At 62.5% G+C, this 51,200-nt stretch carries 45 protein-coding genes and 1 pseudogene; 9 read left to right on the forward strand and 37 right to left on the reverse strand.

Annotated elements, in window-relative coordinates:
* The 12 genes from VR74_RS03125 to miaB all read right to left on the reverse strand — a co-directional run.
* On the reverse strand, nt 1-528 hold a 528-nt coding region (locus tag VR74_RS03125; RefSeq protein ID WP_045694347.1), incomplete at its 3' end, for a translation initiation factor IF-2 associated domain-containing protein.
* Between the two features lie 53 nt (nt 529-581).
* Nucleotides 582-1,259, reverse strand: a complete 678-nt coding sequence (locus VR74_RS03130; RefSeq protein WP_045694348.1) for an RNA-binding protein — start codon at nt 1,257-1,259, stop codon at nt 582-584.
* Entirely contained in the window at nt 1,234-2,997 is a 1,764-nt protein-coding gene (gene nusA / locus VR74_RS03135) for a transcription termination factor NusA (RefSeq protein WP_045694350.1), read from the reverse strand. The genes VR74_RS03130 and nusA overlap by 26 nt, the downstream gene beginning before the upstream one ends.
* Nucleotides 2,994-3,593 (reverse strand): ribosome maturation factor RimP, encoded by a 600-nt coding sequence (gene rimP, locus VR74_RS03140; RefSeq protein ID WP_045694351.1) that lies wholly within the window; start codon nt 3,591-3,593, stop codon nt 2,994-2,996. Before rimP ends, nusA begins: the two co-directional genes overlap by 4 nt.
* A gap of 197 nt (nt 3,594-3,790) precedes the next feature.
* Nucleotides 3,791-4,000: a cold-shock protein gene (locus tag VR74_RS03145; protein ID WP_034736399.1), complete on the reverse strand. Its 210-nt coding sequence runs from the start codon at nt 3,998-4,000 to the stop codon at nt 3,791-3,793.
* Nucleotides 4,001-4,187: 187 nt separating this feature from the next.
* Entirely contained in the window at nt 4,188-4,886 is a 699-nt protein-coding gene (gene trmB / locus VR74_RS03150; protein WP_045694355.1) for a tRNA (guanosine(46)-N7)-methyltransferase TrmB, read from the reverse strand.
* A 33-nt stretch (nt 4,887-4,919) separates the two neighbouring features.
* Nucleotides 4,920-5,336 (reverse strand): helix-turn-helix domain-containing protein, encoded by a 417-nt coding sequence (locus VR74_RS03155; RefSeq protein WP_045694357.1) that lies wholly within the window; start codon nt 5,334-5,336, stop codon nt 4,920-4,922.
* A 40-nt stretch (nt 5,337-5,376) separates the two neighbouring features.
* Nucleotides 5,377-7,020 carry an apolipoprotein N-acyltransferase gene (lnt, locus tag VR74_RS03160; RefSeq protein WP_045694359.1) on the reverse strand — a complete coding sequence of 548 codons (1,644 nt, stop codon included), beginning with the start codon at nt 7,018-7,020 and terminating at the stop codon, nt 5,377-5,379.
* Nucleotides 7,021-7,023: 3 nt separating this feature from the next.
* Complete coding sequence (locus VR74_RS03165) at nt 7,024-7,836, reverse strand: transporter associated domain-containing protein (protein ID WP_299949458.1); 813 nt, start codon at nt 7,834-7,836, stop codon at nt 7,024-7,026.
* A gap of 63 nt (nt 7,837-7,899) precedes the next feature.
* Entirely contained in the window at nt 7,900-8,349 is a 450-nt protein-coding gene (gene ybeY / locus VR74_RS03170; protein ID WP_045694362.1) for an rRNA maturation RNase YbeY, read from the reverse strand.
* 9 nt (nt 8,350-8,358) lie between these two features.
* Nucleotides 8,359-9,324: a PhoH family protein gene (locus VR74_RS03175; RefSeq protein WP_366462094.1), complete on the reverse strand. Its 966-nt coding sequence runs from the start codon at nt 9,322-9,324 to the stop codon at nt 8,359-8,361.
* 14 nt (nt 9,325-9,338) lie between these two features.
* Nucleotides 9,339-10,715, reverse strand: coding sequence for a tRNA (N6-isopentenyl adenosine(37)-C2)-methylthiotransferase MiaB (gene miaB / locus VR74_RS03180; RefSeq protein WP_045694364.1), 1,377 nt, complete (start codon nt 10,713-10,715; stop codon nt 9,339-9,341).
* A 158-nt stretch (nt 10,716-10,873) separates the two neighbouring features.
* On the opposite strand from miaB, the gene VR74_RS03185 reads away from it, so the two are divergent.
* Nucleotides 10,874-12,619 carry a sodium:alanine symporter family protein gene (locus VR74_RS03185; RefSeq protein WP_045694366.1) on the forward strand — a complete coding sequence of 582 codons (1,746 nt, stop codon included), beginning with the start codon at nt 10,874-10,876 and terminating at the stop codon, nt 12,617-12,619.
* A gap of 150 nt (nt 12,620-12,769) precedes the next feature.
* Nucleotides 12,770-14,371 (forward strand): caspase family protein, encoded by a 1,602-nt coding sequence (locus VR74_RS20430; RefSeq protein ID WP_299949462.1) that lies wholly within the window; start codon nt 12,770-12,772, stop codon nt 14,369-14,371.
* A 192-nt stretch (nt 14,372-14,563) separates the two neighbouring features.
* Here VR74_RS20430 and rpmE read toward each other — a convergent pair whose 3' ends face one another.
* Nucleotides 14,564-14,782, reverse strand: a complete 219-nt coding sequence (rpmE, locus tag VR74_RS03195; RefSeq protein ID WP_045694368.1) for a 50S ribosomal protein L31 — start codon at nt 14,780-14,782, stop codon at nt 14,564-14,566.
* Nucleotides 14,783-14,944: 162 nt separating this feature from the next.
* Between rpmE and VR74_RS03200 the strand changes: the two genes are divergently transcribed.
* Entirely contained in the window at nt 14,945-16,783 is a 1,839-nt protein-coding gene (locus VR74_RS03200) for an ABC transporter transmembrane domain-containing protein (protein WP_045694369.1), read from the forward strand.
* Here VR74_RS03200 and VR74_RS20435 read toward each other — a convergent pair.
* The 10 genes from VR74_RS20435 to gap form a co-directional block, all read right to left on the reverse strand.
* On the reverse strand, nt 16,780-16,938 hold the full coding sequence (locus tag VR74_RS20435; protein WP_299949464.1) for a hypothetical protein: 159 nt from the start codon (nt 16,936-16,938) through the stop codon (nt 16,780-16,782). The genes VR74_RS03200 and VR74_RS20435 overlap by 4 nt on opposite strands.
* A 76-nt stretch (nt 16,939-17,014) precedes the next feature.
* Nucleotides 17,015-18,508 carry an NAD(P)/FAD-dependent oxidoreductase gene (locus tag VR74_RS03205; protein WP_045694411.1) on the reverse strand — a complete coding sequence of 498 codons (1,494 nt, stop codon included), beginning with the start codon at nt 18,506-18,508 and terminating at the stop codon, nt 17,015-17,017.
* 66 nt (nt 18,509-18,574) lie between these two features.
* Complete coding sequence (locus tag VR74_RS03210; protein WP_045694371.1) at nt 18,575-19,399, reverse strand: inositol monophosphatase family protein; 825 nt, start codon at nt 19,397-19,399, stop codon at nt 18,575-18,577.
* A 12-nt stretch (nt 19,400-19,411) separates the two neighbouring features.
* Complete coding sequence (efp, locus tag VR74_RS03215) at nt 19,412-19,978, reverse strand: elongation factor P (RefSeq protein WP_045694372.1); 567 nt, start codon at nt 19,976-19,978, stop codon at nt 19,412-19,414.
* Nucleotides 19,979-20,046: 68 nt separating this feature from the next.
* Nucleotides 20,047-20,718, reverse strand: a complete 672-nt coding sequence (thiE, locus tag VR74_RS03220) for a thiamine phosphate synthase (protein ID WP_045694374.1) — start codon at nt 20,716-20,718, stop codon at nt 20,047-20,049.
* Between the two features lie 51 nt (nt 20,719-20,769).
* Nucleotides 20,770-20,997, reverse strand: a complete 228-nt coding sequence (locus tag VR74_RS03225; protein WP_045694375.1) for a DUF1272 domain-containing protein — start codon at nt 20,995-20,997, stop codon at nt 20,770-20,772.
* 8 nt (nt 20,998-21,005) lie between these two features.
* The gene (locus VR74_RS03230) at nt 21,006-23,105 is read right to left on the reverse strand and encodes a M3 family metallopeptidase (protein ID WP_299949466.1); all 2,100 of its coding nucleotides are present in this window, start codon (nt 23,103-23,105) and stop codon (nt 21,006-21,008) included.
* 166 nt (nt 23,106-23,271) lie between these two features.
* Nucleotides 23,272-24,171: a fructose bisphosphate aldolase gene (locus VR74_RS03235; protein WP_045694414.1), complete on the reverse strand. Its 900-nt coding sequence runs from the start codon at nt 24,169-24,171 to the stop codon at nt 23,272-23,274.
* A 62-nt stretch (nt 24,172-24,233) separates the two neighbouring features.
* Nucleotides 24,234-25,436 carry a phosphoglycerate kinase gene (locus VR74_RS03240; protein WP_045694377.1) on the reverse strand — a complete coding sequence of 401 codons (1,203 nt, stop codon included), beginning with the start codon at nt 25,434-25,436 and terminating at the stop codon, nt 24,234-24,236.
* Between the two features lie 13 nt (nt 25,437-25,449).
* The gene (gene gap / locus VR74_RS03245; protein WP_045694379.1) at nt 25,450-26,460 is read right to left on the reverse strand and encodes a type I glyceraldehyde-3-phosphate dehydrogenase; all 1,011 of its coding nucleotides are present in this window, start codon (nt 26,458-26,460) and stop codon (nt 25,450-25,452) included.
* 299 nt (nt 26,461-26,759) lie between these two features.
* Between gap and VR74_RS03250 the strand changes: the two genes are divergently transcribed.
* On the forward strand, nt 26,760-27,683 hold the full coding sequence (locus tag VR74_RS03250) for a DMT family transporter (protein ID WP_045694381.1): 924 nt from the start codon (nt 26,760-26,762) through the stop codon (nt 27,681-27,683).
* Nucleotides 27,684-27,753: 70 nt separating this feature from the next.
* Here the strand turns inward: VR74_RS03250 and VR74_RS03255 are convergent, their stop codons facing one another.
* Nucleotides 27,754-29,166, reverse strand: a complete 1,413-nt coding sequence (locus VR74_RS03255) for a protein adenylyltransferase SelO family protein (RefSeq protein ID WP_045694383.1) — start codon at nt 29,164-29,166, stop codon at nt 27,754-27,756.
* Nucleotides 29,167-29,357: 191 nt separating this feature from the next.
* Here VR74_RS03255 and VR74_RS03260 point away from each other — a divergent pair, with 191 nt between their 5' ends.
* Nucleotides 29,358-32,252 carry a TonB-dependent receptor gene (locus tag VR74_RS03260; protein WP_299949471.1) on the forward strand — a complete coding sequence of 965 codons (2,895 nt, stop codon included), beginning with the start codon at nt 29,358-29,360 and terminating at the stop codon, nt 32,250-32,252.
* Between the two features lie 80 nt (nt 32,253-32,332).
* Here VR74_RS03260 and VR74_RS03265 read toward each other — a convergent pair whose 3' ends face one another.
* From VR74_RS03265 to VR74_RS03310, 10 genes are all read right to left on the reverse strand, one after another.
* Nucleotides 32,333-34,687 (reverse strand): TonB-dependent receptor, encoded by a 2,355-nt coding sequence (locus VR74_RS03265; protein ID WP_045694386.1) that lies wholly within the window; start codon nt 34,685-34,687, stop codon nt 32,333-32,335.
* A gap of 189 nt (nt 34,688-34,876) precedes the next feature.
* Nucleotides 34,877-35,788, reverse strand: coding sequence for an alpha/beta hydrolase (locus VR74_RS03270; protein ID WP_299949473.1), 912 nt, complete (start codon nt 35,786-35,788; stop codon nt 34,877-34,879).
* A 124-nt stretch (nt 35,789-35,912) separates the two neighbouring features.
* Nucleotides 35,913-36,812 (reverse strand): hypothetical protein, encoded by a 900-nt coding sequence (locus VR74_RS03275; RefSeq protein WP_045694388.1) that lies wholly within the window; start codon nt 36,810-36,812, stop codon nt 35,913-35,915.
* 69 nt (nt 36,813-36,881) lie between these two features.
* The gene (locus tag VR74_RS03280; RefSeq protein ID WP_045694390.1) at nt 36,882-38,741 is read right to left on the reverse strand and encodes an AMP-binding protein; all 1,860 of its coding nucleotides are present in this window, start codon (nt 38,739-38,741) and stop codon (nt 36,882-36,884) included.
* A 157-nt stretch (nt 38,742-38,898) separates the two neighbouring features.
* Nucleotides 38,899-40,260 (reverse strand): phosphoglucosamine mutase, encoded by a 1,362-nt coding sequence (gene glmM, locus VR74_RS03285; RefSeq protein ID WP_045694392.1) that lies wholly within the window; start codon nt 40,258-40,260, stop codon nt 38,899-38,901.
* Nucleotides 40,261-40,304: 44 nt separating this feature from the next.
* Nucleotides 40,305-41,093, reverse strand: coding sequence for a 3'(2'),5'-bisphosphate nucleotidase CysQ (gene cysQ / locus VR74_RS03290; protein ID WP_045694393.1), 789 nt, complete (start codon nt 41,091-41,093; stop codon nt 40,305-40,307).
* 26 nt (nt 41,094-41,119) lie between these two features.
* A complete protein-coding gene (locus VR74_RS03295) occupies nt 41,120-42,007 on the reverse strand; it encodes an FKBP-type peptidyl-prolyl cis-trans isomerase (RefSeq protein ID WP_299949477.1) in 888 nt (295 codons plus the stop codon).
* A 74-nt stretch (nt 42,008-42,081) separates the two neighbouring features.
* Nucleotides 42,082-43,284 carry a threonine ammonia-lyase gene (locus VR74_RS03300; RefSeq protein WP_045694419.1) on the reverse strand — a complete coding sequence of 401 codons (1,203 nt, stop codon included), beginning with the start codon at nt 43,282-43,284 and terminating at the stop codon, nt 42,082-42,084.
* Nucleotides 43,285-43,441: 157 nt separating this feature from the next.
* Nucleotides 43,442-45,277 carry an ABC transporter ATP-binding protein gene (locus VR74_RS03305; RefSeq protein ID WP_045694421.1) on the reverse strand — a complete coding sequence of 612 codons (1,836 nt, stop codon included), beginning with the start codon at nt 45,275-45,277 and terminating at the stop codon, nt 43,442-43,444.
* A 126-nt stretch (nt 45,278-45,403) separates the two neighbouring features.
* A complete protein-coding gene (locus tag VR74_RS03310) occupies nt 45,404-46,084 on the reverse strand; it encodes an OmpW family outer membrane protein (protein WP_045694395.1) in 681 nt (226 codons plus the stop codon).
* A gap of 310 nt (nt 46,085-46,394) precedes the next feature.
* Between VR74_RS03310 and VR74_RS03315 the strand changes: the two genes are divergently transcribed.
* The 3 genes from VR74_RS03315 (at nt 46,395) to VR74_RS03325 (ending at nt 48,728) form a co-directional block, all read left to right on the forward strand.
* The gene (locus tag VR74_RS03315) at nt 46,395-47,528 is read left to right on the forward strand and encodes an iron-containing alcohol dehydrogenase (RefSeq protein ID WP_045694397.1); all 1,134 of its coding nucleotides are present in this window, start codon (nt 46,395-46,397) and stop codon (nt 47,526-47,528) included.
* Between the two features lie 11 nt (nt 47,529-47,539).
* Complete coding sequence (locus tag VR74_RS03320) at nt 47,540-48,211, forward strand: DNA-3-methyladenine glycosylase I (protein WP_299949481.1); 672 nt, start codon at nt 47,540-47,542, stop codon at nt 48,209-48,211.
* A gap of 94 nt (nt 48,212-48,305) precedes the next feature.
* A complete protein-coding gene (locus VR74_RS03325; protein WP_045694399.1) occupies nt 48,306-48,728 on the forward strand; it encodes a hypothetical protein in 423 nt (140 codons plus the stop codon).
* Here the strand turns inward: VR74_RS03325 and VR74_RS03330 are convergent.
* Entirely contained in the window at nt 48,725-49,108 is a 384-nt protein-coding gene (locus VR74_RS03330; protein ID WP_045694401.1) for a hypothetical protein, read from the reverse strand. The genes VR74_RS03325 and VR74_RS03330 overlap by 4 nt on opposite strands.
* Before the next feature lie 189 nt (nt 49,109-49,297).
* On the opposite strand from VR74_RS03330, the gene phaZ reads away from it, so the two are divergent.
* Nucleotides 49,298-50,590: a polyhydroxyalkanoate depolymerase gene (phaZ, locus tag VR74_RS03335; RefSeq protein WP_045694402.1), complete on the forward strand. Its 1,293-nt coding sequence runs from the start codon at nt 49,298-49,300 to the stop codon at nt 50,588-50,590.
* Here phaZ and VR74_RS03340 read toward each other — a convergent pair.
* Together VR74_RS03340 and VR74_RS20440 are read right to left on the reverse strand one after the other, a co-directional pair.
* Complete coding sequence (locus tag VR74_RS03340) at nt 50,587-51,015, reverse strand: IS5 family transposase (protein WP_299949483.1); 429 nt, start codon at nt 51,013-51,015, stop codon at nt 50,587-50,589. The two genes, phaZ and VR74_RS03340, sit on opposite strands and share 4 nt — an antisense overlap.
* Nucleotides 50,991-51,200, reverse strand: a pseudogene (locus VR74_RS20440) (IS5/IS1182 family transposase); the annotation flags it as partial. The gene VR74_RS03340 and the pseudogene VR74_RS20440, both read right to left, overlap by 25 nt.

Consider the following 51,200-nt stretch of genomic DNA (forward strand, 5'->3'; position numbering starts at 1 on the left):
CACGGTACGGCTGCGTGCGCTGCGGTCAACGTCTGCGGGCGCGGCGGCAGCGGCTGACGCGTCAGCTTCGGCCTTGCGAGCGGCTTCTTCCTCGGCGCGGCGGCGCACTTCGGCTTCGTCGCGATCGCGGGCTTCCTGGGCCTTGCGTTCCTGCTCGGTCCGCAGGCGGTCCTGCGCGGCAACGACTTCCTTGTTGCCGATGGCGCGGCTGGCCTCTTCGGCCTTGCGCTCGAGCAGCACCTTCTGGCGCGCCTTGAGTTCGTCGACCGTGATGCCAAGCTTGCGCGCGGTTGCAATCAGGCGCGCTTCGAGCGTGTCTGTCTGCTGCCGGGCCGGGGCTTCGCTTGTCTGTCCGGCTGCGGAGCCTGCGCCGCCAGGGCCAACCGCCCGGCGCTTCTTGGTTTCCACCACAACCTGTTTCGAGCGACCATGGCTAAAGCTCTGCTTCACCGTGCCGGCTGATTTGCGGGCCACGGTGAGCGGCTTGCGGCCACCCGAATTATTACCTGTATCGTTCGTTTCGCTCATACGTCCTACATATCACAGTTTCAGCCGAAGCGCCCATGCGTCCCGGCAAGTTTTCAAGACCGATCCTGATCCTTGAACCAGTTCAATTCGGGGGCTTCGCGAAACCCGGTCAGCCGGCGATAGGCCAGAGTCCACGTCTTCGCAATGGCTCCCTTGCGGACGAGACCGTGTATCACACGGTCGCGGCCAAAAGCCATGCCCAATTCCGCAGAGGTGAGGGCCCCTGCGACGTTCACGCTGCTATATAGCGCTTTGGCGAGAAAATACACCTTGTTACGGCCATCTTCTGCACCATCGGACGCTTCCAGCAGTATTCCATGCGTCTTCTTGCGCAGTGCGTCCTTGACCTGATCATAGCCGAGAATGACACCGCCCGCTTTCTTCGCCATGCCGAGCACGCTGAGGCAGCGCTGGAGCAGCAGGGCCTCGACCTGATCGACAAGGCCTTCCGGCACCTTGACCTGGGCCTTGAAGCCGCGCGCAAACGCCCCTTTGGAGACGGCCAGCGCGATGCTGTCACGATCAGCCTTCACCCAGACACCGCGGCCCGGAAGCTTTGAATTGATATCCGGCGTCACGACCATGTCGGGAGAGAGCACGAAGCGCACCATCTCCGTCTGCGCCAGACGCTCTCGCGTCACGGCGCACTGGCGGACAGGGCCCTCCCCATCCGCCGTGTCACCTGCCGTGCCGGTTACGCGCGGTTCACTCTTTCGGTGCGGCTTCGTCATCGCCGCCCTCCGCTGCCAGGGCATCGAGGTCGAACTCGAGCTCTTCAAGTGCTGCGTCTGCAGCGTCTGCACCGCCAAGGTCGCCAAGGGCGAGCAGGGCGCGTTCTTCTTCTGTCAGGTCTGCCGTGTCGGTTTCGGCCGGCTTTTGGGCGGCCTGCAATTGCTCCAGGGCGTCAGCCTCGATCCAGCCGGCCAGGACGCGGGCCTTCATGATGAACATCTGCGCGTCATCCTTGCGCATTTCGCCCTTCTTCAGGATCCCCTCGACCCAGACGGGCTTGCCGTCAGGCCCGGGTTCGCGGTTGCCTGTGATGTCATCGGGAACGAGCCCGGCGACATCTTCGACAGTCTTCACGCCCTCAAGGCCAAGTTTCACCGCGAAGGAGGGGGTCATGCCGTCAAGTTCCATGACTTCGTCTTCAACACCGAGTTCCTTGCGCTTGGCATCGTTTTCGGCGGCAACACGGTCCAGGAACTCGCGGGCGCGTTCCTGCAGCTCAGCTGCAACTTCTGCATCAAAGCCTTCGATCTGGATGAAGTCTTCCGGCGCAACGAAGGCGATTTCCTCGACGGTCTCGAAGCCTTCCGATGCCAGAAGCTGTGCCAGCGTCTCGTCAGCGTCGAGTGCCTCGACGAAGAGGTCGGTGCGCTCCTGGAATTCACGCTGGTAACGCTCGGAGTCTGCCGATTCCGTGACGAGGTCGATCTGCCAGCCGGTCAGCTGGGAGGCGAGGCGCACGTTCTGGCCGCGGCGGCCGATGGCGAGCGGGAACTGGTCGTCTGCAACGACAACTTCCACGCGGCGCTCTTCTTCATCGAGCACCACTTTCGACACTTCGGCCGGCTGCAGCGCGTTCACGATGAAGGTCGCGTCATCATAGTTCCATGGAATGATGTCGATCTTCTCGCCGGACAATTCGCCGACCACGGCCTGAACGCGCGCGCCGCGCATACCGACACAGGCGCCAACGGGATCGATCGAGCTGTCATTCGAGATGACACCGATCTTCGCGCGACTGCCAGGATCGCGGGCGCAGGCACGGATGTTGATGACGCCGTCATAGACCTCCGGCACTTCCTGGGCGAACAGCTTGACCATAAACTCAGGGGCCGCGCGTGACAGGAAGATCTGCGGGCCCTTCACTTCGCGGCTGACCTTGTAGAGGTAGGCGCGGACGCGGTCGTTGGGCTGGAAGTTCTCGCGCGGGATACCGTCATTGCGGCGGATGATGCCTTCGGCGCGGCCCAGGTCGACGATGACGTGGCCGTATTCGACGCGCTTGACGATGCCGTTGATGATCTCGCCGACGCGGTCTTTGTATTCTTCGTACTGACGCTCGCGCTCGGCATCACGCACTTTCTGCATGATGACCTGTTTCGCGGTCTGGGCGGCGACACGGCCAAAATCGAAGGGCGGGAGTTCTTCCTTCAGTTCGCTGCCGATCTCAAGTTCGGGATCGATACGCTTGGCTTCCGAAAGGCGCAATTCCTTGGAATCGTCTTCCAGGTCCGCATCGGCGACGACAGTCTGGATGCGCCACAGCGTCTGTTCGCCGGTCGCAGGGTCGATTTTCGCGCGTATGTCGTGCTCCTGGCCATACTTGGCCTTGGCCGCCTTTTCGATGGCTTCCTGCATCGCTTCGACGACGATGCGCTGGTCGATCGATTTTTCTTCTGCAACCGCCTTGGCGATCTGAAGAATTTCCAGCCTGTTGGCTGAAACGCCGATTGTGTTCATGTGACGTCTCCCGTCTTCTCGTTTGTATCTGTTTCGTCGTCGGTTTCATCGATCTCGAAGTCTTCCAGACCGTCTTCGTCCAGTTGCGGCGGCAGGCTGCCATCGGCGCGCGCGGCATCGATCAGGGCGTCGGTGAGGACGAGCGTCGCGCGGCTCATCTCGTTGACATGGGCGACCAGCTCGGTGTCGTCATCAAGTTCGATGTGTGCTCCGGCATCGTCTTCGCCGGTAATTGTTCCGGTAAACCGGCGGCGGCCGTCCAGCGGCCGGATCAGTTCGATTCTCACGTCGTGTCCGATCCATCGTCCGAAATCACCCGGACGGGTCAGCGGCCGGTCAATGCCCGGCGTGGAGACTTCAAGCGTGTAGGCTTCCTTGATCGGGTCGGACTCTTCGAAAACCGGGCTGAGCGCCCGCGAGAGCCGGGCGCAATCCTCGACACTTGTCGGGGCGCCGCCAGCCCGTTCGGTCATGATCTGCAGGCCGGGGCGGCGTCCGCCCATGACCCGCAGGCGCACGATTTCAAGCCCGAGGCTCGCTGCCACGGGGGCGGCGAGTTCGAGAATGCGGCGTTCCTGTTCGGTCAGGGCGATCATGGTTCTGGGTGAATCCGGGCAAAGAAAAACGGCGGCCCCGTTGCCGGAACCGCCGCCGATATTTTTCGACTTGGCCGCTATATAGTCCCGCAAGGCAGCGATGTCGAGGGCTTAGACCAGCCGGGACGGGTGAAACGAATACGGCGGCTCCGTTGCGGGAGCCGCCGTTCGCCTTGCCCGTTCAGGCAATGGCGGGATTAGAGAATCTTGAGGTCCACCGCCGACGTCTTGCCACGGCGTTCGTCCTTGTAGAGCTCGTAGGAGATAGCCTGGTCTTCGGCCAGCGTACGCAGGCCGGAGCGCTCAACGGCGGAAATGTGAACGAACACGTCGGTTCCGCCGTCATCAGGTTTGATGAAGCCGAAGCCCTTCTGGTCGTTGAACCATTTCACTTTGCCAGTTGCCATTACGTGTATTCCTTCGCGTTTAGCTAAAGCGTCCAGGCCCGGAGATGAGTCTGATCCGCCTATCGAAACGGGTAGGAAGAAAGTCATGGCCGTCGGTCTGACGGGGTCTTGATATTCAGACCGACCGAATTCGATGGCGATATGAAACGCACAAGTGCGACATTTCGTCAAGTATTCGGGCCGGGCGCTAGAGGACGCGAAAGTCGAACCAGACCGGTTCGCAATCGCCCAGGCGCTTGGCTTCGTAGCGGGTCGGAACATGGTCGGCCGGGCGCACACGCCAGTCATCGGCGCTTTCTGCCAGCCAGGCAAAGCCGCCATGGGCGGTGAAGCGCGCAAGCGCCTCATCCGCATAGCTGACGACATCGGTTGCAAAGCGCACCCGGGCGCCGACCGACAGGATGCGGTGAAGCGCGTCCAGGAAGTCAGGCTGGATCAGGCGCCGCTTCTGTTGCTTTTTCTTGGGCCATGGGTCCGGAAACAGGATGTAGGCCTGATCGACAGACGCGTCGGCCAGTGCGGCCATTAGCAGGCGGGCGTCGTCCATCCACAGGCGGACATTGTCCAGGCCGTGCTCCTGGACGCCGGTCAGGGCCTTGGCCATGCCTTCGATGAAAGGTTCGCAGCCGATGAAGCCGGTATCGGGGGCCCGGCGTGCCTGTTCAAGCAGGTGCTCGCCGCCGCCAAACCCGATTTCAAGGCAAACCGGCCCAAGCCGGACAAACAGGGCGTGCGGGTCAAGTGCGCCATCCTCGCCCACCGGCACGGTCAGTCCGGGCAGCAGCTCGTCGACCAGTGCCTGCTGGCGTGCTGAAAGCGCGCGCCCGCCCGTGCGCCCGAATGTGCGGATGGGGCGAAGGGGTGTGTCGGGGGGGCGGGAGGTCATGGGGCCGCGTCTTGCCCCAGCCGGCGCCGGTAATCAATCGTGTTGTTTGGTATCGAAGGCCGAGGCCGCAGCGCGGACGGTGTTGAGCAGCGACTTGCGCAGCGAGACATCCTCGATCTTCTGGAAGGCCGCGATCAGTTCCAGGGTTTCCGAATTCATGATCGGCGCGTGGGCGTCATCGTCTTCGGCGAGCTGGGCATTCTCATGGTCGACAAAGTCGGCCGCGCCCTCGTAAAAGTACGTGATGGGAACGCCGAGCACGGAGGCGATTTCGAACAGGCGACCGGCCGACACCCGGTTCACGCCCTTCTCGTATTTCTGCACTTGCTGGAATGTGAGGTTGAGGAGTTCGCCAAGCCGTTCCTGCGTGAGCTTGAGTTCCCGCCGCCGCCACCGCACGCGCTGTCCGACAACACGGTCTATCCCACTCGGCAGCTTGTTCTCTGACATATCCCACCCGGTGCACGTTATGCTTGTATTTTCGCATATATTAACGCCGCCAGCTTGCGAAAGCTAGGCCCGCGAACACGCACAGGGTGAGCCAGAACAAAACGATGCCGATCCGTTGCTGATAGATCGTGTCCTCTGCAGGTGCCGGAAGGCGGCCCCGGGCATAGGCCGAACTCCATCCCTCAGGGGAGCCTGCAACAGGTGCAGCGCGCAGAACCTCGCGGCCATATCCGTCAACAATCGCCGACGCGCCACGGCTGGCGGCGCGCGCCATGGGCAGGCCGGTCTCGATCGAGCGATAGCGGTTCTGGGCATAGTGCTGGGACGGCCCCATGCCGCCGCCGAACCAGGCATCGTTGGAAATGACTGCGAGCCAGTCGGCGCGCCCGTTCAGGTTGGCATCGCGCGGGATCGACGAATAGAGGCCTTCATAGCAGATCATCGCGACAAAGGGCGGGACATTGTCCGCATAGATGACAGCGGGCCCCGGGCCGGGCTTGAAACCGTCGGTCGCCATCCGCTGCATCGCGCCGGGCAGGATGCCCGAAATCGACCGGCCGAACGGAATGATCTCGGCCGCGGGCAGTTCGCCGAACGGGACGAGGCGGTGCTTGTCATAGAGCGCCATCGGACCGGACCGGGCGGCACTCTGGTCGATCACGGTGAGGCTGTTGAAATAGTCGCGCGTATCGTCACCGGTGATTTCGTAGCGGGTGGTGCCGGCGATCAGCACGCGGGGACCAAGATAGGCGTCGATGATGTCGATGGCGTTCGGGTCCTGTAGCAGGTTCACCGGGACGGCGCCTTCCGGCCAGAGGATGACGTCGCCGGGCGCGCCTTCCTCGGTGGACATCATGCGTGTGTATTCAGCCAGGATTGCGTCAGGGCCGACTTCCCACTTCTCGTCCTGGGGGACGCCGGAATCCATGAGGACGATGACCGTCTCGGACAGGGGGGAGGGTTCTGCAATGCGCTGGGCGCCCCAGGCCCAGCCGAGGGCCACCAGGATGCCGGAGGCGAAAACGGGTGTCATCCGGACGGCAAGGCCGCGTATGTCGCGTGTATCGACCAGTGCGGCCGGTGAAGACATGACGAAGACAGTCAGCAATGTCAGCCAGTAGACACCGCCGACGGAGGCGGTCTGGGACAGGGCGCCGCCGGGAATCCATGTTGTTCCCGGCAGGTTCCAGGGGAAGCCGCCGAACAGATTGCCGCGCGTGTATTCTGCCAGCGCAAAGAACAGTGCGAACACGAACACGCGTGAGGGCGAAGCAGACCAGAAGGCGCCGGCCATTGCGCCCGCCGCGCCCCAGATGAGGGCCATCCCGGCGGGTAGCAGGATGAGCGGCATCCAGAGGAATACTGCGTACTTTTCCGGCTCGACGAGAAAGGGCGAGGCCGTCCAGTGCATGCTGATGAGGAAAAACCCGACGCCGAAGGCCCAGGTCCGCATGAATATGGCCTTGCCCCACCGGCGGTGGCCACGCGCGCCATCCAGCATCCAGACCAGCCCGGTAAACGAGATCACCAGCACCGCGCTGAAGTGGAACGGAGCAAACGCGACCGCCGAAAAGGCGCCGAGCAGGAAGGCAGTGCCGGCGGCAGCCCAGCCTGTCAGGCGCGCAAACGCCTCGTGCAGGGGACCAAGGGCGGTAAACCCGTGGCTGCGCACTCCGTCTGTCATGGCTTACTCCTGGGGTTGCGGCGCGGGGCCGACCTCCGGTGTGCGCAGGCGAAGGCGGCGAATGCGGCGCGCATCGGCGTCCATGACCTCGATCTCGACGCCGGACGGATGGCGCAGGACTTCACCGCGCACGGGCACCTTGCCAGCCAGCGCGAACACGACCCCGCCAAGCGTGTCGATGTCGGTTTCCATTTCCGCGAGCTCAAGATCAATTCCGGTTTCCTCTGCGAAATCGTCGATTTCGGTACGTGCATCCGCTTCCCAGACCCGCTGGCTGCGCCGCACGAACATGGGCTCCTCATCGTCGTGTTCGTCTTCGATGTCACCGACGATTTCTTCGACCAGGTCTTCGAGGGACACAAGGCCGTCAGTGCCGCCATATTCATCGACCACGAGGGCAAGGTGTATGCGTGTTGACTGCATCTTCACAAGCAGATCTGTCAGCTTCATCGAGGGGGGGACGTAGAGCACTTCGCGGTGCAGCCGTTCGAGGGGCCGTTTGGCCACTTCGCCGCCCGTTGCGAGTTCCTTCACGACATCCTTGATGTGAACGAAGCCGATCGGATCATCGAGGGATTCGCGAAACACCGGCAGGCGCGAATGCGTGACTTCGGCGAAGTATTTCAGCAGGTCCGGGAATTCGGTGCCGACTTCGACGGCTTTGACTTCGGCCCGGGCCACCATGACGTCTTCGACGCGCAGCTGCTCGAATTCCTCGATGCGCAGGCGCATTTCATGGGGGCTGACCGTGGGCTCGCCGTCCGCCGCTTCGACGGGAAGGTCTGGGCCAGGTTCCTTGCGGCCGAAGCCGAACATCCTGCGTAATCGCCCGCTAGAGGCCGGTTCAGAAGGGTCAGGGTCGCTCATCTGTCTGGTGCTTTAATCTGAGTCATAGGGATTGGCTATGCCAAGTGAGGCGAGCGCGGCGATTTCCAGCCCTTCCATCACTTCGGCCTGGTCGGGCTGCATATGGTCATGGCCGAGCAGGTGGAGATATCCGTGAACAAGAAGGTGCGTCAGGTGGTCGGGCAGTGACTTGCCCTGAGCGCGCGCGTCGCGTTCGCAGACGCCGAAACCGACGGCAATATCTCCGAGCAGGGGCCTGTCCATCTGAAGCGCCGGAAAGGACAGGACGTCGGTTGCCTTGTCGATGCCGCGAAAATCCTTGTTGAGCTGGCGAAGGACCGTGTCGTCAGTCAGCAGAAGCGACACGGTTCCGTCATCGCGCGCCACGCTGCGCGCGGCCTCGAAGGCGCGGCGGCTGAGGGCTTCAAGATCTCCGAGGGCTTCCCAGCTGTCCTCTTCCACAATCAGGTCGACGTCGATCATGGCTCGGGGTCAGCCCTCTCCGGCAGCGGCATAGGCGTCGATGATGCGGCTGACGAGGCCGTGACGGACGACATCAGCGGCCGTCAGGTAGTGCGCATGCACCCCGTCGACCCCCTCAAGGATCCTGAGGGCGTGTTTCATGCCGGATGGCTGGCTGCCGGGCAGGTCGACCTGGCCGGGGTCGCCGGTAACTACCATGCGGCTGTCACGGCCAAGGCGGGTCAGGACCATCTTCATCTGCGCGACAGTCGTATTCTGGGCCTCGTCGACGATGACGAATGCATTCTTCAGCGTACGGCCCCGCATGAAGGCGAGGGGCGCAACTTCGATTTCGCCACGCGCCATGCGCCGCTCCATCTGTTCCTGTCCCATCAGTTCGCGCAGGGAATCCCATATGGGCAGCATGTAGGGATCGACTTTTTCTTCCAGTGTGCCGGGCAGGAAGCCGAGTTTTTCACCCGCTTCCACGGCCGGACGGGTCACGATCAGGCGCTGGCGCAGGCCGGATGTCAATTCGGCAACACCGGCGGCCACGGCGAGAAATGTCTTGCCGGTGCCGGCCGGGCCGACGCCAAAGACGAGCGCATTGTCGGTATTGGCGAGGAGATCGAGATATTTCGACTGCCCGCGCGTTTGCGGCTTGATCGGCTTCTTCAGGCCCGCAAGTCCGCCGAAGGTCTGGGCCGGCGTCTGCGCCGCTTCCAGAGCGCCTTCCATTTCCATCTCATTGGCCTGTGTGCCGCTCCGGATGCGGCGCTCGAGTTCAGCAAGGGCCGCCTCGGCGATCGAGACGCCTTCGGCCGTTCCGACCAGAAGGATGCCGCCGCCCTGGCTTTCGGCCTTCAGGCCAAACGCGGCGAGCCGGGTTTCAAGCAATTGCAGATGACGGTGATGCGGGCCGCACAGGTCCTGCAGCCGCTCAGCATTGCGGACTTCGTAGATGCGGCTGATCGGGGCTGCGGGCGAGGCGGGCATACGGCGTTTGACGGTCACGCAGCGGCCTCGCGGGCGGTGATGAACTCGCCGGTCAGGGAGTTGAGGCTGGAACCGGAAATGCGGACTGAGGCGACCTGGCCGATCAAATCTGCCGGGCCGTCGAAATGCACGGCCTGCATGTAGGGCGAGCGGCCGTGAACCTGTCCGGGCATGCGGCCCCTGCCGGTGACCAGAATATCGAGCGTCTGGCCGATCTGCTCGGCGTTGAAGGCGGTTTGCTGGTCGCGCAGGAGGGCCTGAAGCGCCTGAAGGCGTGCGTCCTTCACGTCTTCGGGAACCTGGCCGAACATCTCGGCTGCCGGCGTGCCGGGACGCTGGGAGTATTTGAAGGAATAGGCGATGGCGAACCCGGTCTTGCGCACGAGTTCCATTGTCGCCTCGAAGTCCTCGTCCGTTTCGCCCGGAAAACCGACGATGAAGTCGGACGCAAGCGCAATGCCCGGCCGAACGGTGCGCACTTTGGCAATGATCTCGTGGAATTCGGCCGCTGTGTGCCCGCGATTCATGGCCTTGAGGATGCGGTCTGAGCCTGACTGGACCGGCAGGTGGAGGAACGGCATCATCGCGGGCGTATCGCCATGCGCGGCAATCAGGTCGTCATCCATGTCGCGCGGATGGCTGGTCGTGTAGCGGATACGGTCGATGCCGCCAATCTTTGCGATATGGCGGCAGAGCTGGCCAAGGGTCCAGTCCGGGCCGCCCTCGATGGCTGGCGCCGCGCCGTGGAACGCGTTCACGTTCTGGCCGAGGAGCGAGATTTCCCTTACGCCCTGGGCGGCCAGGCTGCGCGCTTCGACGATGATGTCATCGACACTGCGGGAGAGTTCGGCGCCGCGTGTATAAGGCACGACGCAGAAGGTGCAGAACTTGTCACAGCCTTCCTGCACGGACAGGAAAGCCGCCGGACCGTCAACGTCACGGGCCTTTGGCAGGGCGTCGAATTTCTCCTGCGTGTCGAATTCGGTCTCGAGCCGGTCGCCGACAGCGCGGCTGGCGCGGGCGATCATTTCCGGCAGCTTGTGATAGGCTTGGGGGCCGAGGACGAGGTCAACGGCTGGCTGGCGGCGGATCAGTTCCTCGCCTTCGGCCTGGGCGACACACCCTGCGACAGCGATTGTCATCCGCCCGCCGGAGGCTTCCTTCATCTTCTTCAGCTGTCCGAGTTCGGAATAGACCTTCTCGGTCGCCTTTTCGCGGATATGGCAGGTGTTGACGACAACGAGGTCGGCGTGCTCGGGACCGTCCACCGGCGCATAGCCAAGGGGGCGCAGCACGTCACGCATGCGTTCGGAGTCATAGACGTTCATCTGGCAGCCATAGGTCCTGATAAACAGGCCTTTGGGCGTCTTGGCGGTGTCGGTAGAATTCATCCGGCGGCTTATGCCTGAAAACAGCCCGTCCTGCCAGAACCTTGTGCGGTGCCCGGTGAATGGCAGCGCGGGCCGGACGCAGTCTGTGACAAACACTTCACATGAGGTCAAACCGGGCTAGTGTGCCCCCAAGCCAATCAAAGGAGCCGGGGAGGCCCATGGAAACTTTCGTAAACCTTATTCAGAATGTCAGCGGATTCATCTGGGGAGGGGCCTGGAACGGAACGGCCATCCTTCCGATGGGCCCGCTCGCTTTCGTCTTGCTCGGAACCGGCCTGTTTTTCATGTTCCGTCTGGGTGGCCGTCCATTGCGGCGCTTTTTTCCCGCGCTGAAGGAAGTCTGGGATGGCCGCAAGTCGCACGGGGAAGACGGCGCGATTACGCCCTGGCAGGCCCTGTCGACCGCCCTGTCCGGCCAGGTTGGCACGGGTAACCTCGCAGGCGTCGCAACCGCCATCACGCTGGGCGGCGCCGGCGCAATCTTCTGGATGTGGGTGACCGCCATATTCGGCATGGCGCTGGCCTTTTCGGAAAGCTCGCTGGCCGTGAAATACCGTGAGACCGACGAGTATGGCCGCATCAATGGCGGCCCGATGTATTACATCAAGAATGGCCTTGGAAAGAACTGGGGCTGGCTGGCCATCATCTTCTGTATCGGCACGCTGTTCTCGGCCATGGCGACCGGCTCTATGATCCAGGCGAACTCGATTGCCCAGACGGCTGTGGAAACCGCCCGCTCGAACTTTGGCATCTCGCTTCCGCCCTGGTCCATCGGCCTTGTGCTGTCAGGCCTGGTGTTTGCGGTGATCATCGGCGGCATCAAGTCGATCGGATCGGTTGCCGGAAAGATCGTTCCCCTGATGGCGGCAGCCTATGTGTTAGCCGCGCTGGTTGTGCTGATCATGAACGCCTCTGAAATTCCGCATGCGTTCGGGACGATCTTTGCCTCTGCCTTCGGCCTGCAGGAAGCGGTTGGCGGCGCAGCGGGTTACACGATGGCTGCTGCCGTCCGTGCGGGTGTTGCGCGAGGCCTGTTTTCGAACGAGGCCGGTCAGGGCTCTGCCCCGATTGCCCACGCAGCGGCGCAGACTAAGAACCCGACGCAGCAGGGCGAAATCGCGATGATCGGCGTGTTCATCGACACGATCGTGATCTGCACCATGACCGCGCTCGTCATCCTGACAGTCTCGGGTGACTTCAAGCGCAGTCCTGCGCTGATCGCGGCAGAGCAATGTGTCGCCAGCAATTCGGCGGCCCTGCCGGAAGGGACGACGGTCGGGGACCTGTTCCCGTCGGCCTACCAGGACGGCCGGGACGCCATCGTTGCCGCACGCGGTGCCGAGGCAGCCGGGTTCCTCCAGGCGTGCCGTGCAGGCGGACTGAACCTGGCGATCGACCTGCCGCGTTCGGCCACCGAGGCCGATGAAGAGGCCTATTTTGCCAAGGCGCTGGCTTCGGCATCGGATCCGGCCGTGCTGAATGATGTCCGCTACGTGTATGAGACGGATGCGGAATCGTCCGGAATCACGGCGCGGGCCTATGGCGCGGCGCTGCCGTACGGGGAATGGGTGGTGACTATTGCGCTGTTCTTCTTTGCGTTCACCACGATTATTGGCTGGACCTATTACGGCGAACAGGCAGTAACCTACCTGCTTGGCGAATGGGCGACCCATCCGTTCCGGTATCTCTGGGTGCTCGTCGTGTTCGGCGGCACGCTGGTGACCAATACGGATGCCCTGTGGCTGCTGGGCGATATCGCCAATGCCTCCATGGCATTCCCGAACCTGATTGCGCTGTTGGCACTGTCGGGGGTGGTCTACGCGATGCACAAGCGCAATGGCGATCCGGATGAGGGACATCCGGTGTCGGATGCGCGGGAACCGCACGACACGCCGGCCGAGTAAGCCTGAAACCTGTCCTCACTGAAAGCCCCGCCCCCGCAACGCCGGAGGCGGGGCTTTTTCATGTCTGTGCTCCCGCGAGAGGCGATTGACGGGTTCCGTCTGGCGCGAATTTCTGGCTTAATGGCTGGGTAACGTGTGGGGACACCGAGCATGAGACTGAAACTTGCCGCCAGCCTGATCGCCAGCGCCTTCTGCCTGGCCAGCGCCGCAGTCGCGCAGCCGCGTATTGCCCTGGTGATCGGAAATTCTGATTATAACCAGTCAGGATGGGAACTGCCCAACCCGGTCAAGGATGCCGACTTGATCTCCGATACACTGAAACGCATCGGGTTCGAGGTCACGCTGGTCAAGAATGCCTCAGAAGAGCAGATGGAGATCGCCTTCCAGGATCATGGCGCCCGGCTCAAGGCCGCTGGCAGCGATGCGATTGGCGTTTTCTACTATGCCGGCCACGGCGTGCAGTCCGAGGGGCTGAACTATCTCGTGCCTGTGGATGCGAATGCCCGCACCGAGCAGGATCTCTGGCGTCAGGCGCCGCGCCTCGGCGATGCGCTGCAATATATCAACAGCGCCGGTAATGCGGTGAACTTCGTGATCCTTGATGCCTGCCGCAACAATCCGCTGCCCAGCGCAACCCGTGACCTGTCGGGGGGACTGGCCCCGGTCGGGCGTGCGCGCGGCCTGCTGATCTCCTACGCGACGGAGCCGGGTTTTACGGCATTTGACGGCGAGAACGAGCATAGCCCGTTCACCGAGGCGCTCGCGGCCGTGCTGCCGGTGGACGGCCTGATTGCAGAACAGGTGTTCAAGCGTGTGGCCGACCGCGTCAGCGAGGCGACCGGAGGGGCGCAGACGCCGTTCTACAATAGCGGCCTGACGGGTGAGGACATCTGCTTTGCCCGCTGCATGGCAGGTGGCGGAATCTCCAGCGCGGAGCAGACGGTCTTCGATCTGGCCGAGAGCCCCTGTGAATATGCCGCCTTCCTGGACCAGTATCCCGGCAGCCCGCTGGCCGCACTGGCCCGGACACGGGCCGAAGGCTGCAATGGCGCGGCCGGTGGAGACGGGCGCGACGTCTCATCGCTTTCGGACGACATGCCCGGCACACTTGCTGAATTTGCGCCATGGGAGCCGACCGTGGTCGAGTCCGGATCGGATATCAGCGCGTCGCTCGCATGTATTGCCGACCATGCCAGGGTGGACATGTGCAAGCCGGATGACTGGAGCCAGGTCTATGAGAACTGCAAGACCTATGAGCATGCGCTGCTGGACGATGGCAGCCTTCTGACACAGGTCAGCGACGGCATGTGCACGGCACAGGCGTGGCCGGCATTAATGAAGCGCTATACGTGGGAAGCGCAGAACGAACAGGCCTTCCGCGAGAAATATGCGGCCCAGCCGAATGATTTCCGGTCGGCCATGACCTGCCTCGATGCCTATGCACGCACCGATCGCTGCACCGAACGGCGCTGGAGCGATGTCTCTGCGACTTGCCGCACCCATGAGCATGAGCGCCTGAATGACGGCGTCCTGCAGGCAGCGGTGAAGGCAGGCCAGTGTTCCGCCAAGGGCTGGGGCACACTGCAGATCCGGCTCGGCGCCGTCAGCGGCTATCTCGAGCAGAAATCGGTCGTTCCATATGTGCAGGAGCAGATGAAGAGCAAGATACCGATGCAGCAGCAGGTGGCGCCAGATACCGGTGACCTGTACGAAACGCCGGACTACACTCAGCAGCCGGCCAAGAAATACTGATTTCCGAGCGCCGACCACTCAAATGGAACGATGCGTACCCTCATGGATTTCCGGCCATCTCGGCGGCTCAGCGCGTGATCAGGCGCCTGCTGGAAGGGTCCGGACGCGCCAAACTTCAGCCCGGAATGAGAAAAACCCCGACCATAAGGCCGGGGCGTTCCCACTCTACGCATCAAGGAAGACCCGTCGGTCCTACATGAAGCCTTTGAACTTGTCCTTGAAGCGCGACACGCGGCCACCGCGGTCGAGCATCTTGCCGTCGCCGCCAGTCCACGCCGGATGCGACTTGGAGTCAATATCCAGAACCAGCCTGTCGCCTTCGGCGCCATAGGTGGAACGGGTCTGGTATTCGGTGCCATCGGTCATCACAACAGTTACGAAGTGATAATCGGGATGCCCTTCTTTTTTCATAGCCTGGGCCTCTCTATGTAGCCTGGTGTAACGGGTTGAATTCGCACGAGGTGCGCTGGCATGTCTCAGCCATTTTTCGAAGCCCGGCGTGTAACTGAAACAGCGCAGTCCCGCAAGGGGGCGCTTGCATTGAATTGAAGCGCGTGCGCGGAAAGACGACCCATGGCCGACACTGAAACCAGCCTCGTCGAGGACCGCCGTACGACGCTTCCGGAGGGCGGCGAGGGCATGGCGCGCCCGAAAGGGCGCAGCCTGAAGCCGCTGACCCTGATCCTGCCCTACGTCGCCAGGCATTGGCTGACGGTGGGTGTCGCGCTGGTTTTCCTTGTGCTGGCAGCCGCTGCAAGCCTGGTCATCCCGATCCTTCTGGGGCGCGCGGCTGATGCCGGGCGTTCGGCAGAAGGCAATACCGAGCTGTTGCTGAGCCTGATCAACCAGTCATTCATGTGGGTGATGGTGGCTGCCATCGCGTCCGGCCTGCTGGGCGCGGTGCGCTTTTATTTTGTCTCGCGCTTCGGCGAACGTGTCGCAGCCGACCTTCGCCGGGACCTCTATGCCCACTTGCTGAAACTGTCGCCCGCCTATCATTCGCGGATGCGCTCGGGTGAGGCCGTGTCGCGCCTGACGGCGGATATCACGCTGATCGAGACGTTTCTCGGCTCGTCGGCTTCTCTGGCTGCGCGGACATTGCTGACGACAAGCGGCGCGCTGACCATGATGCTGGTGGTGAACTGGAAACTGGGACTGACGTTGCTGGCCATGCTGCCGGTGGCGATACTGCCGGTCATGGGAATTGGCCGGATCATCAGGAAAATGTCGAACCGCGCCCAGTCCCGCCTGTCGGATGCCGGCGCAGAGGCGGCTGAAGCGCTGGACGCGATCGAACTGGTGCAGGCCTATGGCCGCGAAGCGGGACGGCTAGCCTCCTTCACGACGGCCATTGAGGCCACGTTCGAAGCGGCCATGAAACGTATTGGCGCGCGCGCCGTGATGATCGTCATGGTTTCGGTCCTGCTGTTTGGCGGCTTTGTCGGCGTGCTGTGGCTGGGCGCGCGGGGCGTCGCGACCGGAGAGATGACGTTTGGCAACCTCGCCGCCATGGTCATGTATGCGCTCTATGCGGGGTCCGGCCTTGGCATGCTGGCGGAGGTCTATGGCGAAGTGATGCGGGCTGCGGGCGCAGCCGACCGGGCCGCCGAGGTGCTGAACACCGAGATCGAGATTGATGCGCCCGACCTTCCTGTGGCGCTGCCGACGAGGGTGACCGGCGCGCTGACATTCCATCATGTGACGTTCCGCTATGGTAGTGAGACGCTGTCTGCCCTTGAGGATTTCTCGCTGAGCGTTAAGCCCGGTGAATTCGTCGCGCTGGTCGGGCCAAGCGGCGCAGGCAAGACAACCGTATTCCGCCTGGCCCTGCGCCTGTTCGACCCGCAGGCGGGCAAGGTGATGCTGGACGGCGTGTCCTCGGTGACGGCGGCGCCGTCAGACTGGCGCCGGCAGTTTGCCTATGCGCCGCAGGAATCGGCATTGTTCACCGGCACGGCGGCGGAAAATATCGCATTCGGCACGGACAATCCCGACGAGGCCCTGCTGGAGCATGCCGCGCGCATGGCCGAAGCGATGGAGTTCCTCAACGCCAAGGAGGGGCTTGCGACGGACCTCGGCCAGAAGGGGCGCAGCCTCTCGGGTGGCCAGCGCCAGCGTGTGGCGCTCGCCCGCGCGCTTGTGCGCGACGCGCCGGTCCTGTTGCTGGACGAGGCAACCAGCGCGCTCGATTCCGAGAGCGAGGCCGCCGTGCGGCGTGCCATCGCGAATGCCGCCGAGGGCCGCACGACACTGGTGATCGCGCATCGCCTGTCGACGGTGCGGCGCGCCGACCGGATTGTCGTGATGGAGCAGGGCCGGATTGTGGAAGAAGGCACCCATGACGCGCTGGTCGCGCAGGGCGGCCTCTATGCACGGCTTGCGGAATTGCAGTTTGCCAGCGAGGCAGCCTAGCCCTTCCGCAGTTTCTTCACCTTGCCATCTATTGTAAACGCAAAGGCGAGCGACAGGATCAGGGGCACCCAGATTGGCAGCTCGCCAAGGCCCGGCGTTTCGAGCGCCGCCGCCAGGTGATCGTCCACGCACCACCACAAAAGCCATAGCCACATGATATTTCTCCGCTAACTCAAACACCTCACGGGATTGAGATAGCGAAGGACGCGGAGGATTGACAGGGGCAGGGCCCTATTCAGCGGCCTGCAGGACGGGCGCTTTCGACTCTTCCTGTTCCTTTTCGAAGACGAGGACGCCGTCATCGATGCGGCCGTAGCGCAGGTTCATCATGTCGGCTGTGTAGTTCTGGTGCAACTTCCAGGGGGCTTCCTTGTGCTGGCGGGGGAACTTGTCCATCACGCGCTGGAAATAGCCCGAGGAGAAATCGACGAAAGGATCGGTGTCGTTCGGGAAGGCGTCGAGCTTGGGCATGGCCGAGGCATAACCAGCTCTGTCCATGTAATTGATCAGGCGGCAGACATATTCCGATGTCAGGTCTGCTTTCAGCGTCCACGAGGCATTGGTATAGCCGAACGTGATCGCGAGGTTTGGCACGTTCGAGACCATGACGCCCTTGTAGTTGAGGAGCGAGCCTGGCGCGGCCTTGACGCCGTTCACGCTGACATCGATGCCGTTCATGTATTGCAGGTTGAGGCCTGTGGCGGTGATGATGATATCGGCGTCGAGCGTCTCGCCGGATTTCAGCTTGATCCCGGTCTCGGTGAAGCGGTCGATATGGTCGGTAACCACGGATGCCGTGCCGGCCTTCAGCGCGTTGAAGAGATCGGAGTCAGGCACGAGGCAGAGGCGCTGTTCCCACGGATTGTAGGATGGCGTGAAGTGCTTTTCGACGTCATAGTCAGGGCCGAGCTCTTCGCGGACCATGCCGAGCAGACGCTCGCGCGCCTTTTCCGGGTGGGCGCGGGTCTGGCGGAAGAAGAATTGCTGGAAGAGGACATTGCGCCAGCGGATGAGGCCATAGGCCCAGCTGGCGGGCAGGAATTTGCGCAGGGAATTGGCCAGTTTGTCGACCGCAGGCCGGGAGACGACATAGGTCGGTGAACGCTGCAGCATGGTGACATGCGCCGCCTTGTCCGTCATCGATGGCACCAGCGTCATGGCCGTGGCGCCGGACCCGATGACGACCACTTTCTTGCCGGTATAGTCGAGATCTTCAGGCCAGTGCTGCGGATGGATGATCTGGCCCTTGAAGCTGGCTTCCCCGGGAAATTCGGGGCGGTAGCCTTCGGCGTAATTGTAATATCCGCCGCACAGGAACAGGAAGTGGCAGGTCAGCGTCTCGCGCGCGCCTGACTGGTCCTGTGTGGTAACATGCCAGCACTGGTCATCGCCCGACCAGTTGGCGGCAATGACGGTGGTGTTGAACTGAATTTTCTCGGTGATGTTGTGCTCGTCGGCAGTCTTGCGGACATAGCTGCGGATCGAGGGGCCGTCAGCAATGGCCTTGGCCTCGGTCCAGGGTTTGAAATTGTAGCCCAGCGTGTGCATGTCGCTGTCCGAGCGGATGCCGGGATAGCGGAAGAGGTCCCACGTGCCGCCAATGGCGCCGCGTTGCTCGACGATCCTGTACGTCTTGCCAGGGCAACGCTTTGTCAGGTGAACGGCTGCGCCGATGCCGGAAAGGCCTGCGCCGATGATGAGTATGTCTGTGTCTGTCTGGGTCATGGTGGAACGATAACCCGGGAATGCATAGGCGACAATACATGACGCGGGCGTCATGTATTTGCGGGGTCAATCGATGGCTGCAGCCTTGCCGAAGGCACTGGCATGGCGGAGCTGCTTCTGGATGAGGGGCAGGATGTCTTCGTTACCAGCCATGATCGAACCGGTCTGAAGCATGTCGCCGCCGTCGATCTCGGCCACCATGCCGCCTGCTTCGCGCACCAGAACGACGCCGGCAGCAATGTCCCAGGGTTTCAGATCGCGTTCCCAGAAGCCGTCAAAGCGTCCGGCGGCGACCCACGCAAGGTCAAGAGCGGCAGAGCCATAACGGCGGATGCCGGCGCAGACCGGGGTCATGGCGGCGATTTCGCGGGCAAACCCGACATGCCAGGCTTCCGCCTTGCCGACCCAGGGCGTGCCAGTGGCGATGACAGATTCGTTCAGCTTGCGACGGGTGGCGACGCGCAGCTTGCGCTGTTCGAGCCAGGCGCCGCGGCCCGTCTCGGCCCAGAAGATTTCATTCTTGGCGACGTCGAACACGACACCGGTCAGCAACTGGCCTTCGCGTTCAAGCGCGATGGAAACGCAATAGTGCGGCTGGCCATGCAGGAAGTTCAGCGTGCCGTCGAGCGGATCGACAATGAACCGGTTGGACTTGTCGGAGCCTTCGATAATGCCGCGCTCTTCCATGACGAAACCATAGCCGGGGCGGGCCTTGGACAGGTGGGCATAGATGATTTCTTCGGCGCGATGGTCGGCATTGGAGACAAAATCACCTGGGCCTTTCTTGGAGACCTGGAGGTTCTCGACCTCCCCGAAATCGCGCGCGAGCGCCCGGCCTGCGGCGCGGGCGGCGGCGATCATCACGGAACCGACGGGGGAAGGCTTGGACATGGGTGTTCCTGACTAGTCTGCGCGGCGCAGGTAGGTGCTGTCAGCGGTCTGGACGATGACACGCTCGCCGACGCCGACGAAGGGCGGAACGAGAACGCGGACATCACCGGTGCACATGGCAGGCTTGAAGCTGTTGGCGGCCGTCTGGCCCTTCACGACAGGCTCGGTTTCGAGCACTTCGAGCGTGACCTGGTCGGGCAGGGCCACGCCGATCGGACGTTCGCCGTAGAATTCGATCTGGACCATCATGGAATCCTGAAGGAAGGCGCCCTGATCGCCGATGAAATCACGCTCGATTGTGATCTGCTCGTAGGTCTCGGTGTCCATGAAGGTGAACGCGTTTTCGTCGGCGAAGAGGAACTGGAATTCCTTCTGCTCCAGACGCACGCGCTCGACCGACTCGTTGGCGCGGAAGCGTGTGTTCGATTTCGATCCGTTGAACAGGTTGCGCAGCTCGACCTGGTTGAACGCGCCACCCTTTCCGGGTTTGACGGCCATGGTCTTGATCGCGCGCCAGACGGTGCCTTCGTGCTCGATGACGTTTCCGGGCTTGATTTCATTACCATTGATCTTGGGCATTGAAGTCGTCCTTGTTGGAGTTTGGCGCGGGGTAAGCCTTTGCCGCGCGAGGGTCAAGCGGCGGGATGTTAACGCGGTTGCAGCTGGTCAAGCAGGTCATTGAAGGCGATGACGGCGGCGGCAGCGCCTTGCGGATGATTCCAGACACCGGAAGAGACGGCGAGGAAGTCGGCGCCAGCAGTGACCAGCGGCGCGGCGTTCTCGACCGTGATGCCGCCAATGGCGACGCAGGGCAGTTCCATGGTTTCCTGCCAGAATTCAAGCAATTCAAGTTCGGCCGCGACGGTGCCTGACTTTGTATCAGTGGGGTAGAAGGCCCCGAAAGCCACGTAATCTGCCCCCTGCTCACCTGCTGCCATGGCGGCATGGCGGCTGTTCTTCGCCGTGGCGCCCAGAATGGCGTCAGGGCCGATGATTGCGCGCGCCGCCTTCACCGGGGTGTCTTCCGGGCCGACATGGACGCCGTCAGCGCCCAGTTCGACGGCCAGTTCGGGGCTGTCATTGATGATGACCGCCGCGCCATAGGCCTGGGCCATGGCCGTTACGGCCTCAGCGACGGCGCGCGTGGCGGCGACGTCAATCCGTCCGTCATCGCCCTTCAGGCGGATTTGCAGGCAGGCGACGTCGCCGGCCTCGAGCGCGCCTTCGAGCATGGCGGCGAATTCCGGCACATCATCTATGTGCGGCGGGGTGATGAGATAGAGGCGCGTACGCTCGCGCGGAGGAATATTGTCAGCCATGGGCGGGCTCTCTAGCCCAAGCAGGGCAGGGAAGGAAGCGGGCGGCGGCGGTTACTTCGGGCCGACCCGCGTGGTGCTGGCGGGATGCCTGGCGAGCGCCGCACCCTTCCGCATCGGGCGGGGTTCAAGATCACCGCCGCAATTGGGGCAGCTGCCGTCAAGCGAACCGTCCGCGCAATCGGCGCAGAAGGTGCACTCGAACGAGCAGATGAAGGCGCCCACTTCGTCCGGCGCAAGATCGGCGTCGCACCGTTCACAATTGGGGCGCATCTCCAGCATGGGCTGAGCTATTCCGGCTTTTTCTGTTCGGTGCCGGACTTGGCGGCGTTGATCAGGTATTGCTCGTAGGCTTCGGGCGTCCAGTCGCGGCCGAGGAAGTCATGCACGAGCTCGGCGGCCGGTTTCGATGAGCCGGGCACGAGCACGAGATCGCGGTAGCGGCCGGACGTTTCCGGGTCGCGCAGGCCGTTCTGCTTGAACTGGGTAAAGAGGTCGGTCGAGATCGCGAGCGACCATTGATACGTGTAATAGATGGCCGAATAGCCGTCGAGATGGCCGAAGCTGGCATAACGGTGGACATCGGGCAGGACCTCGAACGGACTGAGGGCTGACTGGCGCTCGTCCCAGATTTCAACGAAATCGACTTCCTCGGGCGGGCGGTCGTAATATTTCAGCGAGACGCCTGCATAGAGGAGCTGGCGCAAGGTGCCGAGGCCAGTGCCGAAATCGCGGGCTGCATTCATCTTTTCGACCAGTTCGCGCGGGATGGTTTCGCCCTCTGCGTTCACGGCGAACTTGGCGAGCGTGTCATAATCCCAGATCCAGTTTTGAAGCATCTGCGACGGGGCTTCGATGAAGTCCCATTCGAGATTGCTCATGCTGAGGTTTGCGAAATCAGGCTGGCCGGAGAACATCTGATGGATGAGGTGGCCGAATTCGTGAAGGAAGGTTTCGACCTGGCGATGCTCCATCAGGCCCGTCGTGTGGTCACCTGCCGGGAAGTTACACATCAGGGCCCCCACCGGCACGCCGTCAGATGTCGGGCCGAAGCGGATCGGGAAGGCGGCGGCGTGTTTGAACTTACCGTCGCGGGGATGCATGTCGAGAAAGAACCGGCCGATCAGCTGCCCGTTGCGATGCATTTCATGCGCGGTGACGCTGGGCTCCCATACCGGCGCGTTTTCCCATGGGGTGATCTGGACGCCGAACAGGTCCTCAACCAGCGCGAAGATCCCGGCGCGGACATTGTCATAGGCGAAATACTGGCGGACTTCCTGGGAATCGAGCGCGTAGTCGGACTGCCGGATCTGTTCGGCGAGGAAGGCACTGCTCCATTCAGGTACGGTCGTGGCGTCCGGCCGGGTTTCGTTCAGCTTGGCAAGGAGGCGCCCATGCTCGATACCGGCGGCATCGGTTGCGGCCGCCTCGACGCGCGCAAGGAAGGCTTCGGCCACTTCGGGCGAGCCTGTCATCTTGTCTTCGGTGACATAGGCAGCCCAGTTCGGATAGCCGAGCAGGGTGGCAAGCTCGTAGCGTTTCTCGAGCAGCCGGCGAAGAGGGGCGACGTTCTCCGGATAGGCGCGATTGCCCGCAGCGAAGGACAGGTCCCGGCGCAGGGTTTCATTGGTGGCATAGCTGAACACAGGGCCGGTGTCGGGATAATCGGTGGTAATCGTGATCTTGCCGTTCTCGTCAGGCTGGTGCGCGTCGATATAGTCCTGCGGGAGGCCGTCGAGCGCGGATACTGCGTCGAGCTGGACCGACCCCTGGATTTCGCGCAGGTTCTTGCTGAACTCGGAACTGATCTCGGCAAGCTCTGCATTGAGGGCGCGGACCTTGTCGCGGGTCTCCTCATCCTTGTCGATTCCCGACCGGCGATAGTCGCGCAGGGTGCGGGCCAGAAGAAAGGCTTGGCGCGGGTTGAGGCTTGCTGCATCAATCGCAGCTAGGCGGTCATAGATCGGCCGGGACAGGCTGAGCCGCGTGAGCACGTCGGACGTACGTTGCTGGCAGAGGTCGCCCACCTCGCGCAGTGCGGCGTCCGGATTTGCCTCGGCCACGACGCTCGATTCACCAAAGCCGATCGAGTAGCCGAGGTTTGTGATCGTATCGAGGAACTTGATATCGGCTGCGCCAGCGACCGCGTCGCGCGCCTCCATGTCGGCAATCATCCTGTTCACGAGGTCGAGGGACGTGTCGCAACGGACCGTGAAGGCGTCGGCGCTGTCTGGTGCCAGAACCAGCTGCGCCATCATTGCCTTCGCCTCAGTCTCGAGCGCATGGACCGGCGCAGGCGCGGGCGTTTCAGCCTTTTTTCCGGCTGGCGCGCAGGCGGCAATGATCAGCGCGAGTCCGGCAAGCGGCAGGGCGGCGGGGAGACGTTTCATCAGGTGCATTCCTCGGCAAGCGGCGGGAATGCCTGGGCAAGGCGCCGCCAGAATAAGACCGGCACTATGGTCTGCGTGGGCGGCGCGTGTCTACCCTTCCGGGACCGCATTGCACGCACAAAAAAGGCGGCCCGCAGGCCGCCCTTTCAGATTATAGAACTGCAGATCAGCCTGCGCGTGACGCCTCGAAGATGCCGTCAATCGTTGCCGCAAGGGTTGCATCGAAATCGGCATCGCTTTGCTGGGCCGAGAGGCCTTCGGTGAGCGCGCGCGAGAAGCTGGCGATCATGCGCGTGTTCTGGGCCAGTTTCGCATTCGCGTCCTGACGGCTGTAACCACCCGATAGTGCCACAACCCGCATCACGCGGGGATGCTCGCACAGCGACTTGTACTGGTTGGGCTTTTCCGGGAGAGACAGTTTCAGCATGACCTGCCTGTCGGCGGGAAGGGCCTCAAGCTGTTTGGTGATCTCGGCCAGCAGGATGTCTTCGGCTTCCGCCTTGTCAGCGATCGTGATCGTCACTTCCGGCTCGATGATCGGCATCAGGCCATGACCCAGGATCTGGCGGCCGACATCGAATTGCTGGGCAACAACGGCGGCGATGCCTTTCGGATTGGCCGCATGGATGACCGAGCGCATCTTGGTGCCGAAAATGCCCTTGGCCACAGCCCGCTCAAGCAGGGCGTCGAGGTCCGGCATCGGCTTCATCATCTGGACGCCGTCAGCCTCGTCCATCAGGCCCTTGTCGACCTTGAGGAAGGGCACGACTTCGCGCTTCTGCCAGAGGTATTCAGCTGTCGGGATTCCGTCGATATCGCCTTCCATCGTGCGTTCGAACAGGATGGCGCCCATCACCTTGTCGCCCTTGAAGGCCGGTGACTTGATAATGCGGGCGCGCATCTGGTGGATCAGGCCGAACATTTCCTCATCGTTCGCGTAGGCACTTTCCTCCACGCCGTACAGGCGCAGTGCCTTCGGGGTGGAGCCACCCGACTGGTCGAGGGCGGCAATAAAGCCGTCCTTGTTGGCGGCCTGTTCGGCCATTTCCGAAATCTTGTTGTCCATTGCTGTGTCAAAACTCATTGCTAGGGGCCCTGCTTCGTTTGTCTTTATGCAAACGTTCGCTTTCAAGTTTCATGCCGTCTGAGGGCGTCTACGCCCGGTAGCGGCTTGCCTTCCATCCACTCAAGGAAGGCGCCGCCTGCGGTCGACACGAAGGTGAAATCATCAGCGACGCCAGCATGATTGAGTGCGGCGACGGTATCACCCCCTCCCGCAACCGCAACCAGCTTGCCGGCCTTGGCGCGCGCAGCGGCGGCCTTGGCGGCGGCAACGGTGGCTGTGTCGAAGGGGGTCAGTTCAAATGCGCCGAGCGGACCGTTCCAGACAAGCGTCCGGGCAACATCCATGGCCGTTGCAAGGATCGCGACGGTTTGCGGCCCGGCGTCGAGGATCATTTCATCGTCTGCCACCTCATCGAGACCGCAGGTGCGATGGGCCGCATTGGCGGCAAATTCCCTTGCAACGACCAGGTCGCGGGGCAGGAGGATGTCACAGCCATTCTGGCCAGCGATCGCCTCGATCTCGCGGGCGGTATCGGCGAGGTCATGCTCGCACAGCGATTTACCAACCGAATGCCCGCGGGCAGCGAGAAATGTGTTGGCCATACCGCCGCCGATGGCGAGGGCATCGACCTGTGTCACGAGGTTTTTCAGGAGGTCGATCTTCGAGGAGACCTTTGCACCGCCGACAACAGCCAGCACGGGTTTCTCCGGCTTGCCCAGCGCCTTGTCGAGCGCATCGAGCTCACGCTCCATGGCACAACCGGCATAGGCCGGCAGCAGTTCCGCGAGTACGGCGGTCGAGACGTGGCGGCGGTGGGCAGCGGAAAAGGCATCGTTGACATAGATGTCGCCGAGCGCGGCCATCTCTTTCGCAAGGTCGATGTCACCCTTTTCCTCACCCGGACAGAAGCGCGTGTTTTCCAGCAGGATCACGCCGGCCGGTGAGAGGTCGGCGATCGCTGCCTTGACGTGGTCGCCTTTGCAGTCAGCCACGAAGGAGACATTCGAGCCGAGCACTTTGGCGAACGCGCCGGCGATGGGCGCAAGGCTCATCTCGGCAACACGCTGGCCCTTGGGGCGGCCGAAATGCGCGAGCAGGACGACCTTGGCACCCTGGGTGCGCAAGGTCTGGACTGTCTCGACGGCAGAACGCAGCCGGGTGTCATCGGTGACAAGGCCCTTGTCCATCGGCACGTTGAAATCAACGCGGACGAGGGCGGTCTTGCCTGTGAGGTCGCCGGCGTCGGCGATGCGTTTGAAGCTCATCGCCTTGTCGCCTTTACAGGAATTTCGACATCACGAGCGCAGTGTCGCTCATGCGGGTCGCGAAACCCCACTCATTGTCATACCAGGTCAGGATCGAGACGAAATTGCCGTCCATGACCTTGGTCTGGTCGAGGTGGAAGATCGACGAACGATTGTCGTGGATGAAGTCGGACGAGACGTTCGGCTGGTCTGTATAGCCAAGCACGCCCTTCATCGGGCCGCTGTCGGCCGCCGCGATGATCGCTGCATTGATCTCTTCCGCTGTGGTCTTCTTCTTCGAGACGAATTTCAGGTCAACGACCGAGACGTTCGGTGTCGGCACGCGGATCGAAATGCCGTCCAGCTTGCCCTTCAGTTCCGGCAGCACGAGGCCGACAGCCTTGGCGGCGCCGGTCGAGGTCGGGATCATCGAGAGGGATGCGGCGCGGGCGCGGTAGAGGTCCTTGTGCATCTGGTCGAGCGATGGCTGGTCGTTTGTAAAGGAGTGGATCGTGGTCATCATGCCTTTTTCGATGCCGATCAGGTCGTTGAGGACCTTGGCGACCGGTGACAGGCAGTTCGTGGTGCACGAGGCGTTCGAGACGACCATGTCGTCCTTGGTGATCGTGTCATGGTTCACGCCGTAAACAATGGTCTTGTCGGCATTGGTGGCCGGTGCAGAGACCAGCACGCGCTTGGCGCCGGCCGCAAGGTGGGCCGAGGCCTTTTCCTTGTCGGCGAAGATGCCGGTGCATTCCATGGCGATGTCGATGTCGAGTTCGCGGTGCGGCAGATCCTTGGGGTCGCGGATCGCGGTGACCAGGATCGGCTTGCCATTGATGACAATCTTGTCGCCATCAACCTGGACGTCGGCCGGGAAGCGCCCGTGCACGGAGTCGAAGCGCAGGAGGTGGGCGTTCGTGGCGACAGGTCCGAGATCGTTGATCGCGACTACTTCAATGTCCTTGCGGTCATGCTCGATGATGGAGCGCAGGACGAGACGTCCGATACGACCGAAGCCATTGATTGCAACACGTACTGCCATTTTGATAATTCTCCTCAGGCGGGATAAAAACTGCGACTTTGCAGGCCCTTTACGACGCTGCGGCCTGCCCGTCCACCCGGATCGCCTGCGGTATCGGGCCGCAAAACCTGGGATTCTAGGGCGGGCGACAGCAAGGCCCGGATATTGAGCGCATTGCTTGCAATATCCATGCAATTTTAGCGTGGACTTGGCCGGGCCCGCCTGTATTGCCTCTTGGCTTGCTAACAAGGTGGGCTCAGGGTGAGGCGTCGTTTCCAAACAGAATTCGCACCAGCCGCTCGCCGACAGGGCGGGCAGGCATGAAACCGGCTGGACGGACACTGGCGGACTGGGGTCTGTTCTGGCTGCTCAGCGTGGTCTGGGCGAGCGCCTACATGTTGACGCGCATGGCCGTTGATAAAGGCCATGCGGATGCCGGCCTGCCGCCGGAATGGGTGATTTCAGGCCGGTTGACGATCGGGGCGGTGGCGCTGTGCTGCGTGATGGTCGCGACGCGTCAGCACCTGCCGCCCTTGTCTGACCGGCGGCGCTGGACGGCCATTCTGGGCATGGCGATTGTCGGATCGGTCATTCCCTTTTTCCTGATCACGATTGCGCAGGAGACCGTGAATTCGAGCCTTGCGGCCCTGTACACGGCGGCGGTGCCGATCTTTGTCGCCATTGGCGCGCATTTCCTGTTCAGTGACGAGCGCCTGTCGGCGGGCTCGGTTGTTGGTGTCATGGTCGGCTTCGGCGGGGTGGCGCTCCTGTTCGGCCCGGAAGCCATGAAGGGGCTCAGCTCGGCCAGCACGCTTGCCCAGATAATGCTGGTTGGCGCGACAATGGCCTATGCTGCGTCCAGCCTGATCGCGCGCGGCGCGCCCCTGATGCGGGCGATCCCCTTTGCCACGGCGTTCGTGTCGGTCGCTGCGGTCGTGTCGTGGCCGCTCGCGCTGATGGTGGATCGCGAGAGCGTGAATGCAGGCTGGGACAACTGGCTGGCCGTGGTCGGACTGGGCATTGGCCCGACGGCATTGGCGCAGGCATTGTACATGGTGCTGATCGCGCGCACGTCGGCGACATTCCTGTCCTTGACGGGCTACGCCATTCCAGTGGTTGCAGCCGTCATGGGCTTTCTGTTCTTCGGAGAAATGCAGAGCTGGCTGTCGCTGGTGGCCTTTGCGATGATCCTTGGCGGCGTGTGGCTGGCCCGCCAGGGCGGCGGCGGGCGCAAGGCGGTCTAGGGGCCGAAGCGTGGCACATCCCGGGGCCGGCGAGGGGCCGGAAGGGGTGATGTGGGGGTTTGTGGGGCCGTCAGGGGGCGAGGGCGAGGCGCGCGGCCTCAAGGTGTTCCATTTTCGCCTCGAAGGCCGACCAGTCATCCTCTGCGGCGATCGGCTCCCAGAGCGCCTCGACATCCTCGATCAGCATCGTGACCGGGGCGGTGGCCTGGAAGTAGGGCAGGGACAGCCGGCCGGCATGGGCTGGCGTGCGGGCGGCGAGGAAATCGCGGACAGGCGCGAAGGCCTCCGCCTGGTAGAGCCCGGCCTGCGGCGAGGCCTTCATGCGGGCCTCGCTGGCCGTGCCACCATAGAGGTCGAAGAAGGTTTGCGGCCAGGACGCGCCGCAGGCGGTCATCCAGCCATAGAGGCCCTGCAGGAAGGTGAGGTCGGTGCGCAGGTCGCCAGAGCCTTCGAGCCCGAGCAGCAGGTGCGTATGGGCGGCGAAGGCCTGCTGGTAGGCCGCCTCATAAGGCGCAAGGCCGCGGACGAGATCGTCGGTATCGGCCAGCGGCAGGAGGGCTGAGGCGAGCTGCTGCAACGCCCAAGCGCCCTGCGTCGGCTGGCGGCCGAAGCGGTAGAGGCCATTCTCGTCGAAATAGGCGGCGGTGAAGTTCGGGTCAGACACGGGCAGGAAGCGCCACGGGCCGAAATCGAAGGTTTCGCCGGTGACGTTGAAATTGTCGGTATTCATGACGCCGTGCACGAAACCGGCAGCCATCCACTGGCCGATCATGCTGGCGGTGGCGCGCGTGATGTGGCCGAGCAGGTTCACGGCCCGCGTGGCCATGTCCGGGTCATTGGCGCCGGGATGGAACTGGGCGACGCAATAGTCGACAAGCTGGCCAAGGCCGTCGCGGTCGTCGAGATAGGCGGCCCGCTGGAACGTGCCGAAACGGATATGGCTTTCCGACAGGCGCACCAGCACAGCGCCGCGCGCGGGCGAGGGTTCGTCATTGCGATGCAGCTGCTCGCCTGTTTCGACCAGGCTGAAGGCCTTTGACGTGTGCACGCCGAGTGTTTCGAGATAGGTGGCGGCGAGGATTTCGCGGACGCCGCCCTTGAGCGTCAGGCGGCCATCGCCCTGCCGCGACCAGGGCGTCTGGCCGGAGCCCTTGGTGCCGAGATCGAGCAGGCGGCCCGTCCGGTCGTGCACCTGCGCGTAGAGGAAGCCCCGCCCGTCGCCCAACTGAGGGTTGTAGGTTCCGAACTGGTGGCCGTGATAGCGCATGGCCAGCGGGCGGGGCAGATTTCCCGGCAGGGGATCGAATTGCCCGAAGTACTGTAGCCACTGGCGATCATCCAGACCGTTCAGGTCGATGGCGTTAGCCCAGCGACGGTTGCGAAAGCGCAACACTTGTTCAGGAAAGTTGGCGGGTTCTACCGCATCTGCGAAATGATCTGCCAGCGCAAGAAAGGGGACGGAGTGGGGGGATTCGCGCAACATCCATTCGTTTTTGACCTGATTTCACGGTGTTTCGCAACAGGTTTGCGCCATTGCATGGCTGGATTGCGATATTGCAGTGCAGCATAGTTGGCCTCTATCGTTGCGTCAGGTCGTCGCTATTGTTGGTCACAGTGAGGAAAACATCCGGATACACCGGGGGGGTCATCACAGGTATAAACGGAGGAAACCAAATGAGATTTACCACACGATTGGTGCTGGGGGCGTCTGCCCTTGCGCTTACGACGGCTCTGCCCGCCTTTGCGCAGGAAGAGACAGACGAGAGCACGCGGAAACTTTCGACGGTCACCGTGACCGGTTCATTCATCCAGGGTACGCCGGAAGATGCGGCCCTCCCGGTTGACGTCCTGACGGCGGGCGACCTGAAACTGGAAGGCCAGCCATCGATTACGGAACTGATCCGCAACCTTGGCCCGTCCTCGGGTGTTGACGGCCAGACCAACCAGTTCGCCTCGAACGGCCTGGAAGGCACGTCGAACATCAACCTGCGCGGCCTTGGCCCTGCACGGACACTGGTGCTGATCAACGGCCACCGCCAGACATACCACCCCTATTCGATCGGTGAGCAGGCGCAGCTCTTCGTCGACACGAACAATATCCCGACGGCCGCCATCGGCCGGATCGAAGTGCTGAAAGACGGCGCTGCGGCGCTTTACGGTTCGGACGCCATTGCCGGCGTTGTGAACTTCATCACCAATCGCGACCTTGACGGCTTTGAGGTCGGCGGATCCTATTCGCAGTTCGACGGCTCGGACGGCGATTACGACATCTCTGCCGCCTATGGTCTGCAGGGCTCGAACTTCAGCTGGGTCACCTCGGTTGGCTATAACAAGCGCAGCGAAGTCGGCCTTATCGAAAAAGACTGGGCGGTCCCGTCTTATGCGGACAACCCGGTAGGCGGCTGGTCGTCGCTCTCAAATCCGGGATACTACGCAATTATCGGTCCAAGGCCTGATTTGCCAGATGGGTTTGGTCCTATCGGCTCCTTCAACGACTCAGGATGTACCGCAGTTGGTGGTTTCATACCGCCAAGCGAAGGAACCTGCTATTTCCAGTTCACCAATTTCGACAACCTGGTCGAGGAAGAAGAACGCTACCAGGTCTTCTCCGAATACAACCGGAACCTGTCCAATGGCGCCGAAGTACACTTCGAGCTTCTCTATGCCTATACGGATGTCCCGACTTGGAAGACCTCCCCCTCTTATCCACCTCAAGCGTTGCTGAATCAGGATGTGCCGTTTAATCATCCCGGTCTGCTACAGTACCTATCTGACAACCCAGGTACCACTCTACCCGGCTCGGCGGTTGGCCTGAAGTACATCGGCCGTTCTTTTGGCTGGGGCGCGTTCCCCGGAACGGGCAGCTCACAGGAAGGCTATCGCACCAGCGAAACCTGGCGCGGTTCGGGCTCTCTGGTCGGTGATTTCGACAATGGGGTGCACTATGATGCGGCGCTCTCCTATTCGACGACGGAAGCCGAACGTGTGACAAATGATACCTATATTACCGGCCTGACTTCGGCCCTGCGCGGGTTCGGTGTGTGTACCGATCCGAACACGGGTGCCGATCCGGCCACGGGCACGGTGCCCTATGCGGCCGGCTATGCCGGCACGCTGGTTGCCGGGGCAGGGGCTTGCGAATATTACAATCCCTTCTCGAATGCCATTCCGGCCAATGCCCTGACCGGCGAGGCCAACCCGAACTATGTTCCGGGGCTCGAAAACTCGGTCACACTGGCTGACTGGATAACGGATCCGACCCTGACGGTTGCCACGACAGACCTGCTGGTCTTCGACGGTGTCTTCTCCGGCCAGAGCAATGTGCAGGCAGCGGGCGGCAGCGTCGGCTGGGCGGCAGGTGTTCAGGTTCGCCGGGAAAGCTACAAGGTTGAGCCATCGGCCCTGACCGACCTGACGGTAACGCCGGGACCCGGCGGCACTGGCCCCTACTCGTTCCTTGCCGGCACGACGCCTGCCGACGAAGAGCAGACGATCTATGCCATCTTCGGTGAATTGCAGATCCCCCTGTTCGACAATGTCGATATCCAGGCGGCTGTGCGTTACGAGGATTATGGTGGCGAAATCGGTTCGACCTTCGACCCGAAAGTCGCGGCCAAGTGGACCCTGACCGACAATTTCGCCCTGCGCGGCTCGGCCCAGACCTCGTTCAAGGGACCGACGCTGAACCAGCTCGGCGGCGTAGGCACCAGCCTGCAGTTCATCTCTGCAGCGTCGGCGTTCAAGGCCGTCGACACGTTCGGCAATCCGGACCTGAAGCCGGAATCGGCGTTCAGCTTCAACCTTGGCGGCATCTATGAGATGGGCAATTTCTTTGCCTCGCTCGACTATTACAATTTCGACTTCTCTGATCCGGTCATCGTGGAAGAGCAGGCGAATATCGTGAATGCGGCGGTTGCCGCGCTGGCCACGCCGACAACGGATGATGATGCCATCCTGGCGCGGATCACGTTCAATGATCCGTCGGCACCGACAGCGGCCACGATTGCCCGTGTCCGCACCAATGTGACCAACGGTCCTGACATCAAGACGTCGGGTTTCGACCTGCGGATGCAGAACACCTGGGACATGAGCAATGGCGGCGAGTTCGGCGTTGGCGCCGATGCCACCTACATCATCGAGTATGATGTGGACCCTTACTTCGTCGAGGGCCTGGCCATTGGCGGGGGTGATTATGTCGGCCAGTTCAACCGGTCGAACTTCACCCGCTCCATGCCGCAATGGAAGGCGAACCTGTTTGCCAATTACGGCCTGGGCGACCATAACTTCCGGGCCGTCATGCGCCATATTGACAGCTACAAGGACGAACGCGCAGCGGCCGCCCGTGGCGGTGTCGGCGAGAAGATTGACAGCCAGACGACGTTCGACCTGTTCTATAACTGGCAGTCGACCCCGCTGGACCTCGATATCGGTCTCTCCGTGGTCAACGTGACGGACGAAGATCCGCCATTTGCGGCCTTCGATGTCAGCTATGATCCCTATACGCACAACCCGTTCGGGCGTACGTTCAAGATCAGCGTCACCAAGCGGTTTGGCGGATCGGGCAACTAGGCCCTGCGTCAAACAGCACACAAATAAAAAGGGCGGCCCCAAGGGCCGCCCTTTCCTTTTGGGGGTGAGGTCTGGAACGCCTAGCGGCTGATCGTAAACTCGATGCCGATGAGGCGGCCCTTCTGCAGCGGCGAGAAGGTGCCGGCAGACGGGTTGGCACCGAACGGCACGTCGACGCCGGTCGAGTTGTTTTCGCCGCCCGGCGCGAAGCCGGCCAGTGCGCCGTCGAACGGCACTTGCGTGTCGCCGCCAGCAATCGATTCGTCGATCAGGTTCTTGCCGAACAGGGACACGGAGACGCCGTCCATTGGCGTGTTCCAGGTCAGGTTCGCGTCCAGCTGGTCAGCCGCGCTCATCCAGCCGAAATTGTTGTCGGTGAATGCGTTCTTGTCGCGGTGCTGGAACGTCAGGCGCGATACGAGCGAGCCACGGTCGGCCATGTCGTAATCGTGGATGAGCGCGAAGCCGTAAGTGGCTTCCGGCACACGGGGCAGGGCAAGGGCGAGATCATCGCCGTCCACCACGCCGTCACCCGAGATGTCATAGATGACCTTGGTGTATTCGGCGTCGATCAGCCCGATATTGGCCGTGACGAGGAACGAATCCGTCAGGGCGTAGCGGCCTTCAAGCTCGAGACCGAGGATCTCGGCGTCGGCTGTGTTGATGATCGTCTGGGCGACACCGGACGTTGGCGAGGAGAGGTTCAGCTCGCGTTGCATGTCCTTGATGTCGTTCAGGAACACGGCAGCGTTGAGCTGGCCCCGGCCATCGGACGTGGTGTGCTTCATGCCGATTTCGAAGCTGTCGACTTTTTCCGCATCAAAGGCGCGCGAACCCGTTGGCGGGAAGAGCGCTTCGAAAGCGAGAGCGTTCGTGATGCGGAAGTTGTAGCCACCCGAACGGAAACCCTTGGTGTAGGTGCCGTAGAACTGGGTATCGTCGGTGTGGAAGTATTGCACGCCGAGCTTTGGCGTGACTTCGCTCCAGTCTTCCTTGTCGGTGAAGCCGTTCGGCTCGCCGGTGATATACGGGTTGGTGCCGGTGGTCGGGCAGGTTGCATTGACCACGGAGCAGTTCGGGCGCGGACGCAGATAGGTGATGTCCACGTCCTTCTCTTCATAGCCGTAACGCAGGCCGAAGATGCCGGTCAGCTTTTCGGTGAAGGCATAGTCAACCTGGCCGAAGATGCCGTAGACCGTGTGGTCCTGGCGGCCGCCGCCATTGAATTCCCAGTCGAGGTCGGCCGGGAATGTCGCGGGGCGTGTGGTCGACAGGTCGCGGCGTTCAGTGTAGCCAACTTCCTGGGTGAAGTAGAAACCGCCAACCGTGACGTCTGCCTTGTCGAACGTGCCGGAGTAACGCAGCTCTTCGGAGAATTGCTCCTGGGCAAATTCCGAACCCGAGTGGAACAGGGTGAGCGGCGTAGCGTCAATGTCGGCGCTCGTCGTGGAATCGACTTCGCGGTAACCGATGATATTCGTGATCGTGCCGTTGCCGAAGTCGACATCAAGATCCGTGCGGAGCGTGGCGAACGTGGTGTCGTTCTTCAGGAAGCCCGGATTGTTGATGGCGATGTCGAAGCTGCCACGGTCATAAAAGCCGCGGTTCTGGCCGTTGGGGCCGTCTCCTTCCGTCTGGAAGTTTTCGACCTTGCCGAGGAAGGTGAGGTCTTCGGTCGGCATCCACTCAAGGGCACCGCGCACGATCGTCGTGTGGGATTCGCCGAGATTGTCGTCGGTGGCGAGGTTCTTGAAGTAACCGTCATCGAAATTGTGATAAATGCCGAGCTTACCGTTCAGCTTGTCCTGGACGAGCGGGCCGGAAACCGTGGCCTGAAGGGTCGTGTTCGGACCGCCGCGACCATCGTCGATCGGGGTTTCGACCGTGGCGCGCGCCTTGTAGCGGAACTCGTCGGTCGGGTTGCCGGTATTGATCAGGACGGCGCCGCCGGTCGTGTTGCGTCCAAACAGCAGGCCTTGCGGGCCGCGGAGGATTTCAACGCTGTCAAGGTCGAACAGGTCGAGCACGACGCCCGAGTTCACGCCGAGATACACACCATCGACGAAGACGCCGACCGTCGGATCGACTGACGGGATCGACGAGTTGATGCCGAGTCCGCGGATCGAGAAGTTCGCGACGCCTTTCGACGTGCCGACATCTTCGAGCGAAACGTTCGGGGTGGAGTAGCTCAGGCCCTGCAGGTCGTTGACCTTGAGCGCGTCGAGCGTGTCGCTGTTGAATGCGGTGACGGCCAGCGGCACGTCCTGCACGTTCTCGACATTGGCTTTCTTGGTGGCGGTGACGGTGACTGTGCCGAGAATACGGTCGACGGCGCTTTCGCGGGCCGGTGCTGCATCCGCTTCCTGGGCGATAGCCGAACCTGCGGCAAATACGGCCACTGATGCTGACAGAGCCAGCATTTTCTTGAAATTCATTCTGTGTTTCCTCTGGATTTTACAAGTTTCTAAGCGCAGCCCGTAGGCCCTGGGAGGAGGTTGGCTGCGGACCTACCCATACGGCGCAATGGCCCCGCGGAGGAAGGGGTGCAGGGCAGGCCATGCGAGATTGCCGGGTACCGTCGCAAAAATGCAACGGTGAGTTAAGGGATGATTAAATCAGCCGAATCAGACAGCGCCGAGCGCCTTGCCGACAACATGACCGGCGTCGCGGATGGCCAGGCGGACCGTGTCGGAGAGGGCCGTCATGTTCATGAATCCGTGGACCATGCCGGCATGCTCGCGCACGGTGACCGGCACGCCGAAACTGGCCATCTTGTCGGCATAGGCGAGGCCTTCATCCTTCAGCGGGTCCCAGCCACACAGCACGAAATGGGCTGGCGGCAGGCCCTTGAACGCATCCGGGCCGGCGAACAGGGGCGACACGCGCACGTCCATGCGCTGGCTTTCATCAGTGATGTAACTGTCCCGGAAATATTCGAACAGGTTGGCGGATATGAAGAAGCCGCCCTCCTGGAAGCTCATCTTCTTGGTCCGGATGTCGACGAACTGGACGAGCGGGTAGAGCAGCAGCTGGAAGGCGGGCCGCGGGCCGCCGGTCCGGTTCATTTCCTGCGCCAGATAGGCCGACAGGTTTCCGCCGGCACTGTCGCCGCTGACCGCCAGCCGGTCGGGGTCAAGGCCCAGCCTGGCCGCGTTGCTGACGATCCAGGTCCAGGACGCGAGGGCGTCTTCATGCGCAGCAGGGAAGGTGTTCTCCGGCGCGAGCCTGTAGTCGATGGAGATCACCCGGCAGCGAGCGCCTTCCGCGAGCCGCTTGCAGACCATGTCATGGCTGTCGAGATCGCCCAGCATGAACCCGCCGCCATGGAAGAAGACGATGCCAGGGCCCGGCGGAATTCCGGCGCCCAGTGGCGTATAGAGGCGCGCCTTGAGCGGGCCGGCTGCGCCGGCCACCGTGAGCAGGGAGATGTCGGCCATTTCAGGCGCATCGCGCTCGATCGCCCGGCTGGCGACGTAGAATTGCTGGCGCAGCTTGTCGGTCGAATTCTTCCAGTCCAGACGCGAAAGGTCTGGCACGTGGAACCGTTCCATGAATTGCCGAAAGGATTCGTCGAGCGTCATGGCCGCAAGATGGGAGCGAATTCAGGTCTTGTGAAGGCACAATCCTGAGGACGCGCCCAAATGCCTGAGAGGCCTGCGCCTAGAACTGGCTGAGGCGGACGAAGTCGCCACCACCGAGTTCCATCTGGCGCACCAAATCGGCAAAGGCGCGGCCCTTGGTATCCTGCGGCAGCGTCTTGATGGCGGTGACCGCCGTGGCGCCGAGATCGCACACGTTGAGCGATGTGACGAGCTTATGCGCATCCCCTCCGGTCTGCGCCGCCATCAGAAGGGGCATGACCTGAGGGTCCGATAGCATGGACATCATGACCCCCTGCATGGCGGCCTTGTCGGTCTGCGTGAGTGCGCCGCGGCTGACCGGATGGCTGCGTGCGTCCTCGATGGCGACGAGGAGGTGTGTGACCAGTTCCAGCCCGTAGTCGCGCAGTGGTTCTTCCAGCATTTTCAGTTCACGGTTCAGCGCAGCCCTGTCGGCAAAGCTTGCCTGGTCGAGATCGGCGAACCTGGCGCCCTGGCACCAGGAGCTGCCGGACTGGGACGCTGACCGGAGGCGGTCGCGGGTCATCACGAGAATGTCGTCGAGATGGCGCACGTCAGCCCGGGCGAGATCGGCAGCGTGATCTTTCAGCAGGCCGGCGGCATGTTCGAAAACGACTTCGGACTGCTCGGCCAGCGGCTTCCCGCTCACTTTGGCGAGGCGCCTGGTGAGCGAGCTGGATGCGTCCGGGTCGACGCGTGAGAGCGTTGCGAAATACGTCTTCGCGGGCATTGACGTCCAGCCGGATGGTGCCTGCACTGCAGGCGCTTGTGCAGCCGCAGAGATTGTATGCGGGGGCGCGTCTGCCGGGCCGGCCTTTGGCGCGCCGGAATAGTTCAGGGTAAGCATGAATGCGCCGCCGACCACGGCGACAACCGCGACAGCGAACAAGGCATTGTTCCTGGACGCGGGAGGCTTGCCTCCGCGAGCATCGAACGTCATGAGACTGTCCTCCCGAGTGGCGGACAGTCTACCGAACAATTCCTGACAAGGTTTTAAAACGCAGGCGGACTAAAGCTGGACGACCCCTTCGGCCGGTGGGTCGGCATAGATACCCGCCACCAGACCGGCGCGGCGGTCGATCACGAGGCGCTGGTTCACATAGCCCTTGTCGGTGATCTCGCCGGCATCAATCGACGGCGGCTCGGTGAGCACGAGGAGGCGCTTGATGCGGCGTGAAGAACCGGGCTCGCCGGCATTGAAGGCTTTCGCCCTGTTGGCGACATCATCCGTGAATGCCTTGAGACCCTTAGCCTGATCGCCGTCTGCCGCCTTGAAGTATTGCTCGAGCACGGCCTGAGACGGCCAGACCATGGCAGACGCGAAATTCTTGTCCTGGCCTGCAATCACGGCATCGAAGATGAGCGGCGAGCAGGCGGCAACAAAGTCAGGCCGCAGGGTGCCGACGCTGACCCATGTTCCGGACGACAGCTTGAAGTCCTCGCCAACGCGGCCGTCAAAGATGAGGCCTTTTTCCGGATGGTCTTCATCGACGAATGTGACCGCGTCGCCAAGGCAGTAATAGCCTTCTTCATCGAACACTTCTGCATTCTTTTCCGGGCTGTCGAGATAACCGGGCATGACGGAGGGGCCCTTGACGCGCACTTCGAGCTTCGCCCCGTTGGGAACGAGTTTCAGGGTCATGCCCGGAAGGGGCAGGCCAATGAGGCCGACGCGCTCGGCTTCCCAGTGAACGACGGTGATGCCCTGGGTTTCGGTGGCGCCGTACATGGTGATGATGGGAATGCGCCGCCCGGTCGCCTTGATGGCAAGCGCCTGCAGCCGGTCATAGAGATCGTCCGATAGCGTTGCACCGCCATATCCGATGGAGCGCATATTCTTGAAGAAGGCTTCGAGCAGCGTGTCGTCTGCTTCCATGGCGTCGGCCAGCATGGCGAGCGCGATGGGCGCCGTGCCGAATGAGGACGGCGAGCAGTCGCGGATATTGTCAATCGTGCGCTGGAAGAGGGCCGGAGTGGGTTTGCCGTCGTCGATCCAGAATGTGGCCCCGTTCCAGATGGCGCCATTGAAATTCACGTTCGACCCGGAAATGTGGTTCCAGGGCAGCCAGTCGAGCACGTTGTGGACCTGGTCCGGATCGTGTTCAGGGTCACGCGAATCGTCGCGCAGGCCTTCCTGGCCGCTGATCATCGAACACATTGCGCCTTGCGTGGTGGGCACGGGCTTGGGCAGGCCGGTCGAGCCGGAGGTGAACAGGTATTTGCCGATGGAGTCATCGTTAAGGCTGGCCATGGCCTTCGCGACATCTTCAGTGGGCACGGTGGCGGCAAGGTCGTCATATTGACGAACCGTGTTGTCGCCGCCCGGATCAGCGGAGATTACCTTGCAGTCTGTATTGCCGAGCGCGGCAATCGCGCTGCGGAACGATTTGTAATGCTCGGCAAAAATGATGGCGGGCTTTACGGCGCCAAAGCAATGTCTCAACTTCTCGAAGTCGGAGGACATCAGGGAGTATGGCACCGAAATCGGGGCGGCCGGCGCGCCAATTTTCTGGGCCGCGAGTATGACCATGGCGGCGCGGGTGGAGTTGGCTGACAGGATCATCACCGGCGCGTCGGGGCCTGCGCCAAGATCGAGGAAGGCCTGGGCGAGGCTGTCAGTGATCGCCTTGGCTTCGCCATAGGTCAGGGTCTGCCACTCTCCCGAGACCAGATCGCGTTCCCGCAGGAAGGGGCGGTCCGGGTGTTCGCCGGCGCGCTGGTCAAGACAATGCGGCACGGTCTGGGGGCGATTACCGGGCGCCTGGCGCGGTGTAAGATAGATGGCGCCACTGTCTTTGCGCGTCATCTGGATGTCTGGTGCCTTCATCGGCAACAGGCGAAATTGCGGCAAGGTTTGCCCTTCGGCCATGGCTGCGTTCTCCCGGTCAGAATTTTTTGAGGTTTCCTCCAGTGTATTTGAATTGGCTCCGTTGGCCAGCGGTGAGGGCGTGTTGAGAGCCTGAAAACACCCTGTGACGTGGGGGCAGTTCAGGCAAAATTCCTTGTCTCCGCTACGGAAAGCGGCTTCAGGTTTCGCTGTTGACGGCGTCGACGACGATCTGGAGCGCCTCTGCCATGAGATTTGCCTCGAGGGCTTCGGCCATGACGCGGATCAGGGGTTCGGTGCCCGATTTGCGCACGACCATGCGGCCGCGCGCGCCCATCAGCGCTTCGGCTTCCCCGATGGCCGCTTTCACGCGGCCGCTGTCCATCGGGTTTATGCCCGTGTAGCGAATGTTGACCAGTTCCTGTGGCGCAGGATCAAACACGCGTCCGAGCGCGGACATTGGCTGCCCGCTTTCTGCGAGTACGGACAAAACGTGCAGCCCGGCAAGCAATCCGTCCCCGGTCGTTGAAACGTCTGACAGAATGATGTGGCCGGAAGGTTCGCCGCCAAAGTTGAATCCATGCGCGCGCATGTGTTCACCGACATAGCGGTCACCGACCCGTGTGCGGGCCAGTGTCAGGCCGAGCGTCTGGAGATACTGGTCAAGCCCCATGTTGGACATGACGGTGGACACCATGCCGCCGCCCTTCAGGCGTCCCTTGGCGTGCAGTTCCCGCGCGATCAGGGCCATGACCTGGTCGCCGTCGATTTCGCTACCGGTTTCGTCAACCACGATGACCCGGTCGGCATCGCCATCAAGGGCGAGCCCGATATCGGCGCGGTGCTCGCGAACGGCCGCTTTCAGCGCGGACGTATCGGTCGATCCGAATCCGGCATTGATGTTGATCCCGTCAGGAGCGGCGCCGATGACGGTCAGGTCTGCCCCGCAATCCAGCAGTGCTTCGGGCGCCACCTGGAATCCTGCGCCATGGGCGCAGTCGAGCACGATCTTCATGCCGCGTATCCGGCTGCCCGCGCTCACTGTGGCGAGGCAGCTGCGGACATAGTCGTCGCCGACGCCCGTCAGGCGTTGCGGCGCGGCGATACTGCCCGGATCGGCATAGGTGCCTTCGAGAGCCGTGGCCATCGCGGCTTCGAGTGCTTCCTCGGTCGGATCGTCAAACTTCAGGCCATCAGGGCTGAACAGTTTGATGCCATTGTCTTCGTATTTGTTGTGCGAGGCGGACACCATGAGCCCGAAGCGGGCCTTCGACGTGCGGGTGGTCATGGCGACGGCGGGCGTGGGCACGATTCCGGCGAGCAGAGGCGTCAGGCCCATGCTGGTCAGGCCGGCCACAAGCGCGGCTTCGATCATCTCGCCGGAGCGGCGCGTGTCGCGGCCGATGATGACCGTGCCTTCACCGTCTGGCGCGAAGGTGCGGGCCGCCGCAATCGCCAGCCGCAATGTGCTTTCGGTCGTCATGGGCTGCTGGTTCACGCGGCCACGAATGCCGTCGGTTCCGAAATAATGCCGTGCCATACGCCTCGTCTCCCGGCTCATTCCTTGGCAGATTTGTCACATTTAATCGAGAGAAAGCGACAGATTCAGCAGGGCGTGACGTCGCCATACACGATGAAGTGCGGATTATCGTAGCCGCGCTCGCGTTTGCCATAGAGAAGCGGCGTGCCGTCTTCAGTCAGGACGCGGCCACCTGCAGCTTCGACGACGGCCTGGCCGGCTGCCGTGTCCCATTCCATCGTGCGGCCCATGCGGGGGTAGAGGTCGGCTTCGCCCGCCGCGATGAGGCAGAATTTCAATGAGGAGCCCGCGCTCAGCGTTTCGCGCACCTTGTGCTTGTCCAGCCAGAGATCGGTTTCCGGGGTGCGATGGGATTTTGAGGCGATGGCCGTGACGCCCGCTGCCGGGCAAGCACGGATGCGCAGCGGTGTGCGTTCTGTCGGTACGTCGGCGCCCGGAGCGGCTTCGGCCTGCCAGCCTGAATTGTGGCTCTCGGCGACGAAGAGGCGATTCCTGGCCGGCGCATAGACCACGCCCATGACTGGCCGGCCATGTTCGATGATCGCGATATTGACCGTGAATTCGCCGTTGCGGCTGACGAATTCGCGGGTGCCGTCGAGCGGGTCCACGAGCGCGAAGCGATGCCCGTGTTCGGGCACGCGGCCTTCACTGGCCTCCTCTTCGGCAATCACCATCAGGCTCGGATCAGCTTCTGCCAGAGCAGCCAGAATGAGCGCTTCGGCTTTCTGGTCTGCTGCGGTTACCGGAGAGGCATCGCCCTTCTGGTCGACGTCAAAATTGCTTTCGTAGATATCCATGATCACGGCGCCAGCCTGGAGGGCGATCCGGGCAAGCGTGTCAGCTGTGATGGTCATTCCATTTCCCCCGGTTGGGCCTGCGCCTAGCCGCGCTTCATCACGTCCATCATTTCGACTTCGAACACGAGCGGGGCATTCGGCGGGATGGGACCACCGGGCGTGCCGGTTGCGCCATAGCCGAGATCGGACGGAATGTAGAGCATCCAGCGGTCGCCGGGGCGCATCATTTCGAGCGCTTCGACCCATCCCTGGATCAGCTGGTTCGACGGGAATACAGCTGGCTCTCCGCGCTCAAACGAGCTGTCGAAAAGGTCGCCGGTTTCAGCGAGGCGGCCTTCATAATGGACCGAGACCATTTCACCATTCTCAGGTGACGGGCCCGATGGATCGCCGCTGGCCAGCACGACGTATTCAAGCCCGGAGCCGGTTTTCTTCACCTCGGGCCGCTCCGAGTTCCACGGCGTGTATTCTGCCCATGCAGCTGTGTCGGAGACTTTGGGTTCCATCACTTCGAGCAGCTGGACACGGAAAACGAGATCGTCGCCCGGCTTGATGACGCTGCCGGGACGCGGACGGTCGCCATAGGCGAGTGCGGTCGGGATGTAGAAGAGATAATCATCGCCTTCGCTCATCAGCTGGAGGCCCTGGGTCCAGCCGGGAATGACCTGGTTCAGCTTGAAGGAGACAGGCTCGCCGCGATCGAAGGAGCTGTCGAACTTTTCGCCCGCCGCCGTGCGACCATCGTAATTGACGCTCACCAGGTCGGTCGCGGTCGGCGACTTGCCGCCTTTCGCGCCTTCATTCAGCACGACATATTGCAGGCCGCCTTCGGCGGATTTCACATTCTTGCCGGCGGCATCCCAGGGCAGGTATTGTTCGAATGGCGCGTTCACGTCGGAAAAGTCCTTGGTCTGGCTGCAGGCAGCGATCATGAAGAATGCAGCGCAGGCTGCAGCGAGTGTGCGGATCATCTTGGGTCTTGCTCCGTCTGAATTCTGGGTTCGCGGGGGTTCTAGGGCGCTTTTCCCCGCAAGTCATCCTGCGGCTACAGGGCGCGCGGCGGGTAACCTTCGGCCGTCAGGGCGTCGATGACATCCTGCGTATGATTGGCGTCGCGTGTCTCGATCAGGATGTCGAATTCTGCGCCCTTGGCAGGCACGTCCAGCGCCAGCCGGTTATGCGCGACTTCCATGATATTGGCGCCATTGTCGCCGATGATCTTCGAAACGAGGGCGAGGAGCCCGGGCCGGTCATCCCCGACGATGCGGATCGAGGCGAGGCGTTTCTCGCGCACCAGGGCGCGGGTCAGAACTGACGCCAGAAGGCGCGTGTCGATATTGCCGCCGCAGAGAACAAGGCCAATCTTGCGGCCCTTGAACTTGCCGGGATGGGCGAGCAGGGCGGCCAGCCCGGCGGCGCCGGCGCCTTCGGCCACGGTCTTCTCGACATTCACATAGAGCGTGATTGCCTGTTCGAGATGCTCCTCCTCGACCAGCAGGACTTCGTCCACGAGTTCCCGGGCGATGCGGAGCGGAAGGCGGCCGACATCGCGCACGGCAATGCCTTCAGCAATGGTTGCGCCGCCCACCTTCACTTCACGGCCTTCAAGCTCGCAAAGCATGGCCGGATACATGGAGGCTTCAACGCCGACAATGCGGATGTCCGGGTTGATGCCCTTGGCTGCGATGGCCATGCCGGCGATCAGGCCGCCGCCGCCAATCGGGATGACCAGGGTATCGAGATCCGGATTTTCCGCCAGCATTTCAAGGGCGATCGTGCCCTGGCCCGCGATGACATGCGGGTCGTCGAAGGGGTGGATGAAGGTCAGGCCTTCGCGCTGGCAGATATTGTAGGCTTCGACCTTGGCCTCGTCGAAGCTCAGGCCGTGGAGCACGATGGTCGCGCCATGGCTGCGGGTTTGCTCCACCTTGCTGAAGGGAGTGGTGCGGGGCATGACGATGGTTGCGGGGATGCCGAGACGGCGGGCGTGGTAGGCGACGCCCTGCGAATGGTTGCCGGCCGAAGCCGCGATGACGCCAGCCTGTTTCTGCGCCTCACTCAGGTGGGAGAGACGGTTGAGCGCGCCGCGCTCCTTGAAGGCCGCCGTGAACTGGAGGTTCTCGAACTTCACCCACACGTCTGCACCGGTAATGGCAGAAAGCGTCCGCGAATGATGCATCGGGGTGCGCACGATCTGGCCATCAAGCACGCGGGCAGCGGCTTCGATATCAGACAGCGTCACGGGCAAGGCGGAGGTCAGTGTATCAGGCATTCTGGAGGTCCCGGATGAAGTCGGGCGCACCCTATTCGCGCAGCCCTGCAAGGGCAAGGTGGGGTGTGTCAGGCGTATGAGGGAGCGAGGCAAGGATGTGGGCCGGGCGTGGCGGAGCCTGAACGTGGTGAAGTCAGCTGATATGGAGCCCGTCTGAGCCCAGGACGGCGTCATGTTCGGCAACAAGATGACCCGGCGCGATTTCAACCAGTTGCGGCTGGTATTGCTCGGCGTCAGGGTCGCCGACGCGCTTCGACTTCAGGAAGCGGAGCGGTGCGCGGCTGTCCAGCGGGCTCGGCAGGTCGCCGGTGAGCTTGATCCGTTCGCGGGTGCGTTCGAGTTTCGGGTCGGCGGCAGGCACGGCGGCGATCAGGGCGCGGGTGTAGGGATGGCGGGCGTCTTCGTAGATGGCCGTGCGGCCGGCCAGTTCGACGACGCGGCCGAGATAAAGCACCATGACGCGGTGGCTGATCTCGCGCACGACCGAGAGGTCATGGCTGATGAAGATCATGGCAAGGCCGAATTCCTTCTGGAGTTCGATCAACAGGTCGACCACCTGGGCCTGGACCGACACGTCGAGCGCAGAGACCGCCTCGTCGCAGATCACGAGTTTCGGCTTCAGGATCATTGCGCGGGCAATGCCGACGCGCTGGTTCTGGCCGCCCGACAATTCGTGCGGGTAACGGTTGATGAGGGCGGGGTCGAGGCCGACCCGGGGCATGATGGCCTGCACGCGTTCGTCCCGCTCTGCGCGGCTGAGGCGCGGTTCATGGACCTGAAGCGGCTCGGCAATCGAGGCGCCGACAGTCATGCGCGGGTCGAGGCTGGCGAGCGGATCCTGAAACACGATCTGGAGATCGTCGCGCAGGGCATCCATCTCTGACTTTCCGGCCCTGGTGATGTCCTTGCCGAGCCAGGCGATGGTGCCATCAGTTGGCGGGATGAGGCGCAGGACGCCGCGGGCCAGAGTTGACTTGCCGCAACCGGACTCGCCGACGATGCCGAGCGTTTCGCCGGGGCGCAGGTCGAAGGAGACGCCATTGACCGCTTTCAGGGGTTTTATCTTGCCAAACAGGCCGCCTTTGACCCGGATCGGGAAGTGGATCTTCATGTCGTCGACCTCAAGCACCGGCTTGACCGATGCATCGGGGGCCGGGCCCAGCGTCGGGCGGCCACGCCGGTCTGGCTGGTCGATGCGCGGCACCGCCTCGAGCAGCATCTTCGTATAATCGTGCCGGGGATTGTAGAAGATGTCATCGACGCTGCCGCGTTCGACGATCTCGCCATACCGCATCACGATGACGCGGTCGCACATGCGGGCGACGACGCCCATGTCGTGGGTGATCAGCGCAATACCGGTGCCGGTGTCACGCTTGAGATCGTTCATCAGGTCGAGAACCTGCGCCTGAACCGTCACATCGAGCGCAGTGGTGGGCTCGTCCGCCAGCAGCAGGCGCGGCCCGCACAGCATGGCGATGGCGATCATCACGCGCTGGCGCATGCCGCCGGAGAGTTCATGCGGGAACTGGTCCATGCGGCGGGCAGCTTCCGGGATGCGCACGTTCTCCAGCCATTCGACACAGCGCTTGTCGGCGGCCTCACCTCTGAGGTTCTTGTGCAGGGCGAGAACTTCCCGCATCTGCGCGCCGACCGTCATGTGCGGGGTCAGGCTGGTGAGCGGATCCTGGAAGATCATCGACATCTGGGCGCCGCGTATCCTGCGAAGCGTCTCGATGGGCGCGGTGAGCATATCGGTGCCGGCAAAGTCGATATGGCCGGATGCCGTGCCGTTGCCGGCGAGCAGTCCGAGCGCCGCGAGCGCCGTCTGGCTCTTTCCGGAGCCGCTTTCGCCAACAATCCCGAGGCATTCGCCTTCCGCAACATCGAAGCTGATGCCGCGCACGGCGTTAACGACACCGTCAGGCGTATCGAAGTCGACCGTCAGGTCTTTCACGGAAAGAATGCTCATGGCCGTAATCTCTACAGCGCCGATGAGCTTGCGCAATGTTTTCAATGCATAAAAAAACCGCGCCATGAAAGGCGCGGTTCGAGTTTGCAGTTGCGGTCCATCGGGAGGCAGACCGCCTGCAGAAACTCAGAATTTGTATCCGAGGCCGACACCGAAAACGACCGGGTCGATATCGACGTCTGCGTTCACCGTCGCACCAAGGGCCGTGGTGAAATTGACCGTCACATCGGTGTTGATCCAGATTTTCTTGACGTCGGCATTGAACGCCCAGCCGCCCGGTTCGCCGTCAAGGTCATAATCAAAGCCGGCCTGCAGGGCAGGGCCGAAGCTGGAATCATAGCTGATCCCGTCGGCCACGGAGCCCTCATCCTCGTTGAAGAAGAATGTCGCGTTCACGCCTGCGCCGACATAGGGCTTGAACTGGCCCATATCGGTGAAGTGGTATTGCACTGTGAGTGTGGGCGGCAGCAGCCAGACATCGCCGAGGTCAACCGTGGCGTCCGTCAATGCGCCGGGAACGGTGACATTCACAGCCTTCACATCATGCGGCGTGACCGCAAGGATCAGCTCGGCGGCGATGTTCTTTGTGAAGAAATAGGTGATGTCGAATTCCGGCACATACTGGTCGGCAATATCGACGTCTCCTGGCAGCGTGGCGCCACCGGCCTTGAGTGTGCCGCTCTCGTCCGGCATGACACCGAGCACGCGCGCACGCAACATCCATGGATTGTCTTCGGCATGAGCCGCCGCGCCGGTGACGGCCCAGGCTGCGCTGGCCAAAAGGGCGCTAAGGAATAGGTTTTTCATTTGTCTGTACCCCGCAATGCTTGATTGATGTGTGGGATGTAGGCAATTGATTTTACGAACGTAATTGCCCGTTTTGACGCGCGGCTCCGCACCGCGCGGCATGTGCGCCCGGATAGGTAATAATCCCGATTGCGGACGAAACTGTCTTGTCGGAGCATGATTAATTCATCCGAAATCCAGACTTGCGTCACCGCCCGGTGCGGCGTGATGTCCGGCTCCTTCCCCATGGGGCAGGCTTGAACTTGCCTGCACAAGCGCGGAACATGATTGCCGGACCCATGCCGGAAACGGCCATTACAGGATAGCGCTCATGCCCGTCATCAATTTCCTCACGACTTGTATCTTTGACTCCGGCGCGCTGGAGCGGCTGGAAGTGACCGCGCAGAAGCTCGGTATCAAGCGGGCGTTCATCGTGACGGATCCTGGCATCAAGGCGGCCGGCATACTGGACAAGGTGGTGGACGCATTGGGCAGTGCGCCCGCCGGCATCTTCGCGGAGACCGTCGCCAATCCGACGGAGAAGCAGGCCAAGATCGCGACGCAGGCCTACAAGGATTGCGGCGCGGATGGCATCATCGCCGTCGGCGGCGGGTCGTCGATGGACCATGCAAAGGCGATCGGCCTGATGGCGTCGCATGACGAGCCGCTGGAAAACTATGCCGCGATCATTGGCGGCGCGAAGAAGATCGGCAAGATCCCGCCTCTGATCGCAATTCCGACGACCGCCGGGACGGGGTCGGAAGTGTCTATCGGCATGATCACGACAATGGAAAACGGCCGCAAGGAAACCTTCGCCTCGCCCAACCTGATCCCGCTCACGGCGATCTGCGACCCGGAGCTGACCATCGGACTGCCGTCATTCCTGACGGCGGCGACGGGCATGGATGCGGTGACGCACTGTATCGAGGCTGTGCTGACGCCGAGCGTAAACCCGCCTGCGGAAGGCATCGGCTATGACGGCATCGTGCGCGCGCTGGGTGAGGGCTGGCTGGAGCGCGCGGTGAAGGATGGGTCCGATCCAGAGGCGCGCTGGCACATGATGATGGCGAGCTATGAAGGCGCGCTGGCCTTCGTGAAGGGGCTTGGCGGCGTGCATGCCCTCAGCCATGCGGCGGGCCGCCTGCACGAGAAGAAGCTGCACCATGGCACGCTGAACGCGATCTTCCTGCCGCATATCCTGCGGTTCCATGAAGGGGCTGCGGACGCGAAATATGTCCGCCTGCGCCAGGCCATGGGGCTGAAACCGAGTGCCGACCTCGGCGATGCCATCCAGGACCTGAACGACGCAATCGGCATTCCGAAGACATTGTCCGACATCGGCCTGACGGCAGCGGACGGGCCGGGCATCGTTGCCTTCGCGCTGGAAGACCTCGCCCATTCCGGCAATCCAAGGGAAATGACGGCGGACGATTATGCCAAGGTCTATGAGACCGCCCTCGGCTAGGAGATCACGCATTGCGCCCGCTCGTTCCGATCCTGCACCTTGCCGCCGGGCATCACGGCGGACAGGCTGCGGTATTGAAACTGGCGGCGAACGGGCATGCCCAGGCGGATATGTCCAGGGTGCCTGCTGACCGGTTGCTGTCAGTGATGACAAGGTGCGTGTTCAATGCCGGGTTCAACTGGAAAGTCATCGATGCGAAATGGGACGGGTTTGAAGCTGCTTTCCTCGGTTTCGATCCGGCCCGGCTGGCCTTCCTGGGCGACGAGATGATGGCCGATCTCGTGTCCGACGCGCGCATCGTGCGCAATGGGCAAAAGATCAAGGCAACGCTCGACAATGCGAAAATGGTGGCGCGGATCGAGCAGGAAGAAGGCGGGTTCGGCAGGTTCCTGGCAACATGGCCCGCTGGCGATCAGGTCGGCCTGATGGCAGAGCTCAACAGGCGCGGATCGCGGCTGGGCGGGGCGACCGGGCAGTATTTCCTGCGCTTTTGCGGCTGGGATGGCTGGATCACATCGGGGGACGTGTGTGCCGCGCTGGTGCGCGAAGGCGTGCTGGACACGCCGGCTGCGACCAGCAAGCGCGACCTCGCCAGGGTGCAGGATGCGTTCAACACCTGGCATCATGAGAGCGGCCTGCCACGCGCGGCGATCAGCCGGGTCCTCGCCCTGAGTGTCGGCTGACGTTTCACTTGCCGGGCAGGGTGACGCTCCAGCAGGCGGCAGGCTCAGGATGAAATCGCTTCCCGTTCCAGCCCGAATCCTTCATTCTGAGCCCATGATTACAGAAATTCAGCAATATGCAGGCGGACTGGGCGTCGCGGCCAGCGCGATGGCCATCGGTGCCGGCTGGGTGGTGACGATTGCCTCGCCCAATTGCAGCTTCGACAAGCTCGATGGCAGCCGGGCCGACCGGCATGTGCGCGAATTGCTGCACCAGACGGCGACGCCGATTGCGGCCATCATGCTGGCGGCAACGGCGTTGTTCATGCTGGCGACGAGCTGGGCGGCGGCGGTGACGGCGGGTCTGGCCGCGTTCGGGTTTTTCTCGACGCGCCTGATGCTGGCACCGAAAGAGGGCAAGAACCCGAAAGGCGTGCGGACAAGCCGCAAGGATCAGCGGGCCGTGTCGGTCAGCCTGTCACTGATGTTCATGCTGATTGCCGTGATCGCGGGTATTCTCGGCCTGATCGGTATCTAGGCGTAGACCAGCCAGAGACAGCCCATTTCATGAAGGGCCCGGAAGTCATCGACTGACCGCTTGGCGGCCTTTCGGGCGATTTCGCCTGCCGTTTTCCGGTTGGTGGCCAGCATCAGCACGCAGATGGCAAGGCCGGGCAGGAAGGCCCACCAGATAAAGGCCAGGGATGCCAGCGCGCCGAGAAGGCAGATGAGATAGGCGACAGCATCGAGGACGCGGAAGCGGACGTACATGTTGGTGCCGAACGCATTCAGCAATTCGGGCCGCTTGTGCAATTCCTCTGCGTCAATCGCGAATCGCTGGCCGGGAACGTCTTCAATGAATACGGCGCGGGTCATGCGACCGGCGCGGTGAGGATTGGGTGCGCACTTCAGGAACATGGCTTCGTCCTCCCTGGAGCCTGACATAAAGCACCCGGTTCTTAACTGTCCGGGCAGTCGGATTTGAAAATTTCATACAAATTCAATCCTTCGGGCGCGCAATCGGTCGGACGCCCGTCTGGTGAATCCGTTTGCCAGTGGGGATTCTTGTACTTATGTTGCAATGCAGCATGAAAGGTTTGTAACGCAATGCTTTACTCACTTGTCGAAATGAACCGCGTGGCGATGGCGCCGATGCGACTGGCCGCAAAGGCGGGCCGGGCCGCGCTTCTCTCTCCGCTGAACCCGATGCGCCAGACCGAATATGGCAAATCGCTCGCCGCCTTCGCTGACGTCTTCGAGAGTTCAACGCGTTACTATGGCAAGCCGGAATGGCGCATCGACACGGTGCGCGTGAACAGCGCGGCCGTGGATGTGACGCCGATTGTCGCGTGGCGCTCGCCCTGGTGCAACCTGCTGCACTTCAGGAAGGATGCGGACCAGCTGGCCGCCGTGCGCAAGCCGGGATCAACCCCTCTGCCGCGCATGCTGATTGTCGCGCCCCTGTCCGGGCACTATGCATCGCTGCTGCGCGGGACGGTCGAAGCTTTCCTGCCGACTCATGATGTTTATATCACCGACTGGTCGGATGCGCGCATGGCGCCGGTCTGGCTCGGCCGGTTCGACCTCGACGACTATATTGATCATATCCGCGATATGCTGACCCATATTGGCGGCGGCGCGCATGTGCTGGGCGTCTGCCAGCCGGGTCCGCCGGTCCTGGCGGCCATTTCAATGATGGCGGAGGATGATGATCCCGCGCGGCCGGCATCTATGACGTTCATGGGGTCTCCCATTGATGCGCGCCGCAGCCCGACCGTGCCGAACGAACTGGCCGAGGAGCGGTCATTCGGCTGGTTCGAAGAGAACATGATCCATACTGTGCCTGCGCCGTATCCCGGCGTGTTGCGCCGTGTCTATCCGGGGTTTGTGCAACTCGCCTCGTTCATGAACATGAACTGGGGACGCCATGTCGATGCGCAGTGGAAATTCTTCAACCACCTCATCGAAGGCGACGGCGACAATGCCGGAAAGCACCGCGAATTCTATGATGAATACCTGTCAGTGCTGGACCTGACGGAAGAGTTCTACCTGCAGACCATCCAGCGCGTTTTCCAGGAACATCATCTTGCGCGCGGCATCTACATGTATCGCGGGACGCGCCTGGTGAAACCGCAAGCCGTTCGCGACGTCGCGCTGATGACCGTTGAGGGCGAGAAGGACGATATTTCCGGTATCGGCCAGACGCAGGCGGCCCACGATCTTTGTGTGAACATTCCCGATGACATGAAGGCGGACTATATCCAGCCCGGTGTCGGCCATTATGGCGTGTTCAATGGCGCCCGTTTCCGGACGGAGATTGTGCCGCGGGTGACCCAGTTCACGCGCCGGTTCATGGATGTGCAGGCCGAAGTCGATGCGCGGGATGCCGCGGCCGTCTAGGTTGTGGACTCATAAGCGCGTGTCCAGAGTCTGACAGAAGCGATAGCGACGGCGGCGAGGTAGTTTCTGGCGAGTTTGTCGAATCGGGTTGCGATGCGCCTGAAATGCTTGAGTTTGTTGAAGTATCGCTCGACCAGATTGCGCTGGCTGTAGATGGCTCTGTTGACGGAGCGCTGGGCCTTGCGGTTGCGCTGGGTGGGGATATGCGCCTCGGCCCCGCGTGATCGTATCTGCTCGACCAGCGAGAGCGCATCATACCCGCGATCAGCCACGACATGGGCGGCCGTCTTCAGGCTCTCGACAAGGGCAGGCGCGGCGGCCTTGTCGGAGGCTTGACCGGCCGTCAGGGACAGGCGGATCGGCAGGCCCGCCTCATCAACCACGGCATGGATCTTGGTGCTCAGTCCCCCACGAGAGAGACCGATGGCGTTATCCGGGCCCCCTTTTTTCCGCCTGCGGCGTGCTGGTGGGCCCGGATGATCGAACTGTCGATGAAGGCCATAGATTCGGGAGATCGCTCCGCCAAGGCATTGAAAACATTGAGCCAGACGCCTGCCTTCGCCCATCTGTTGAAGCGATTGTACACCGTGGTGTAAGGGCCGTAGCGCTC

Source organism: Hyphomonas sp. BRH_c22 (assembly GCF_000961795.1).
GTDB lineage: Bacteria > Pseudomonadota > Alphaproteobacteria > Caulobacterales > Hyphomonadaceae > Hyphomonas.

Bases quoted from the DNA above. Each gene is read 5' to 3' on its own strand.
- cysQ (WP_045694393.1), bottom strand. From the start codon at position 41,093: ATGACCATCACAGCTGACACGCTTGCCCGGATCGCCCTCCAGGCTGGC.
- VR74_RS03185 (WP_045694366.1), top strand. From the start codon at position 10,874: ATGGAAACTTTCGTAAACCTTATTCAGAATGTCAGCGGATTCATCTGG.
- VR74_RS20435 (WP_299949464.1), bottom strand. From the start codon at position 16,938: ATGTGGCTATGGCTTTTGTGGTGGTGCGTGGACGATCACCTGGCGGCG.
- miaB (WP_045694364.1), bottom strand. From the start codon at position 10,715: ATGAATTCTACCGACACCGCCAAGACGCCCAAAGGCCTGTTTATCAGG.
- VR74_RS03275 (WP_045694388.1), bottom strand. From the start codon at position 36,812: ATGACGTTCGATGCTCGCGGAGGCAAGCCTCCCGCGTCCAGGAACAAT.
- VR74_RS03165 (WP_299949458.1), bottom strand. From the start codon at position 7,836: ATGTTCGGCTTCGGCCGCAAGGAACCTGGCCCAGACCTTCCCGTCGAA.
- rimP (WP_045694351.1), bottom strand. From the start codon at position 3,593: ATGATCGCCCTGACCGAACAGGAACGCCGCATTCTCGAACTCGCCGCC.
- VR74_RS03330 (WP_045694401.1), bottom strand. From the start codon at position 49,108: ATGTTCCTGAAGTGCGCACCCAATCCTCACCGCGCCGGTCGCATGACC.
- VR74_RS03145 (WP_034736399.1), bottom strand. From the start codon at position 4,000: ATGGCAACTGGCAAAGTGAAATGGTTCAACGACCAGAAGGGCTTCGGC.
- VR74_RS20430 (WP_299949462.1), top strand. From the start codon at position 12,770: ATGAGACTGAAACTTGCCGCCAGCCTGATCGCCAGCGCCTTCTGCCTG.
- VR74_RS03210 (WP_045694371.1), bottom strand. From the start codon at position 19,399: ATGTCCAAGCCTTCCCCCGTCGGTTCCGTGATGATCGCCGCCGCCCGC.
- VR74_RS03315 (WP_045694397.1), top strand. From the start codon at position 46,395: ATGCCCGTCATCAATTTCCTCACGACTTGTATCTTTGACTCCGGCGCG.
- glmM (WP_045694392.1), bottom strand. From the start codon at position 40,260: ATGAGCCGGGAGACGAGGCGTATGGCACGGCATTATTTCGGAACCGAC.
- thiE (WP_045694374.1), bottom strand. From the start codon at position 20,718: ATGGCTGACAATATTCCTCCGCGCGAGCGTACGCGCCTCTATCTCATC.
- gap (WP_045694379.1), bottom strand. From the start codon at position 26,460: ATGGCAGTACGTGTTGCAATCAATGGCTTCGGTCGTATCGGACGTCTC.
- VR74_RS03265 (WP_045694386.1), bottom strand. From the start codon at position 34,687: ATGAATTTCAAGAAAATGCTGGCTCTGTCAGCATCAGTGGCCGTATTT.
- VR74_RS03280 (WP_045694390.1), bottom strand. From the start codon at position 38,741: ATGGCCGAAGGGCAAACCTTGCCGCAATTTCGCCTGTTGCCGATGAAG.
- rpmE (WP_045694368.1), bottom strand. From the start codon at position 14,782: ATGAAAAAAGAAGGGCATCCCGATTATCACTTCGTAACTGTTGTGATG.
- VR74_RS03225 (WP_045694375.1), bottom strand. From the start codon at position 20,997: ATGCTGGAGATGCGCCCCAATTGTGAACGGTGCGACGCCGATCTTGCG.
- VR74_RS03260 (WP_299949471.1), top strand. From the start codon at position 29,358: ATGAGATTTACCACACGATTGGTGCTGGGGGCGTCTGCCCTTGCGCTT.
- lnt (WP_045694359.1), bottom strand. From the start codon at position 7,020: ATGACAGACGGAGTGCGCAGCCACGGGTTTACCGCCCTTGGTCCCCTG.
- VR74_RS03295 (WP_299949477.1), bottom strand. From the start codon at position 42,007: ATGATCCGCACACTCGCTGCAGCCTGCGCTGCATTCTTCATGATCGCT.
- phaZ (WP_045694402.1), top strand. From the start codon at position 49,298: ATGCTTTACTCACTTGTCGAAATGAACCGCGTGGCGATGGCGCCGATG.
- VR74_RS03205 (WP_045694411.1), bottom strand. From the start codon at position 18,508: ATGACCCAGACAGACACAGACATACTCATCATCGGCGCAGGCCTTTCC.
- trmB (WP_045694355.1), bottom strand. From the start codon at position 4,886: ATGACCTCCCGCCCCCCCGACACACCCCTTCGCCCCATCCGCACATTC.
- VR74_RS03200 (WP_045694369.1), top strand. From the start codon at position 14,945: ATGGCCGACACTGAAACCAGCCTCGTCGAGGACCGCCGTACGACGCTT.
- VR74_RS03175 (WP_366462094.1), bottom strand. From the start codon at position 9,324: ATGCCCGCCTCGCCCGCAGCCCCGATCAGCCGCATCTACGAAGTCCGC.
- VR74_RS03305 (WP_045694421.1), bottom strand. From the start codon at position 45,277: ATGAGCATTCTTTCCGTGAAAGACCTGACGGTCGACTTCGATACGCCT.
- nusA (WP_045694350.1), bottom strand. From the start codon at position 2,997: ATGAACACAATCGGCGTTTCAGCCAACAGGCTGGAAATTCTTCAGATC.
- VR74_RS03310 (WP_045694395.1), bottom strand. From the start codon at position 46,084: ATGAAAAACCTATTCCTTAGCGCCCTTTTGGCCAGCGCAGCCTGGGCC.
- efp (WP_045694372.1), bottom strand. From the start codon at position 19,978: ATGCCCAAGATCAATGGTAATGAAATCAAGCCCGGAAACGTCATCGAG.
- VR74_RS03240 (WP_045694377.1), bottom strand. From the start codon at position 25,436: ATGAGCTTCAAACGCATCGCCGACGCCGGCGACCTCACAGGCAAGACC.
- VR74_RS03255 (WP_045694383.1), bottom strand. From the start codon at position 29,166: ATGTTGCGCGAATCCCCCCACTCCGTCCCCTTTCTTGCGCTGGCAGAT.
- VR74_RS03155 (WP_045694357.1), bottom strand. From the start codon at position 5,336: ATGTCAGAGAACAAGCTGCCGAGTGGGATAGACCGTGTTGTCGGACAG.
- VR74_RS03230 (WP_299949466.1), bottom strand. From the start codon at position 23,105: ATGAAACGTCTCCCCGCCGCCCTGCCGCTTGCCGGACTCGCGCTGATC.
- VR74_RS03250 (WP_045694381.1), top strand. From the start codon at position 26,760: ATGAAACCGGCTGGACGGACACTGGCGGACTGGGGTCTGTTCTGGCTG.
- ybeY (WP_045694362.1), bottom strand. From the start codon at position 8,349: ATGATCGACGTCGACCTGATTGTGGAAGAGGACAGCTGGGAAGCCCTC.
- VR74_RS03235 (WP_045694414.1), bottom strand. From the start codon at position 24,171: ATGGACAACAAGATTTCGGAAATGGCCGAACAGGCCGCCAACAAGGAC.
- VR74_RS03325 (WP_045694399.1), top strand. From the start codon at position 48,306: ATGATTACAGAAATTCAGCAATATGCAGGCGGACTGGGCGTCGCGGCC.
- VR74_RS03130 (WP_045694348.1), bottom strand. From the start codon at position 1,259: ATGACGAAGCCGCACCGAAAGAGTGAACCGCGCGTAACCGGCACGGCA.